The 56,448-nt window shown below is 71.8% G+C and carries 53 protein-coding genes and 1 riboswitch (1 of these 54 only partly in view); of the genes, 29 read left to right on the top strand and 24 right to left on the bottom strand.

Annotation, left to right across the window (positions count from 1 at the left end; genetic code table 11):
* Positions 1-14: 14 nt before the first annotated feature.
* Positions 15-1,517 carry an aminopeptidase P family protein gene (locus HUT19_RS20625; RefSeq protein WP_176181891.1) on the top strand — a complete coding sequence of 501 codons (1,503 nt, stop codon included), beginning with the start codon at positions 15-17 and terminating at the stop codon, positions 1,515-1,517.
* Between the two features lie 115 nt (positions 1,518-1,632).
* Here HUT19_RS20625 and HUT19_RS20620 read toward each other — a convergent pair whose 3' ends face one another.
* Positions 1,633-2,163, bottom strand: coding sequence for a carboxymuconolactone decarboxylase family protein (locus HUT19_RS20620; RefSeq protein WP_176181890.1), 531 nt, complete (start codon positions 2,161-2,163; stop codon positions 1,633-1,635).
* 47 nt (positions 2,164-2,210) lie between these two features.
* On the opposite strand from HUT19_RS20620, the gene HUT19_RS20615 reads away from it, so the two are divergent.
* Positions 2,211-3,725 carry a PLP-dependent aminotransferase family protein gene (locus HUT19_RS20615; protein ID WP_176181889.1) on the top strand — a complete coding sequence of 505 codons (1,515 nt, stop codon included), beginning with the start codon at positions 2,211-2,213 and terminating at the stop codon, positions 3,723-3,725.
* 15 nt (positions 3,726-3,740) lie between these two features.
* Positions 3,741-3,866: a hypothetical protein gene (locus tag HUT19_RS43995; RefSeq protein ID WP_303331979.1), complete on the top strand. Its 126-nt coding sequence runs from the start codon at positions 3,741-3,743 to the stop codon at positions 3,864-3,866.
* Between the two features lie 36 nt (positions 3,867-3,902).
* Here the strand turns inward: HUT19_RS43995 and HUT19_RS20610 are convergent, their stop codons facing one another.
* Positions 3,903-4,406, bottom strand: coding sequence for an ATP-binding protein (locus tag HUT19_RS20610; protein WP_176181888.1), 504 nt, complete (start codon positions 4,404-4,406; stop codon positions 3,903-3,905).
* 201 nt (positions 4,407-4,607) lie between these two features.
* Here HUT19_RS20610 and HUT19_RS20605 point away from each other — a divergent pair, with 201 nt between their 5' ends.
* The 9 genes from HUT19_RS20605 to HUT19_RS20565 all read left to right on the top strand — a co-directional run bounded on the left by HUT19_RS20605 (position 4,608) and on the right by HUT19_RS20565 (position 14,803).
* Complete coding sequence (locus HUT19_RS20605) at positions 4,608-5,435, top strand: hypothetical protein (RefSeq protein ID WP_176181887.1); 828 nt, start codon at positions 4,608-4,610, stop codon at positions 5,433-5,435.
* A gap of 109 nt (positions 5,436-5,544) precedes the next feature.
* On the top strand, positions 5,545-6,288 hold the full coding sequence (locus tag HUT19_RS20600; RefSeq protein ID WP_176187097.1) for a YcnI family protein: 744 nt from the start codon (positions 5,545-5,547) through the stop codon (positions 6,286-6,288).
* A 156-nt stretch (positions 6,289-6,444) separates the two neighbouring features.
* Positions 6,445-7,113, top strand: coding sequence for an SCO family protein (locus HUT19_RS20595; RefSeq protein WP_176181886.1), 669 nt, complete (start codon positions 6,445-6,447; stop codon positions 7,111-7,113).
* Positions 7,110-7,598 carry a copper chaperone PCu(A)C gene (locus HUT19_RS20590; protein ID WP_176181885.1) on the top strand — a complete coding sequence of 163 codons (489 nt, stop codon included), beginning with the start codon at positions 7,110-7,112 and terminating at the stop codon, positions 7,596-7,598. The genes HUT19_RS20595 and HUT19_RS20590 overlap by 4 nt, the downstream gene beginning before the upstream one ends.
* Positions 7,599-7,604: 6 nt before the next feature.
* Positions 7,605-9,719: a copper resistance CopC/CopD family protein gene (locus HUT19_RS20585; RefSeq protein WP_176181884.1), complete on the top strand. Its 2,115-nt coding sequence runs from the start codon at positions 7,605-7,607 to the stop codon at positions 9,717-9,719.
* A complete protein-coding gene (efeB, locus tag HUT19_RS20580; RefSeq protein WP_176181883.1) occupies positions 9,716-11,032 on the top strand; it encodes an iron uptake transporter deferrochelatase/peroxidase subunit in 1,317 nt (438 codons plus the stop codon). The genes HUT19_RS20585 and efeB overlap by 4 nt, the downstream gene beginning before the upstream one ends.
* Before the next feature lie 185 nt (positions 11,033-11,217).
* Positions 11,218-12,153 (top strand): prephenate dehydratase, encoded by a 936-nt coding sequence (gene pheA / locus HUT19_RS20575; RefSeq protein WP_176181882.1) that lies wholly within the window; start codon positions 11,218-11,220, stop codon positions 12,151-12,153.
* 551 nt (positions 12,154-12,704) lie between these two features.
* Positions 12,705-13,982, top strand: coding sequence for a serine--tRNA ligase (gene serS, locus HUT19_RS20570; RefSeq protein ID WP_176181881.1), 1,278 nt, complete (start codon positions 12,705-12,707; stop codon positions 13,980-13,982).
* Complete coding sequence (locus HUT19_RS20565) at positions 13,979-14,803, top strand: HAD family hydrolase (protein WP_176181880.1); 825 nt, start codon at positions 13,979-13,981, stop codon at positions 14,801-14,803. The genes serS and HUT19_RS20565 overlap by 4 nt, the downstream gene beginning before the upstream one ends.
* 52 nt (positions 14,804-14,855) lie before the next feature.
* Here HUT19_RS20565 and HUT19_RS20560 read toward each other — a convergent pair whose 3' ends face one another.
* Positions 14,856-15,305, bottom strand: a complete 450-nt coding sequence (locus tag HUT19_RS20560; protein ID WP_176181879.1) for a phospholipase — start codon at positions 15,303-15,305, stop codon at positions 14,856-14,858.
* Positions 15,306-15,798: 493 nt separating this feature from the next.
* On the opposite strand from HUT19_RS20560, the gene HUT19_RS20555 reads away from it, so the two are divergent.
* Positions 15,799-16,698: a LysR family transcriptional regulator gene (locus HUT19_RS20555; protein WP_176181878.1), complete on the top strand. Its 900-nt coding sequence runs from the start codon at positions 15,799-15,801 to the stop codon at positions 16,696-16,698.
* Between the two features lie 35 nt (positions 16,699-16,733).
* Here the strand turns inward: HUT19_RS20555 and HUT19_RS20550 are convergent, their stop codons facing one another.
* The 5 genes from HUT19_RS20550 to HUT19_RS20530 all read right to left on the bottom strand — a co-directional run bounded on the left by HUT19_RS20550 (position 16,734) and on the right by HUT19_RS20530 (position 21,389).
* Positions 16,734-17,690, bottom strand: a complete 957-nt coding sequence (locus HUT19_RS20550) for a YafY family protein (RefSeq protein ID WP_176181877.1) — start codon at positions 17,688-17,690, stop codon at positions 16,734-16,736.
* Positions 17,691-17,789: 99 nt separating this feature from the next.
* Positions 17,790-18,518: an ABC transporter permease subunit gene (locus HUT19_RS20545; RefSeq protein ID WP_176181876.1), complete on the bottom strand. Its 729-nt coding sequence runs from the start codon at positions 18,516-18,518 to the stop codon at positions 17,790-17,792.
* 15 nt (positions 18,519-18,533) lie between these two features.
* Positions 18,534-19,460, bottom strand: a complete 927-nt coding sequence (locus tag HUT19_RS20540; RefSeq protein WP_176181875.1) for an ABC transporter ATP-binding protein — start codon at positions 19,458-19,460, stop codon at positions 18,534-18,536.
* Positions 19,457-20,356 (bottom strand): ABC transporter permease, encoded by a 900-nt coding sequence (locus tag HUT19_RS20535; protein WP_176181874.1) that lies wholly within the window; start codon positions 20,354-20,356, stop codon positions 19,457-19,459. Before HUT19_RS20535 ends, HUT19_RS20540 begins: the two co-directional genes overlap by 4 nt.
* Complete coding sequence (locus HUT19_RS20530) at positions 20,346-21,389, bottom strand: ABC transporter ATP-binding protein (protein WP_254885674.1); 1,044 nt, start codon at positions 21,387-21,389, stop codon at positions 20,346-20,348. The genes HUT19_RS20535 and HUT19_RS20530 overlap by 11 nt, the downstream gene beginning before the upstream one ends.
* Positions 21,390-21,624: 235 nt before the next feature.
* On the opposite strand from HUT19_RS20530, the gene HUT19_RS20525 reads away from it, so the two are divergent.
* Positions 21,625-23,349 carry an SDR family oxidoreductase gene (locus HUT19_RS20525; protein ID WP_176181873.1) on the top strand — a complete coding sequence of 575 codons (1,725 nt, stop codon included), beginning with the start codon at positions 21,625-21,627 and terminating at the stop codon, positions 23,347-23,349.
* A 124-nt stretch (positions 23,350-23,473) separates the two neighbouring features.
* Here HUT19_RS20525 and HUT19_RS20520 read toward each other — a convergent pair whose 3' ends face one another.
* The 3 genes from HUT19_RS20520 to HUT19_RS20510 form a co-directional block, all read right to left on the bottom strand.
* A complete protein-coding gene (locus HUT19_RS20520; protein WP_176181872.1) occupies positions 23,474-24,067 on the bottom strand; it encodes a hypothetical protein in 594 nt (197 codons plus the stop codon).
* Between the two features lie 5 nt (positions 24,068-24,072).
* Positions 24,073-24,984, bottom strand: coding sequence for a zinc metalloprotease HtpX (gene htpX, locus HUT19_RS20515; protein ID WP_176181871.1), 912 nt, complete (start codon positions 24,982-24,984; stop codon positions 24,073-24,075).
* A gap of 128 nt (positions 24,985-25,112) precedes the next feature.
* Positions 25,113-26,027, bottom strand: a complete 915-nt coding sequence (locus HUT19_RS20510; RefSeq protein ID WP_176181870.1) for an LLM class flavin-dependent oxidoreductase — start codon at positions 26,025-26,027, stop codon at positions 25,113-25,115.
* Positions 26,028-26,193: 166 nt separating this feature from the next.
* On the opposite strand from HUT19_RS20510, the gene HUT19_RS20505 reads away from it, so the two are divergent.
* Positions 26,194-27,078 carry a Cof-type HAD-IIB family hydrolase gene (locus tag HUT19_RS20505; protein WP_254885673.1) on the top strand — a complete coding sequence of 295 codons (885 nt, stop codon included), beginning with the start codon at positions 26,194-26,196 and terminating at the stop codon, positions 27,076-27,078.
* Positions 27,075-27,320 carry a hypothetical protein gene (locus HUT19_RS20500; protein WP_176181868.1) on the top strand — a complete coding sequence of 82 codons (246 nt, stop codon included), beginning with the start codon at positions 27,075-27,077 and terminating at the stop codon, positions 27,318-27,320. The genes HUT19_RS20505 and HUT19_RS20500 overlap by 4 nt, the downstream gene beginning before the upstream one ends.
* Positions 27,321-27,405: 85 nt before the next feature.
* Here HUT19_RS20500 and HUT19_RS20495 read toward each other — a convergent pair whose 3' ends face one another.
* The 5 genes from HUT19_RS20495 to hisC form a co-directional block, all read right to left on the bottom strand.
* The gene (locus HUT19_RS20495; protein ID WP_176181867.1) at positions 27,406-29,055 is read right to left on the bottom strand and encodes a GAF domain-containing sensor histidine kinase; all 1,650 of its coding nucleotides are present in this window, start codon (positions 29,053-29,055) and stop codon (positions 27,406-27,408) included.
* A gap of 261 nt (positions 29,056-29,316) precedes the next feature.
* Positions 29,317-32,988 (bottom strand): thiol reductant ABC exporter subunit CydD, encoded by a 3,672-nt coding sequence (cydD, locus tag HUT19_RS20490; protein ID WP_176181866.1) that lies wholly within the window; start codon positions 32,986-32,988, stop codon positions 29,317-29,319.
* Positions 32,989-33,010: 22 nt separating this feature from the next.
* Positions 33,011-34,024, bottom strand: a complete 1,014-nt coding sequence (cydB, locus tag HUT19_RS20485) for a cytochrome d ubiquinol oxidase subunit II (protein ID WP_176181865.1) — start codon at positions 34,022-34,024, stop codon at positions 33,011-33,013.
* Positions 34,025-34,054: 30 nt separating this feature from the next.
* Complete coding sequence (locus tag HUT19_RS20480; RefSeq protein ID WP_176181864.1) at positions 34,055-35,638, bottom strand: cytochrome ubiquinol oxidase subunit I; 1,584 nt, start codon at positions 35,636-35,638, stop codon at positions 34,055-34,057.
* Positions 35,639-35,838: 200 nt separating this feature from the next.
* Positions 35,839-36,918, bottom strand: coding sequence for a histidinol-phosphate transaminase (hisC, locus tag HUT19_RS20475; protein WP_176181863.1), 1,080 nt, complete (start codon positions 36,916-36,918; stop codon positions 35,839-35,841).
* Positions 36,919-37,321: 403 nt separating this feature from the next.
* Here hisC and HUT19_RS20470 point away from each other — a divergent pair, with 403 nt between their 5' ends.
* The 4 genes from HUT19_RS20470 to HUT19_RS20455 all read left to right on the top strand — a co-directional run bounded on the left by HUT19_RS20470 (position 37,322) and on the right by HUT19_RS20455 (position 41,845).
* Positions 37,322-38,422 (top strand): LacI family DNA-binding transcriptional regulator, encoded by a 1,101-nt coding sequence (locus tag HUT19_RS20470; RefSeq protein ID WP_176181862.1) that lies wholly within the window; start codon positions 37,322-37,324, stop codon positions 38,420-38,422.
* Positions 38,423-38,638: 216 nt separating this feature from the next.
* On the top strand, positions 38,639-39,874 hold the full coding sequence (locus HUT19_RS20465; RefSeq protein ID WP_254885672.1) for a metallophosphoesterase: 1,236 nt from the start codon (positions 38,639-38,641) through the stop codon (positions 39,872-39,874).
* A gap of 191 nt (positions 39,875-40,065) precedes the next feature.
* Complete coding sequence (locus tag HUT19_RS20460) at positions 40,066-40,917, top strand: hypothetical protein (protein WP_176181860.1); 852 nt, start codon at positions 40,066-40,068, stop codon at positions 40,915-40,917.
* Positions 40,918-41,143: 226 nt separating this feature from the next.
* Positions 41,144-41,845, top strand: coding sequence for a type 1 glutamine amidotransferase domain-containing protein (locus HUT19_RS20455; protein ID WP_176181859.1), 702 nt, complete (start codon positions 41,144-41,146; stop codon positions 41,843-41,845).
* On the opposite strand, the gene HUT19_RS20450 is transcribed toward HUT19_RS20455, so the two are convergent.
* The gene (locus tag HUT19_RS20450) at positions 41,823-42,335 is read right to left on the bottom strand and encodes a helix-turn-helix domain-containing protein (RefSeq protein WP_176181858.1); all 513 of its coding nucleotides are present in this window, start codon (positions 42,333-42,335) and stop codon (positions 41,823-41,825) included. The genes HUT19_RS20455 and HUT19_RS20450 overlap by 23 nt on opposite strands.
* On the opposite strand from HUT19_RS20450, the gene HUT19_RS20445 reads away from it, so the two are divergent.
* Positions 42,336-42,743, top strand: a complete 408-nt coding sequence (locus tag HUT19_RS20445; protein WP_176181857.1) for a DUF4440 domain-containing protein — start codon at positions 42,336-42,338, stop codon at positions 42,741-42,743.
* A gap of 63 nt (positions 42,744-42,806) precedes the next feature.
* On the opposite strand, the gene thiC is transcribed toward HUT19_RS20445, so the two are convergent.
* A complete protein-coding gene (thiC, locus tag HUT19_RS20440; protein WP_176181856.1) occupies positions 42,807-44,573 on the bottom strand; it encodes a phosphomethylpyrimidine synthase ThiC in 1,767 nt (588 codons plus the stop codon).
* A riboswitch (TPP riboswitch) is annotated at positions 44,566-44,682 on the bottom strand. It overlaps the preceding gene by 8 nt.
* Positions 44,683-44,761: 79 nt before the next feature.
* Between thiC and HUT19_RS20435 the strand changes: the two genes are divergently transcribed.
* A complete protein-coding gene (locus HUT19_RS20435) occupies positions 44,762-46,285 on the top strand; it encodes a YibE/F family protein (RefSeq protein ID WP_176181855.1) in 1,524 nt (507 codons plus the stop codon).
* A gap of 83 nt (positions 46,286-46,368) precedes the next feature.
* Here HUT19_RS20435 and HUT19_RS20430 read toward each other — a convergent pair whose 3' ends face one another.
* From HUT19_RS20430 to HUT19_RS20420, 3 genes are all read right to left on the bottom strand, one after another.
* Complete coding sequence (locus HUT19_RS20430) at positions 46,369-46,806, bottom strand: SsgA family sporulation/cell division regulator (RefSeq protein WP_176181854.1); 438 nt, start codon at positions 46,804-46,806, stop codon at positions 46,369-46,371.
* Between the two features lie 456 nt (positions 46,807-47,262).
* Positions 47,263-47,502: a DUF5326 family protein gene (locus HUT19_RS20425; RefSeq protein ID WP_176181853.1), complete on the bottom strand. Its 240-nt coding sequence runs from the start codon at positions 47,500-47,502 to the stop codon at positions 47,263-47,265.
* A gap of 140 nt (positions 47,503-47,642) precedes the next feature.
* Positions 47,643-47,960 (bottom strand): cupin domain-containing protein, encoded by a 318-nt coding sequence (locus HUT19_RS20420; RefSeq protein ID WP_176181852.1) that lies wholly within the window; start codon positions 47,958-47,960, stop codon positions 47,643-47,645.
* 66 nt (positions 47,961-48,026) lie between these two features.
* Between HUT19_RS20420 and HUT19_RS20415 the strand changes: the two genes are divergently transcribed.
* From HUT19_RS20415 to HUT19_RS20395, 5 genes are all read left to right on the top strand, one after another.
* A complete protein-coding gene (locus HUT19_RS20415; protein ID WP_176181851.1) occupies positions 48,027-48,404 on the top strand; it encodes a phage holin family protein in 378 nt (125 codons plus the stop codon).
* A 24-nt stretch (positions 48,405-48,428) separates the two neighbouring features.
* Positions 48,429-49,043 carry a low molecular weight protein-tyrosine-phosphatase gene (locus HUT19_RS20410; RefSeq protein WP_176181850.1) on the top strand — a complete coding sequence of 205 codons (615 nt, stop codon included), beginning with the start codon at positions 48,429-48,431 and terminating at the stop codon, positions 49,041-49,043.
* The gene (locus HUT19_RS20405; RefSeq protein ID WP_176181849.1) at positions 49,040-50,179 is read left to right on the top strand and encodes a cystathionine gamma-lyase; all 1,140 of its coding nucleotides are present in this window, start codon (positions 49,040-49,042) and stop codon (positions 50,177-50,179) included. Before HUT19_RS20410 ends, HUT19_RS20405 begins: the two co-directional genes overlap by 4 nt.
* 196 nt (positions 50,180-50,375) lie before the next feature.
* Positions 50,376-51,272, top strand: coding sequence for a LysR family transcriptional regulator (locus HUT19_RS20400; protein ID WP_176181848.1), 897 nt, complete (start codon positions 50,376-50,378; stop codon positions 51,270-51,272).
* A gap of 42 nt (positions 51,273-51,314) precedes the next feature.
* On the top strand, positions 51,315-51,809 hold the full coding sequence (locus HUT19_RS20395; RefSeq protein WP_176181847.1) for an NUDIX domain-containing protein: 495 nt from the start codon (positions 51,315-51,317) through the stop codon (positions 51,807-51,809).
* A gap of 28 nt (positions 51,810-51,837) precedes the next feature.
* On the opposite strand, the gene HUT19_RS20390 is transcribed toward HUT19_RS20395, so the two are convergent.
* The 3 genes from HUT19_RS20390 to HUT19_RS20380 form a co-directional block, all read right to left on the bottom strand.
* Positions 51,838-52,656, bottom strand: coding sequence for a pyridoxamine 5'-phosphate oxidase family protein (locus HUT19_RS20390; protein WP_176187093.1), 819 nt, complete (start codon positions 52,654-52,656; stop codon positions 51,838-51,840).
* A 200-nt stretch (positions 52,657-52,856) separates the two neighbouring features.
* Positions 52,857-54,407: a globin domain-containing protein gene (locus HUT19_RS20385; protein ID WP_176181846.1), complete on the bottom strand. Its 1,551-nt coding sequence runs from the start codon at positions 54,405-54,407 to the stop codon at positions 52,857-52,859.
* A gap of 355 nt (positions 54,408-54,762) precedes the next feature.
* Complete coding sequence (locus HUT19_RS20380; protein ID WP_176181845.1) at positions 54,763-55,395, bottom strand: HAD family phosphatase; 633 nt, start codon at positions 55,393-55,395, stop codon at positions 54,763-54,765.
* Positions 55,396-55,500: 105 nt separating this feature from the next.
* On the opposite strand from HUT19_RS20380, the gene HUT19_RS20375 reads away from it, so the two are divergent.
* Positions 55,501-56,004 carry a DUF2269 domain-containing protein gene (locus HUT19_RS20375; RefSeq protein WP_176181844.1) on the top strand — a complete coding sequence of 168 codons (504 nt, stop codon included), beginning with the start codon at positions 55,501-55,503 and terminating at the stop codon, positions 56,002-56,004.
* A gap of 138 nt (positions 56,005-56,142) precedes the next feature.
* Positions 56,143-56,448 carry the 5' portion of a MarR family winged helix-turn-helix transcriptional regulator gene (locus HUT19_RS20370; RefSeq protein ID WP_176181843.1) on the top strand. It continues 195 nt past the right edge of the window, so 306 of the gene's 501 nt are visible here — the first part of the coding sequence; it begins with the start codon at positions 56,143-56,145; its stop codon lies off the right edge, out of view.

The following is a 56,448-nucleotide window of genomic DNA, read 5'->3' as shown; positions in this document are numbered from 1 at the left end:
TCCCCCCACCTACCATGGGAGAGGTCCAGTTCGAGGAGGATGACGTGACCGAGGAGCCCACTCCTGAAGCCCTGGAGACCCCGGAGGCCGAGGAGCAGCCCATCCAGCAGCGGAAGAACGGCCTGTACCCGGGCGTTTCCGACGAGCTCGCCGCGAACATGAAGTCCGGCTGGGCGGACACCGAGCTGTACGAACTGGAGCCCATCGAGCAGGCTCCGCACACCGCCGCCCGCCGTGCCGCGCTCTCCGCGCGCTTCCCCGGCGAGCGCCTGGTCATCCCCGCGGGCAAGCTCCGCACCCGGTCCAATGACACGGAGTTCCGGTTCCGCGCCGCCACCGAGTACACCTACCTCACCGGCGACCAGACCGAGGACGGCGTCCTGGTCCTGGAGCCGCAGGCGGGCGGCGAGAGCCACACCGCGACCCTCTATCTGCTGCCCCGCTCCAACCGGGAGAACGGCGAGTTCTGGCTGGACGGCCAGGGCGAGCTGTGGGTCGGCCGCAGGAACAGCCTCACCGAGGCCGAGCGGCTGCTCGGCGTACCGGTGAAGGACGTGCGCACGGTCGCCGAGGAGCTGAAGGCCGCCACCGGTCCGGTCCGCATCGTGCGCGGCCATGACGCCGGGCTGGAGGGCGCGCTGACCGACAAGGTCACCGGTGAGCGCGACGAGGAGCTGCGCGTCTTCCTCAGCGAGCAGCGGTTGATCAAGGACGAGTTCGAGGTCGGTCAGCTCCAGGCGGCGGTCGACTCGACGGTCCGCGGCTTCGAGGACGTCGTCAAGGTCCTGGACAAGGCCGAGGCCACCTCCGAGCGCTACATCGAGGGAACGTTCTTCCTGAGGGCCCGGGTCGAGGGCAATGACGTCGGCTACGGCTCCATCTGCGCCGCCGGGCCGCACGCCACCACCCTCCACTGGGTGCGCAACGACGGCCAGGTCCGCCCCGGTGAGCTGCTGCTGCTGGACGCGGGCGTGGAGACCACCACGCTCTACACCGCCGACGTCACCCGCACCCTGCCCATCAACGGCACCTTCTCCCCGCTGCAGCGCAAGATCTACGACGCGGTGTACGAGGCGCAGGAGGCGGGCATCGCCGCCGTCAAGCCGGGCGCGAAGTACCGCGACTTCCACGACGCCGCCCAGCGGGTCCTGGCCACCAGGCTGGTCGAATGGGGCCTGGTCCAGGGCCCGGTCGAGCGGGTGCTCGAGCTCGGTCTCCAGCGCCGCTGGACCCTCCACGGCACCGGCCACATGCTCGGCATGGATGTGCACGACTGCGCCGTGGCCCGTACCGAGACGTATGTCGACGGCACCCTGGAGCCGGGGATGTGCCTCACGGTCGAGCCGGGTCTGTACTTCCAGGCCGACGACCTGACCGTGCCCGAGGAGTACCGCGGCATCGGCGTCCGGATCGAGGACGACATCCTGGTCACGGAGGACGGCAACCGCAATCTGTCCGCCGCGCTGCCGCGCCGGGCCGATGACGTCGAGGCGTGGATGGCCCGCCTCACCGGCTGATCTCGCGGCTCCGCGGAGCCCAGCGGGGAGCGGCACCGCCGCTCCCCCGTTCCCGCCGCCGTTCCCCCGTGCCGCCGCCGGGCCGTTCTGCCCGCCGTCGGTCGTTCCGCCGCCGTCAGCCCTTGCCGGGCGCCTTGCGGGTGGTCACCGCGATCCGGTTCCAGGCGTTGATGGTGAAGATCAGCGCGATGAGCCGGGCCAGCTCAGCCTCCCCGAAGTGGCGGGCGGCCCGCTCGTACACCTCGTCCGGGACACCGCCCGGCAGCAGGGTGACCGCCTCGGTGAGCGCGAGGGCGGCCTGCTCCTTCTCGGTGTAGAACCCGGCATCGCCCGCCTCCTCCCAGACCCCCACCAGGTTGATCCGCTCGGGGCTCTCGCCCGCCTCGCGGGCGTCGGTGGTGTGCATGTGGAGGCAGTACGCGCAGTGGTTGAGCTGCGAGGAGCGGATCTGCACCAACTCCACCAGAGCCGGGTCCAGGCCCTCCCGCGCGGCGGCGTCCAGACCGATGAGGGCCTTGAACGCCTTGGGGGCCGCCTTGGCGAAGTCGACCCGTGCGGGGCGGGTCCCCGGCACCGGGCCCGCGGTCGCGGTCGTCGCCGTAGTCGCTGTCGTCGTCGCAGTCGTCGTCGCAGTCGTTGTTGTCATGACGATGAATCTAAGCCCCGATGCGACAGGTTGTAGGGTGCATTTCCATGGCGGAATCGCGGGTCAATTCGGCGGAGATCCTCGGCAGTGACCTCCATCTGGAGCTGACCCGCGCGGGCAGCCGCCGCACCGCGCTGATGAGCGCGCTGCGCGAGGCCGTCCGCGGCGGACGGCTCGCCCCCGGCACCCGGCTGCCGCCCTACCGCTCCCTCGCCGCCGACCTCGGCATCGCCCGCAACACGGTCGCCGACGCCTACGCCGAGCTGGTGGCCGAGGGCTGGCTCACCGCCCGCCAGGGCTCCGGGACCCGGGTGGCCCCCCGGACCGCACCGCCCCCGCCCCGGCGCACCGGCAGCCGTGAGCGCACCGGCGGCCGTGAGCGCGGCGGACGTCCCGCCGCGACGCCCCCCGGCACCCGCAGACGCCGGGCCGCCCCCGCCCCGCGCCCCACCCACAACCTGCTCCAGGGCCAGCCGGACGCCGCCGCCTTCCCCCGCACCGCCTGGCTCGCCTCCGCCCGCCGCGCCCTGACCGCCGCCCCCAACGAGGCGTTCGGCCCCGGTGATCCGCACGGCCGGCCCGAACTGCGCCGCGCCCTCGCCGACTACCTCGCCCGGGCCCGCGGGGTGCGCACCGACCCGGACCGGATCGTGGTCTGCTCGGGCTTCGCCCACGCCCTGCGGCTGCTCAGCGGCACCCGGGTGCTGCGCCCGGCGCTGGCGGTCGAGTCGTACGGGCTGGCCTTCCACCGCTCGCTGCTGTCCTCCTCCGGGGTGCCTACGGTCCCGCTGTCGCTGGACGCGCACGGCGCCCGTACCGAGGAGCTGGCCTCCCACCCCGCCCTGCGGACCGTACGGGCGGCCCTGCTCACCCCCGCCCACCAGTTCCCGACCGGCGGTCCGCTGCACCCCGAGCGGCGCGCCGCGGCCGTCGACTGGGCGCGCACCAACGGCGGACTCGTCCTGGAGGACGACTACGACGGGGAGTTCCGCTACGACCGCCAGCCGGTCGGCGCCGTCCAGGGGCTCGACCCGGACCGGGTGCTGTACCTGGGCTCGGTCAGCAAGAGCCTCTCCCCGGCGCTGCGTCTTGGCTGGATGGTCCTCCCGGACCATCTCGTCGACGTGCTGCTGGCCGCCAAGGGCGAACGGGAGGGGTGGGCGAGCGCGCTCGATCAGCTGACGCTCGCGGATTTCCTCGAGTCCGGCGGCTACGACCGCCATGTGCGCCGGATGCGCCTGCGCTACCGGCGCCGCCGGGACGCGCTGGTGACCGCGCTCGCCGAGCGCGCCCCGCACATCCGGGTCTCCGGGATCGCCGCCGGGCTGCACGCGGTGCTCGAACTCCCGCCCGGCACCGAGCGGTCCGCCGTCCAGGCCGCCTCCTGGCAGGGGCTGGCCCTCGACGGCCTGGCCGGCTACCGGCACCCGGACGCGACCACACCCCCGCTGGAGGGGCTGGTGGTCGGCTACGCCACCCCGCCCGAGCACTCCTTCCCGGCGGCGCTGGACGCCCTGTGCCGGGCGCTGCCGCCCGAACAGCCGCCCCCGAAGACCGGCTGAGCGACGGCCCGAGCCATGACGAGCGAGCCCGCCGACCCGGCCCGCGCCACCGCCGCCGTCCGCGAAGGTGCGGGCGGCGGCCTGTCGCGCGCCGACTGGTCCACATATCTCCCGGAGGTCCCGTACCGCGATATCCGCTGACCTCGGCTGCGGCCCGTTGCCCGCGTCGTGCCCCCGTCAGGACGCCCTGAGCAGCGAGTCCTCACGCCACTTGAGGATCTTGTCGAAGCTCACCACCACGCCGCCGCGGCCCGGCCGGTCGCGGTAGCGGACATGGTCGGTGAGGGCCTCGATGAGGAACAGCCCCCGGCCGTGCTCCGCCTGCGCGGGAGCCGGACCGTGCGGATGCTGGGGTCTGCGCGGGGTGGCGGGCCGCCGCTCACTGCGGGTGCGCGGTCCACGACGGACGGTGCCGCGCTGGGCGAATCCCGGCCCCGAGTCGGTGACCTCGATACGGCAGGTGTCGCCGTCGATGAAGGCCGTGACCCGGTAATCACCCCCCGTGCCGTCGGCTCCGCCGTGCTCCACCGCGTTCGCACATGCCTCGGAGAGGGCGACCGACAGGTCGTAGGAGATCTCCGGGTCCACCCCGGCCGTCTCCATCGTGCCGAGGAGTAGTCGTCGTGCGAGGGGAACGCTCGCCGCCTCGCGGGGCAAATGGAGTGACCACCAGATGCTCATGCTCCAGCCTCCCGGCCGCGGCTCGACATACCGTTACGTATTGCCTGGGTCCATGGTCCGTAAGCGTGCGATTGACGTGACTCCGCTCATTCGGCGGACGCGCACGGTGGGCGCACCGGTGTATGGGCCTGTCCCGGTGTGCGCCGGTACGCCCTACCCGCCGTAGGTAACGCATTTGCCCAGTGGGATGATGGCGCGGCCATGGCTTCCTCTGTCGCCCGTGCGGGCGCCGATCTGCGCATGCTGCGGGCCGCGGTGTTCACCGCGGTCTGCGTTGTGCTGTCCGCGGCCGGGCATGTGCTCGCGTCCTGCGCGACGGTGCCGCTGTGGACGGTGGGCGTGGGCGCCGCGGCGCTGTTCTCGGTGGTGGTGCCGCTGGCCGGGCGGGAGCGCTCGCTGCCCGGGATCGCCACGGTGCTGGCCCTGGGCCAGCTGGTCCTGCACACCGTGTTCGGGCTCGGACAGCAGCAGGCGGCCGCCGCCCTGCGGGCCGACGGACAGGAGGGCCGGGTGATCAGCCTGGCCGCCCATCTGCTGTGCGCCCCCGTGCCCGGCCGGATCGACGCCGCCACCGCGCACCGGATCGTCGAGCGCGCGGGTATCGACCCGTCCTCGGTCCAGGACGTGCACGCCGCACACACCATGCACTCCGCGCCCCTCTCCGCCCTGCCGGGCGGTGCGCACGGCCCCGGTCTCGACGGCCTGCTGCCGTCGCTGCCCATGGCGCTGGGGCATCTGCTGGCCGCCGTCGTCATGGGCTGGCTGCTGCGCCGCGGCGAGATGGCCGTGTGGCGGGCGGTGGGGCTGTCGGTGGAGGGGGCGCGCGAGGTGGCCGAGGTGGCGCTCGTCCGGGGTCTGCGCGCCGCGCTGCGGCTGGTGCGGGCCCTGCTGACCGGGCTCGCCGGGCTGCCGTCGGCCGGGCCGCGGCGACCGCGCCGGGCCGAGCCCGACGAGGGCGCCACCACCGCCCTCGTACTCCAGCACAGCGTGATCAGACGGGGCCCGCCGCGCCACGACCTCGCGGCCTGACCGACGCGACGCTCCTCCAGCGGGTCCGGAGGGCGGCCGCGGCCTCGCCGCACGCGCGCCACCCACTGATCATCCGTATGCGGATCCCTGGAGTACTCCCATGAACACCATGCGTCTTCGTCGTCTGCCGGTTCTCGGTGCCCTCACCGCGGGCGGCCTGGTGCTGCTCGCCGCCGGCCCCGCCTTCGCGCATGTCACCGTGCAGCCCGGAGAGGCCGAGAAGGGCGGCTACAGCACCGTCAACTTCAAGGTGCCCAACGAGCGTGACGACTCCTCGACCACCAAGCTGGAGGTCACGCTGCCGACCGACCATCCGCTCGCCTCGGTCATGCCACAGCCGGTGCCCGGCTGGAAGGTGAAGGTCACCAAGACCAAGCTGGCCAAGCCGATCGAGATGCACGGCGAGAAGATCACCGAGGCGGTCAGCAGGGTCACCTGGACCGGCGGCAAGATCGAACCGGGCCAGTTCCAGCAGTTCCCGCTCTCCGTCGGCGAGCTGCCCGAGGACGCCGACCAGCTCGTCTTCAAGGCGCTCCAGACGTACGACAACAAGGAGGTCGTGCGCTGGATCGAGGAGCCCAAGGAGGGCGAGGCCGAGCCGGAGAACCCGGCACCGGTCCTCAAGCTGGTCGCCCCGGCCGAGGGCTCGGACGCGCACGGCGCGACGCCCGCCGGTCACAAGGACGACGACAAGGGCGACGACAAGGGCGAGGACGGCGAGAAGACCGCGGCCGCCGACTCGGACGGCGACAGCAGTGACACCACCGCCCGGGTGCTGGGCATCGCGGGCATCGTCGTCGGCGCCGCCGGTGTCGCCTTCGGTGTTCTCGCGAGCCGCCGCCGCTCCGCCTGACCCACCGGTGTCCACGGCGTGACCTCACGGTGTGACCGCGCGCGTCCTGACCCGGCGCCGCGGTCACACCGGGGCGGCGGGCCCTCCGCCCGCCGCCCGCACGTCCGTACCCACGCACACACCACCGATCCACACCTCTCACGGGAGAACAGCTCCATGCGCACCACCATCCTGGGCACCGCTGTTGTCGCCGCCGCCGCACTCGCGCTGACCGCCTGTGGCGGCTCCGACGGCGACGGCGACAAGGGGAAAGCGGCCACCGCCGAGGTCAAGGGCGGCCGGCAGTCGGGGAAGGCGATCTCGCTCGACAAGGGCAACGAGAAGGCCAAGCCGGACCTGGTCCTGACCGACACCGACGGCAAGAAGTACGACCTGATCAAGGAGACCAAGGGCCGTCCCACCCTGCTCTTCTTCGGCTACACCCACTGCCCGGACGTCTGCCCGCTGTCCATGAGCAACCTCGGTATCGCGGAGAAGAAGCTCTCCAAGGCCGAGCGCGACAAGCTCCGCGTCGTCTTCGTCACCACCGATCCGGCCCGCGACACCCCCAAGCGGATCCGCTCCTGGCTCAACGCCCAGGGCGGCACCGACTTCGTCGGTCTCACCGGCGAGTTCGACACCATCCAGGCCGCCGCCCGGACGCTCGGCATCTACGTCGACAAGCCGAAGAAGGAGAAGGACGGCAGCATCACCGTCGGCCACGGCGCCGAGGTGGTCGGCTACGCGCCCCAGGACAACAAGGGGCACTGGATCTACACCACGGGCACCACCGCCGAGCAGTACACCAAGGACCTGCCGAAGATCGTCAAGGGGCAGAACCCGTGACCGGCGGCGCCCACCTCCGCAAGACCGCCGCCGCGTCGCTCGCCGTCGGCCTGTGCGCGGCGCTCGCCGCCTGCGGACCCGGCGGCGACGACGGCGGGAGCGGCAAGGACGGCGGCGGCCGTCCGAAGCTGTCCGTCAGCGGTGCGTATCTCCCCCAGCCGTCGATGGACGACATGGCCGCGGGCTTCCTGACCGTGCGGAACACCGGTGGCGCGGACCGGCTGACCTCCGTCACCACCCCGCTCGCCTCCGACGTCACCCTGCACCACACCACGGACAACCGGATGAAGCAGGTGAGTTCGCTCGACATTCCGGCGAACGGGCGGCTGGAGCTGGCCGGCGGCGGAGATCATCTGATGCTGACAAAACTGACCCACCGGCCGAAGGTCGGTGAGAAGGTCGAGTTCACCCTGCATTTCGCGACCTCCGACCCCATCGAGATCAAAGTCCCGGTCGAGCCGACGACGTACCGCCCCAAGGACTGACGCCCGATGCCCTCGCTGACCTCCCCGACCTCGGCCGGGACCGCCAGGACCACCGTCGCCGTCACCGCCCGGCGGCTGGCGGCGGTCTGCGCGACCCTGCTCGCCGCGCTGCTGTGCGCGCTGACCGTCGGCGCGAACACCGCGTCCGCGCACGCCGCGCTCACCTCGACCGACCCGCGCGACGGGTCGGTGGTGAAGACGGCGCCCACGGAGGTCACGCTGAACTTCTCGGAGGGCGTGCTGCTCTCCGACGACTCGGTGCGCGTGCTCGACCCCAAGGGCAAGCGCGTGGACACCGGGAAGCCCGGCCATGTGGCCGGGAAGACCTCGACCGCCGCGGTCAGGCTGCACTCCGGGCTGCCGGAGGGCACGTTCACGGTGGCGTGGAAGGTGGTCTCGGAGGACAGCCACCCGGTCAACGGCGCGACCACCTTCTCCATCGGCGCCCCGTCCGAGACCACCGTCAAGGTGTCCAAGGGCGGGGAGTCCGACAGCACCGTCGGCACGCTGTACGGGATCGGGCGCTACGCGGCCTACGGCGGTTTCGCGGCGCTGGTCGGTGCGAGCGTGTTCGCCGGGGTCTGCCGGTCCTCGCGGTCGGTCCGCAAGATCGCCGTCGGCGGCTGGGTGACGCTGTTCGCGGCCACCCTGGCGCTGTTGCTGCTGCGCGGCCCGTACACCGGGGGCGAGGGGATCGGCGCGGTCTTCGACCTCGGCGGGCTCGGCGACGTGCTGTCCACCAAACCGGGCGCGGCGATGCTGTCGCGGCTGCTGCTGCTCGGCGCGGCGGCGGTCTTCCTGGCGGTGCTCTTCGGCACGTACACCCGGCACACCGAGGAGGCCGAGGCGGCGAAGGCGGCGGGCGACGACGGGGACGACGTGGTGATCGACCACGGGCGCCGTCAGGACCTGGCCTTCGGGCTCGGCTTCGGCGGCACGGTGGTCGCGGTGGGGATCGCCGCGACCTGGGCGATGGCCGAACACGCCTCCGTCGGCATCCAGAAGGAGCTGGCGATGCCGGTGGACGTGATCCATCTGCTCGCGGTCGGGGTGTGGCTCGGCGGACTGGCGGCGCTGGCGGTGGCGCTGCGCGCGGGTGAACCGGTCGGCCGGACGGCGGTGCGCCGCTTCTCCCGGCTGGCCTTCGGCTCGGTGGTGGCCCTGGTGCTCACCGGCCTCTACCAGTCGTGGCGGCAGGTGGGTTCGTGGAAGGCGCTGACCGGCACCGAATACGGGAAGTGGCTGCTGCTCAAGGTCGGCCTGATGGCGGTGCTGGTGGGTGTCGCCGCGGTCTCGCGCCGCTGGACGGGACGTCTGACGGACGCGGCGGAGAAGAACGCCGGGACCGAGAACGCCGGGACCGACGAGGAGGCGGACGCCGAGACCGGGGCGAAGAAGGCCAGGGTCACGGCGGCGGCGACGGCCGGACGGGCGGACCGCACGGCCGCCGTACGGTCCGGCACCGGTTCCGGCGCCAAGGGCTCGGACGCGTCGGAGGACGACGCCTCCGCGGACGACGACTCCGATGACACCGCCACGGACGACCCCGTGCGCACCGCCCAGCTCGCCCGCCAGCGGGCCGCCGTCGACAGGACCGCCGCCCAGCGCAAGCGGGACGCCGACCCGGTGCGCAGCGCACTGCGCCGCTCGGTGCTGGCCGAGACGCTCGTGGCCGTGGTGCTGCTCGCGGTGGCCACCGTGCTCAGCGGCACCCAGCCCGGCCGGGCCGAGACCGGGCAGCCCGCCGCCGCGGCCGCGCCCGATCCGCTGGGCGTCGACCCGGTGAGCGTGGAGATCCCGTACGACACCGGCAGCAAGAGCGGCCGCGGCAACGCCGTGGTCATGCTCGACCCGGCGCTCGCCGGGGACAACACGCTCCATGTCTTCCTCCTCGACCGGGCCGACCGGCCCGTGGACGCCGAGGAGGTCAAGCTCTCGCTGACCCTCAAGGAGAAGTCCATCGGACCGCTCCGGGTACCACTGGAGCACCTGTCCACCGGACACTGGAGCACCGAGAGCGTGAAGCTGCCCCTGGGCGGCGCCTGGCAGATCTCCCTGACCGTACGCACCTCCGACATCGACCAGGTGACGGAGACGAAGACCGTGAAGATCGCGCAATGACAACGCAGCAGCACACCCAGCGGGAGCCGAGGAAGAGCCCCGGGAACGACCACGAGGAGAAGGACCGGGGGAAGGACGGGCCGGAGAGCCCCGGCGCGCGGATCTCCCGCCGCCGCCTGCTGGGCACGGCGGGCGCCGCGGGCGCGGCCGGGCTGGTGGCGGGCGCCGCCGCCGGTGCGTACGCCGCCGAGGCCAGGCGCTCGGACCCGGAGCCGCTCACCTCGGTGGGCGGCACCACCGTGCCGTTCCACGGCAGACACCAGGCGGGGATCACCACCCCGCTCCAGGCCCACGGGCATCTGGTCGCCTTCGACCTCGCCCCCCGCGCGGACCGCAAGGCGATCGCCGCGCTGCTGCGCCGCTGGTCGAGGACGGCCGGGCAGCTGACCGAGGGCGAGGCACCGCCGGACGACACGGGGATCGCGCTCGACGCGGGCCCCTCCTCCCTCACCGTCACCTTCGGTTTCGGCCGGACCTTCTTCGGCCGGGCGGGGCTGAGGGACCGGCTACCGACGGCGCTGGCCCCGCTGCCCGACTTCGCCTCGGACGCGCTGGACGCCAAGCGCAGCAACGGCGATCTGTGGATCCAGATCGGTGCCGACGACGGGCTGGTCGCCTTTCACGCGCTGCGCGCCCTCCAGCGCGAGGCGCGCGGCACCGCCCGGCTGCGCTGGCAGATGACCGGCTTCAACCGCACGCCCGGCGCCACCGGCCGTCCCATGACGGCCCGCAATCTGATGGGCCAGATCGACGGCACCAACAACCCCAAGCCGTCGGACGAGGACTTCCAGCGGCGGGTGTTCGTGCCCGCGGAGGGCGAGCCCGCCTGGATGGCGCACGGCTCCTACGCGGTGGTCCGGCGGATCCGGATGCTGCTGGACTCCTGGGACCACCTCTCCCTCGAGCGGCAGGAGAAGGTGATCGGACGCCGCAAGTCCGACGGCGCCCCGCTGTCCGGCGGTACGGAGGACACCCCGGTCCGGCTGGACAAGGTGAACGGGGACGGCTCGCTGGCCATCGCCGGGGCGGCCCACGTCCGGGTGGCGGCGCCCGCGTCGAACCAGGGCGCGGCCATGCTGCGGCGGCCCTTCTCGTACCACGACGGCTTCCGCGAGGACGGGGCGCCGGACGCCGGGCTGCTGTTCATCGCCTGGCAGGCGGATCCGATGAAGGGGTTCGTGCCGGTGCAGCGGAAGCTGGACCTGGGCGACGACCTCTCACGCTTCCTGCGGCACGAGGCGAGCGCGCTGTTCGCGGTGCCGGGCGGCTGCGCTCCGGGGGAGTACGTCGGTCAGGCACTCTTGGAAGGATGAGCCGCGGAATCCGTCGAATCCATCAAATCCGTCTCATCGGCCGGAGCAGTCGAATCAGTTGTTATCGACCCCGTCCGCCGGAGCCGCCGGGCCTCCCGGGCCGCGGGCGATCCCCGGTCGTGGGCACCATACGAGAGCCGCTGGGTATCGTGGCGGTTCTCGTCTGATCACAGGGAGCCACCGTGATGTCGGCCAGCCGCTATACGTACCTCGGCCCCGAGGGCACCTTCACCGAGGCCGCGCTGCGGTCCATGCCGGAGGCCGCCACGCGCGAACTGGTCCCCATGGTCTCGGTCCCGGCCACCCTGGACGCCGTGCGCACCAGCGCGGCGGCGGCCGCCCTGGTGCCGATCGAGAACTCGGTGGAGGGCGGGGTCAACGCGACCCTGGACGAGCTGGCCACCGGTGATCCACTGATGATCTACCGCGAGGTGCTGCTCTCGATCAGCTTCGCGCTGCTGGTCCGGCCGGGCACGGCGCTGGCGGACGTCAAGACGGTGACCGGGCATCCGGTCGCCCAGCCGCAGGTGCGCAACTGGCTGGCGGGCCAGCTGCCGGACGCCCAGTGGGAGTCGGCGGCCTCGAACGCGGACGGTGCCCGACTGGTGCAGGAGGGGCGGTACGACGCGGCGTTCGCGGGTGAGTTCGCGGCGCCGAAGTACGGTCTGGAGCCGCTGGTCACCGGCATCCACGACGCACAGAACGCGATGACCCGCTTTGTGCTGGTCGGCCGTCCCGCGCGGCCCGCCGCCCGGACCGGCGCGGACAAGACGTCCGTGGTGATCTGGCTCGGCGACGACCACCCGGGTGCGCTGCTGGAACTGCTCCAGGAATTCGCGGCGCGCGGCGTCAACCTGATGCGGATCGAATCCCGCCCGACCGGCGAGGGCATCGGCCGCTACTGCTTCTCGGTCGACTGTGAGGGGCACATCACCGACCGGCGGGTGGGTTCGGCGCTGATGGGGCTGAAGCGGATCTGCCCGAAGGTGCGCTTCCTGGGCTCGTATCCGCGGGCGGGCGTGGACCCGGCGGAGATCGCGCCGCTGCGGCACGGCACCTCCGACGAAGCGTTCTCGGAGGCGGCGGAGTGGCTGGCGCGCTGCCAGGACGGGCGGGCCTGAACTTCGCGGACGCCGGTTGACGGCACCGTCCCCAGGGCGATGGGAAAAGTTATCCACAGGCCGGGGCCTCGCGCTGGGGATAAGTCGACAGACCAGCCCGACATTGTCGACAGATCACCGCAGTCGACCCATTCCCTGTCATCACCGGACAGAGGGCATCTGTCACCACCATTCCATTGATCAACTCTTTGGAGTGAGTCATTCCTCTCTCAAAGAGTGTGTGAACGAGGTTTGATAGGGGAATCCATCGCCGAGCACTCGCCGGACCAAATGATCACCTCGACATCCACAGATCTCACACACAGGCTGTGGATAACTCGGCGAGCCCCACCCGCCCCCTGTGGACAACCCATGGCCAACTCGCCCCGCCCGCAAGGGAAGCCGTCATCCTGAGCCCGCCACTTTGCCCCTTTTCAGGGAATGCGCACGTATTCCTTGACGATGGACGTCACAGGAATTCCCCCGGTTTCCCACACCCACTAAAAGGGGCAAATAAGGACACAAGGGAATATCGCGTCGAGGCGGCGAGGTCACACCGGTAACCTGGTGGGGTGATTGACCTTCGCCTGCTCCGTGAGGACCCCGATCGTGTGCGCGCCTCCCAGCGCGCTCGTGGAGAGGACGTCGGCCTCGTCGACGCGCTCCTGACCGCCGACGAGCGGCGCAGGTCCTCCAGCGTCCGCTTCGACGAGCTGCGCGCCGAGCAGAAGTCGCTCGGCAAGCTCATCCCCCAGGCCACCGGCGACGAGAAGGCCGAGCTGCTCAAGAGGACGGGCGAGCTCTCCGCGGCCGTCAAGGCGGCCGACGCCGAGCAGGACGAGGCCGCCGAGGAGACCCAGCGGCTGCTGCTCCAGCTGGGCAACCTCGTCCACCCGGACGTCCCGGTGGGCGGTGAGGACGACTTCCGCGTCCTGGAGACGGTCGGCACCCCGCGCGACTTCGCGGCCGAGGGCATCACCCCCAAGGACCACCTGGAGCTCGGCGAGCTGCTCGGCGCGATCGACACCGAGCGCGGCGCCAAGGTCTCCGGCTCCCGCTTCTACTACCTGACGGGCGTCGGCGCGCTGCTGGAGTTCGCCCTGGTGAACGCGGCGATGGCGCAGGCCACCACGGCGGGCTTCACCCCGGTGCTCACCCCGGCGCTGGTCAAGCCGAAGGCCATGGAGGGCACCGGCTTCCTCGGCCAGGCCGCGGACGACGTCTACCACCTCGACAAGGACGACCTCTATCTGGTGGGCACCTCCGAGGTGCCGCTGGCCGCGTACCACATGGACGAGATCCTGGACGCGGGCCAACTGCCGCGCCGGTACGCCGGGTTCTCCTCCTGCTTCCGCCGCGAGGCCGGGTCGTACGGCAAGGACACCCGGGGCATCTTCCGGGTGCACCAGTTCGACAAGGTGGAGATGTTCGTCTACACCGCCCCGGAGGAGGCCGAGGCCGAGCACCAGCGGCTGCTGGAGTGGGAGAAGCAGTGGCTGACCTCGCTGGAGCTGCCGTTCCGGGTGATCGATCTGGCCTCGGGTGACCTGGGTTCGTCGGCCACACGGAAGTTCGACTGCGAGGCGTGGATCCCGACCCAGGGCAAGTACCGCGAGCTGACCTCCACCTCCAACACCACCGAGTTCCAGTCGCGCCGGCTGTCGATCCGGATGCGCGAGGGCAAGAAGGTGCGTCCGCTGGCCACGCTCAACGGCACGCTGTGCGCGGTGACCCGGACGATCGTCGCCATTCTGGAGAACCACCAGCAGGCCGACGGCTCGGTGCGGGTGCCCGAGGTGCTGCGGCCGTTCCTGGGCGGACGCGAGGTCCTGGAACCGGTCGCCCGGTGACCGAGGCTACGGAGACTCCGCCCTATCGTCTGATCGCCACCGACCTCGACGGGACCCTGCTGGGCCCCGAGCACACCGTCTCGGCGCGTACGCGTGCCGCGCTCACCGCGGCCACCGCGGCGGGCGCCGCGCACATCGTCGTCACCGGGCGGACCGTCCCGGTGGCCCGGCACATACTGGACGACCTCGGCTACCAGGGGCTCGCGGTGTGCTCGCAGGGCGCCCAGCTCTACCACGCGGGTGAGCACCGGCTGCTGACCTCCGTCACCCTGGACCGCAAGGTGGCGGTGCTGGCGCTGGAGAAGATCGAGGCGGAGATCGGTCCGCTGGCCGTGGCCGCGGCCCGTGACGGACTCGACGGCGAGGTGCTGTTCGGCCCCGGGTACCGGATGGGCTACGACATGGAGCTGGTCTCCGTCACCGACCCGGACACGTTCTGGACCGCGCCCATCAGCAAGCTCTACATCCAGCACCCCCGGCTGGACGACGACGCGCTCGCGGACGCCGCCCGCATCGCCGCCGGAGGTCTGGTCGGGGTGACGGTGGCGGGCACCGGGCTGGTGGAGCTGCTGCCGCTGGGGCTGACGAAGGCCACGGGACTGTCGCTGGCCGCCCGGCGGCTGAAGATGACGGCGGCCGACACCATCGCCTTTGGCGATATGCCCAACGACATCGCGATGCTCGAATGGGCGCGGCACGGAGTCGCGATGGCCAACGCGCACGAGGGGGTCAAGACCGTGGCCGACGAGATCACCGCCTCGAACGCGGAGGATGGGATCGCCGTGGTCCTGGAGCGGCTCTTCCCGGCCGCATTCCGCTGACCGCCGGGCGGCCCGCCGTGGTGGGCCACCCGGCGTCGGTACGGCCCTGGGCTCAGCCCAGGATCTTCACCGCCTGGTAGTACGTCCACGCGGTGCTGTTGCAGGCGGCCTTGGTGGCGCCGCCGTAGTTGTTGCAGACACGCTTGAGGTCCTCGTAGAAGGCGCTGTCGATCCGCGCCTTGTTGGCCTCGAAGATCCCCATCGCCTTGTGGTTGCGATAGCCGAAGTCATGGCGGGCACAGGCGGTCTGGAAGGGGAAGCCGAACGGGTTGTCGGGCGATGAGCTGCAGTAGTCGGTCGACCAGTCGAAGGCGTAGGCGGCCCAGGCACCCTGGTTGTTGCGGGCCGCGAGCCAGGCGTTGTAGCTGCCGGCGCTGGTCTGGGTCCAGCTGGCGAGCACCTGCGGCTTGTCCGCGGGGACGGCCTGGGCGGGGGAGGCGAGGGCGACGGTGGCGGCCGCGGTGACCGCGGTGGCGGCAAGGCTCGAGGCGAGACGACGCATGTGAGGGGTTCCCTCCGTCTTTTGTTGTTGACGTGCCATCAACTCCCTGTGGGGTGCCGGGCGATGGCGCGACATGGGGGAAGCGCAACCTCAGAATTGGACAGGTCCCTGACAAGCGTCAAGATCTGTACGGTCGTCTGGATGAACAGAGTTCAACCATTCAGGGTTCAGAGCTTCCTACCAACTCGCCTTGTTACGGGGGGGGGTTGGCGCTGCCGCGGGCGCCGCGTTTGCGTCGGCGTCGGCGCGCGCCCGCTCGGCCGGGACGCCGCGCGCCACCGCGCGGAGCGAACGGCAGCGGCCCCGGTCCCTTGACGGGCCGGGGCGTTGGCGGGTCGGCACCCGCCCGCGGGCACGCCGTACGGTCCGGATCCGGTCGGGCGTGGCCGCGGGCGGGTTGCCGCCCTGGGCGCCGCATAGATCGTCGTCCCGAGCCCAGCCCCTAGTCAATCCTCGGGATTTCTTCCAAACCCCTTAGCGGTAGCTTGGGTTGGTGACCTTGGACGATCTCCGGGCCTTCACGGCCGTCTGCGACTCCGGCAGCCTCAGCGCCGTCGCCCGTGATCTGGGCTGTACCCAGTCGGCGGTGAGCCAGCGCGTCAAGCGGCTCGAACGCGAGCTGGGCATCGCCCTGTTGGAGCGCCGTCCTCGCGGGGTGGCGCCCACTCAGGCCGGGTTGATCCTGCGCCGTGCGGCGGCCGACGGTCTGGTCGGGCTCGACCACGCGCTGCGGCGGCTGCGCGACCTGCGGCAGGGCGACGGCGGTACGGTGCGCGTCACCACCGGGGCGACGACCGTACGGCACTTCATGTCGGCCGGGGTGGTGGCCTTCCGGCGGCGCCATCCGCGGGTGAACCTGGAGTTCCAGACGGAGAATTCCAGCCGCCGCTGCTTCGAGGCGCTGGCCGCGGGCACCGCCGATCTGGCCTGGATCACCATTGGCTCCCCGGCCCGCGCTATCGAGCTGCGGCCGGTGCTGGAGCTGCCGTGGGTGCTGGCCGTACGGGCCGGTGATCCGCTCGCCGAGCGGTCCGAGATCGGGCCCGGGGAGCTGGCGTCGATCCGGCACATCCGGCTGCCGGAGAACTCCGTCTCCCGGCACCGGCTGGAGGAGCACCTCACCCGCCAGGGCACCGAACCGGTCTCCACCACCAGCGTGGCCGACTGGGACACCGCCATCCTGCTGGCCGAACTGGGGCTCGGGCACGCCGTGGTGCCCGCCCTGCCGGGGTGGCGGGAACCGGTCGTCGCGCATCCGGCACTGCGGCTGATCCCGATTCCCTCGCTGCCGCCGCTGGCCACCGGATGGGCGGTGCGGCGGTGGGACGCGCTGAGCCCGGTCGCCGTGGAGTTCGCCGAGACGGTGGCCGCCGAGCTGACCGCGGACGGCTGACACCGGGCGGCGAGCCGCGAGCCGCGGCGTCCGCCTCACTCGTACAAGGCGGTGACCGAGGCGGCGGCCGCGGCCAGTTCGGCGCGCACCTCGGGCGGCTCCAGCACCTCCACCTCCCCGCCGAACTGGAGCAGTTGACGCGTCGCGACCAGCATCGGATAGGCGAGTTCCACCTCGGCCCACTCCGCGTCGCCCCCGGTCTCCTGGGGCGGCGCCACCAGCGAGCCGACGATCCGCAGGAACCGGTCGAGCCCGGTGCGCCGCACCCGCGCCCGTACCCGCAGAGGCATGGGCCGCTCCTCGATCCCCCGCCGCAGCTCCTCCCACACCTCCTTCAGTTCGGCACCGGGGCGGCGGCGCACCGGTTCGTCGACCAGGGACGCGGCGTCGACGCGGTCGGCGCGGAACAGCCGCGGGACGCCGTCGCGGTCGGCGACCAGGTACCAGACCCCGGCCTTGGCGACGAGGCCGTAGGGGTCGACGGTGTAGTCGTGCAGCGTGGTCTCCCAGCCGTGGCGGTAGCGGAGGCGCAGTCTGCGGTCGGTGAGCACGGCGGTCTGGAGCACCTCGAGATCGGCTTCGGGCGCGGGGCGGGACAGCCAGCGGCCGGGGTCGACCAGGATCCGGCGGCTGGTGAGCTCGGCGGCGGGCCGGTGGGCGGCGGGGAGCGCGGCCATCACCTTGCGCAGGGCGGAGCCGAGGGCGCTGTCGAGGCCGAGCGCGGCATGGGTGCTCTGCGCGACCAGGACGAACAGCGCCCGGGCCTCGTCGGAGGTGAGCCCGGTGACATCCGTACGGAAGCCGGGGAGCAGGGTGATCCCGCCGTGCCGGCCGCGTTCCGCGTACACCGGCACCCCGGCCGCGGACAGGGACTCCACATCGCGGTAGATGGTGCGGGTCGAGACCTCCAGCCGCTCGGCGAGTTCCACGGCGGTGACCCGGCCCCGGGTCTGGAGGAGCAGCAGGATCGAGAGCAGCCGGTCGGATTTCACGGGAGTGAGCCAAGGAAATACCGAGGCCCGGTGTCAACACCGGTGGCGGCGGTCGTGATCACGACCGCCGCCACCGGTGGGGGGAGTGCGTCCGGCGGCTCACTCCTCACCGGCGAGGGTGAGGGTGCGCAGTTTGCGGCCCGCGTACCAGGTCGCGGCCACGGTCACGGCGATCAGCAACACCGCAGCGGCGGGCAGACCGACGTCCGAGGTGATCAGGTCACCCTCGCCGATCTTCTGGGCGAGGGCCAGCGCCCACTGCTGGACGCTGAGCGTGCGTGCCCCGGACACCAGGCTGCCGAAGAGCGTCTCCCACACCAGGGCGTAGACCAGGCCCGCGACCACCGCGTGCCGGGTCACGGTGCCCAGCAGCAGGAAGATCGCGCTGTAGGCGACGGAGGCCACGGCGGCGGCGACGGCGTAGGCGACGGCGATCTGATGGCCGTTGCCGTTCAGGATGAACCCCGCCAGCAGGGTGGGGACCGCGGAGAAGACGGCCGTGACGCCGATGGCGACGATCAGCTTGGTGAAAATGATCGTGGGCCGCTTCACCGGTTTGGCCAGCAGATAGATCACCGAACCGTCGTCGATCTCCGGGCCGATCGCACCGGTACCGGCGATCACGCCGATCAGCGGGACCATGGTGGCGATCGCGAAGCCGCCGAGAATGCCGTCGGCCGTGCTGTCATCTGTGCTGGTGAGCAGCCGTACCGCCACCGAGATGATCAGCAGCAGCGCGGGCAGCGAGAACAGGATCAGCGCACGGCGCCGACCGAGCAGGGCTCGGTAGGTGAGCCGGGCGACGGTCGGGTGGTAGAGCGAGGACATCGCTGTGGGCTCCTTTCAGGCCGCGACGAGGTAGGAGAAGACGCTCTCCAGGGACTCGTCGGAGGGCGAGACCGTGAGGAGCCGGATGCCCTGGTCGCGGGCGACCCGGGGCAGCAGTTCGGTGAAGCGGGTGAAGTCGACGGCCTGGATGTGCAGTCCGCCGTCGGCCCCCTCACCGGCGTCGACCTGGATACCAGTGGTCGACGGATCGGCGATGAGGGCCGCCGCGAGCGCCCGGTCGTCGCTGGAGCGTACGAGATAGCGGTGCGGACGGTCCGTCATCAGCCGGCGGATCTTGCGGAAGTCGCCGGAGGCGGCGTGCCGTCCGGCGACGATCACCTCGATATGGGCGGCGAGTTGCTCGACCTCCTCCAGGATGTGCGAGGAGAACAGAACGGTGCGGCCCTCGGCGCCCATCCGCCGCAGCAGCTCCATGAGATGCATGCGCTGGCGCGGGTCCATCCCGTTGAACGGCTCGTCGAGCAGGAGCACCGACGGCTCGTGGACGAGGGCGGAGGCCATCTTCACCCGCTGGCGCATGCCCTTGCTGTAGGTGGAGATCTTCCGCGACCCGGCGTAGTCCATCTCGACGGTGTCCAGCGCCTTGCGGGCGGCGGCGCGCGGATCGGGCAGTCCGTGCAGCTCGGCGTTGGCGATGACGAACTCGCGGCCGGTGAGGAAGTCGTACATCGCCTCCCGCTCGGGGACGAGCCCGATGTGACGGTACGCCTGCTCATTGCGCCAGATCTGGGCGCCGTCGAGGGTGACGGTCCCGGTGGAGGGGGCCAGGAAGCCGCCCATCATGTTGATCAGGGTGGACTTGCCCGCGCCGTTGGGTCCGAGGAGGCCGGTGACCCCGGGGCCGATGGTCATGGTCACGTCGTTGACGGCCACGACGTTCCCGAACCAGCGGGAGACATTGTCGATGGCGATCGTGGTCACAGCCCGACCTTTCGGTAGCGGCGCATCAGCAGGCCGTACGAGCCGGCGGTCAGGCCGAGGAGGACGAGGAGGTAGATGAGGCCGGTCCCGGTGGAGGGGCCGTACTCGCCGGGGAAGGCGGAGGTGGCGCCGAGGAAGGCGGTCTGCACCCCGTCGACGAGGGTCATCGGCGAGAAGAGGCCGAGCCAGCTGACCGCGCCGGTGTTGCCCTGGTCGTAGGCGATGGCCTGAACGGTGCTCACCGCTCCGTAGGAGATGGTCAGTACGGCGATGACGGCGGCGACACCGAAGCCGCGGCGGGGCGTCATGGCGGCGATGACCAGGCCGATACCGGCGAACAGGAGCGAGAGCAGAGCCACGGAGACCAGTCCTTGTGCGAAGCCCTTCGTCTGGTCCGCGAAGTCCAGCTTGGCGAGCAGGGCCCCGACGTAGAGGATCAGCAGGGGCATCGCGGTGAGGAAGAAGAGCGCGGAGGCCAGGGCGGCGAACTTGGCCACCACGTAGTCCACGGTCTTGATGGGCCGGGAGAAGTAGAGCGGGATCGTCTTGAAGCGCAGATCGCGCGAGACGGACTGCGGTGCCTGGGCGGCGGTGTAGAGGCCGATGACGGCCTGGAGCATGACCGCGTAACCGGTGTACTCCACGGGGAGGTCGTTCGCCTTGGTGGCGACGGCCACCGCGACGATGATCGTGGCGGGCAGGCACATCACGGCGAGCATCAGCATCGGCCCGATCTTGGACTTCGCCGAGCGGCCGAGGCCGTAGGCGCCGCGCAGGCTCTGCGAGAAGAGCGAGCGGCGGGCGTAGGCGCGGCCCAGACGGGCGCCCTCGTAGTGCCGGTAGCCGATGTTGTGGATGACGTCGGCGCGCTGCTGGGGCACGGTCTCAGGCGGCATCGACGGCACCTCCCTTCCCGTGGGTCCCCTGGGCGCCGTCCGCGGGGCTGTCGGCAAAGTCGTCGTCGGAGCGGAAGATCTCCGCGATGCGGTGGCGGCGCTGTTCCATGCGGACCAGGCCGAGACCGAGTTCGGCGATGGCGTCCCGGACCGTGTCGTAGGTCTCGTCCCCGGCCACGTCGACCAGCAGCACATGGTCGGAGGCGGGCGCCCCGTCGGCGCCGCGTCCGGCGGTCTGGACGGTGAGTCCGGCCCGGTCCAGCGCGGCGCGCAGCACACCGGTGCCGTCCGGGTGCTCGGCGGTGTCGGTGACCTCGACCGCGAGGGAGGCCGTGGCCTGGGTGAAGTCGCTGGTGGAGCTGGAGCGGAGCAGTTTGCCGCCGTCGATGACCACCACATGGTCGCTGGTGCGCTCCAGCTCACCGAGCAGATGCGAGGTGACCAGGACCGAAATGCCGAAGTCGGTGTGGACACGGCGGATGAGGGCGAGCATCTCGTCCCGGCCGACCGGGTCGAGACCGTTGGTCGGCTCGTCCAGCAGCACCAGCCGCGGATCGTGCACCAGCGCCTGGGCCAGCTTGACCCGCTGCTTCATACCGGTCGAGTAGCCGCCGATGGGGCGGTACCGCTCCTCGTACAGGCCCACATGGCGCAGGGTGTCGGCCGTGCGCTCCCGGGCGGCGGACGGTGGCAGCCCGGACATGCGCGCCATATGGACGATGAACTCGGTGGCCGAGACATCGGGCGGCAGACAGTCGTGCTCGGGCATGTATCCGACGCTCTCGCGGATGGCGCCGCCGTCCATGGCCACGTCGAGGCCGAGGACGGTGGCGCGGCCCTCGCTGGCGGGGGAGAGACCGAGCAGAATCTTGATCAGGGTGGACTTACCGGCACCGTTGGCACCCACCAGGCCGGTGACGCCCGGTGTGATGTCGACGGAGAGCCGGTCGAGAGCGGTGACCCTGGGGAACCGCTTGCTCAGGCTTTCGGTGGCGATCACAGTCACGTGTTCGACGGTAGTGGGCTGAGCCACACCCGACGTCAGTCCTGATGGCTGGTTTTCCGTAGTCCTCGGGTCGGACGCGCCCGTAGGGGACCGGCACCCTCCGGGGGGTTACCCCGGGTATCCACAGGGGCGGTAGGCCCCCTTGACGGCAATTTCGAACGCCCAGCATGGTCGTCCTGGCACGGTTCGCCGGGTTCATGCGGGGAAGGCGCTGTTTCCGGGCCGGAATGGGCCGGATTCATGCGCGGAAGGGGAGGGACACGTGACGGACGGGATCGCGGGAGCGGCCGAGCGCACGATCCGTACGGGAGAGGTGGAGCTGTGCGTCGCCGAGCTCGGTGATCCGGCGCGGCCCACGGTGGTGCTGCTGCACGGCTATCCGGACAGCAAGGAGGTGTGGGCGGAGGTCGCCACCCGCCTCGCCTCCGGCGGCGCGGGCTTCCATGTCGTGCTGTACGACGTGCGCGGCTGCGGCCGCTCCACCGCCCCGGAGCCGCTGCGCGGCGGCTTCACCCTGGAGAAGCTCACCGATGACTTCCTGGCCGTGACCGACGCGGTCTCCCCGGACCGGCCGGTCCATCTGGTGGGGCACGACTGGGGCTCGGTGCAGTCCTGGGAGTTCGTCACGGTCCCGCGCGCCCAGGGGCGAATCGCCTCGTTCACCTCGCTGTCGGGCCCCTGCCTGGACCACTTCGGCCACTGGATCAGGAAGCGGCTGACCCGGCCCACCCCGCGGCGTATCGCCCAGCTCCTGGGCCAGTCCGCCCGCTCCTGGTACGTGGGCGCGCTGCATACGCCCCGGCTGCCGGAGGCGCTGTGGCGCGGTCCGCTCGGCCGGTCCTGGCCGGGCATCCTGGAGCGCACCGAGCGGGTGCCGAGCGACGGCTATCCGACCGCCTCGCTGCCCGATGACGCCGCCCACGGGGCCTGGCTCTACCGGGACAACGTGCGCGAGCGGCTCCGCCGCCCCCGGCCGGACGCCCATGCCCACGCCCCGGTCCAGCTGATCGTGCCGACCCAGGACCCCTTCCTCTCCCAGCGGCTCTACGACGAACTGGAGAGCTGGGTACCGGATCTGACGCGGCGCACCCTCGCCGCCCGCCACGGTATGCCGCGCTCCCGGCCCGACCGGCTCACCGCGTGGATCACCGAGTTCATCACCTCGGTGGAGGAGGGCGCCCCGCGCCCCGGGGCGGCCTCGCCCGGTCCGTACGCCCAGCGGTTCGGCGGCCAGCTGGTGCTGGTCACGGGCGCCGCGGGGGCCGTCGGCCGGGCAACCTGCCTCGCCTTCGCCGCGGCGGGGGCCCGGGTGATCGCCGTCGACCAGGACGCGGAGGACGCGGCGCACACCGCCTCGCTGGCGCGGTCGGCCGGGGCGCCGCACGCCTGGGCCGAGGCCGTGGACATCGCGGACGAGCGGGCCGTGGAGAAGCTGGCCCACAAGGTCTCCGCCGAGTACGGCGTGGTGGATGTGCTGGTCAACGATGCCGAGGTGGGGCTTTCCGGGTCCTTCCTGGACACCTCGGCGGACGCCTGGCGCCGGGTGCTGGACACCAATCTGTGGGGTGTGGTCCACAGCTGCCGGGCCTTCGGCGGCCAGATGGCCGACCGCGGCCAGGGCGGCCATATCGTCAACACCGCGTCGGCCGCCGCCTTCCGGCCCTCGCGGACGCTGTCCGCCTACGGCGCCTCCCAGGCCGCCGTGGTGCGGCTGAGCGAGTCCCTGCGCGCCGAGCTGGCGGACCGCGACATCGGCGTCTCGGTGATCTGCCCCGGCTATGCCCGCACCCGGGACGACCGGCCCGCCCGGCTGCCGGCGCCCCGCGCCTATCCGCCGGAGAAGGTCGCGGACGCGATCCTGCGGGCCGTGCTGCGCAATGCCGCGGTGGTACCGGTGACGCCGGAGGCGAGGGCCGCGGCCGCGCTGTCCCGGGTCGCCCCGGCGGCGCTGCGCGCGGCCGCGCGGCTGGGGCGGCGGCCGAAGTGAGGCGGTGAGGCGGTGAGGCGGTGAGTCCGCAAGGCGGCAGGCGGCAGGCGGCAGGCGGCAGGCGGCAGGCGGCAGGCGGGGCGAGGGGACGGTGCCGTGGTACGGGGCGGTGCCGGGCGGTGGCCTACAGGCCCGGCGCGCCCCAGACCGGGAACCAGCGGCTCAGGTCCTCCTCGATCCGCAGATCGTCCCCGAGCATCGCCCGCACCTGGAGTTCGAGCCCGTTGTCCCGCTTCTCGCCGCCGCCCGGCAGCGGTGCGAAGGGGTAGAACGTGCCCCGCTTGTAGAGGTACACCAGCGCCAGCGAACGGCCCTCGGCCGCGTTCCGGAAGCCGAGCAGGGAGCACAGCAGCTGCGGGCCGAACCCCCCGTCCTGGAGCAGGGTGTTGACCGCGTGCAGATCGTTCACCAGGGCGGCCACATCGTCCGGTCCCTGTCGGGCGAGCAGCCAGGTGTAGCCGTATCCGTCCCGGCTGAACTCCACGGGCACTCCGCCCCGTTCGGGTCCGGCATCCGCGTCCAGCAGCTCCTCCACATCGCGCCGGAGCTGCGCGAAGGCACCGCCCTCCACGCTCGCGAAGCACACCGAGCCCAGTCCGGTGGGGGTGAACCCCGCCCCCGCCTCCAGCGTGACCGCGGCACCCGGCAGCCCGAAGAGCCGGTCGAGATCGGGGCGTACGGGCTTGCTGCGGCCGAGGACGGCGTCCCAGAACCCCACGCCCCTCAGCCCCTTCCCGCCTGGCCAAGCTGCGCCGAGATCCGGCCGAGCTGGTCGAGCCGCTGCTCCAGCGTCGGATGCGAGGACAGCAGCCGGCTCATGCTCCCCCCGGAGAGCGCCGGGGCGAACCAGAACGCGTTGTACGGCTCGGCCTTGCGCAGATCGCGGGTGGGGATCCGGGCCATCTGCCCCGTCACCTTGGTCAGCGCGGCGGCGAGCGCCGAGGGCCGCCCGGTCAGCAGGGCGGCCGCCCGGTCGGCGCTCAGCTCGCGGTAGCGGGACAGCAGCCGGGTCAGCAGGAAGCTGATCGTGTAGACCACGGCGCTGATCAGCGGGATGAGCAGAACCGCGATGGCCGTGTTGTTGTCGCGGCCGCCGCCGCGGGTGAGCCCGCCCCACAGCGCGACCCGGGTCATCATCCCGGCCAGCACCCCGAGGAACGAGGCGATGGTCATCACCGCCACATCGCGGTGCGCCACATGCGACAGCTCATGGGCGAGCACCCCCTCCAGCTCGTCCGGTTCCAGCCGCCGCAGCAGACCGGTCGTCGCGCACACCAGTGCGTTGCGCTGGTTGCGGCCGGTGGCGAAGGCGTTGGGCACGTCCGTGTCGGCGATGGCCACCCGCGGCTTGGGCATATCGGCGAGGGCGCACAGCCGGTCCACCGCGCCGTGCAGCTCGGGCGCCTGCTCCGGAGTGACCTCCCGCGCGCCCATGCTGTAGGCCGCGATCCGGTCGCTGAACCAGAACTGCGCCACGAACAGCCCGCCCGCGAGGATCAGGATCAGCGGCCAGGCGCCCCGCACCAGCGCCAGCAGCACACCGACGAAGACCACGTAGAGCAGACCGATGAAGAACATCGTGGTCACCATGCGGGTGGTCAGCCCCCGGTCCGGGGCGTATCGGGTACGCGCCATGGGTGCCTCCACAGGGACTGCGGCAGCGAAAACCTCTATACCCGATTCTGCCCCTTATGCCGGTCTTTACCGCCTGTGCGGCTCCGCACCGCGTCGGACGGGCCGGTACCCGCGTCAGGGACGGCTCCTCACCGGGTGCCGAGCTGCGCCGCGCCCTCCGTGGCGATCTTCTCGAAGACCCGCTGGTCCGCCGCGAAGATCGAGTCCGGGATCGGCCAGTGCAGCACGATCTCGTCGAAGCCCAGCGCGGCGTGCCGCCCGGCGAACTCCACGAAGGCGTCCACCGAGGTCAGCGGGGCGGCGCCGTCCGGGGTGAAACCTGTGAGCAGGATCTTGCGGAGATCGCCCGCGTCCCGCCCGGCCTCGGCACATGCCTTGCCCAGCCCCTCGACCTGGCGGGCGATGGCCTCCACGGAATCGGCGGGGGTGCCGGTGGCGGACACCTTCGGATCGCCCGTGGTCACCCACGCCTGGCCGTACCGCGCGGCCAGCCGCAGCCCGCGCGGACCGGTGGCGGCGACCGCGAACGGCAGCCGGGGCCGCTGCACACAGCCCGGGATGTTGCGCGCCTCCCGCGCGCTGTAGTGCTCACCCTCGTACGTGACCGCGTCCTGGGTCAGCAGCCGGTCCAGCAGCTCGACGAACTCCCCGAACCGGTCCGCCCGCTCCCGCGGGGTCCACGCCTCCTCGCCGCCACGCCGCAGCGCCGTCGCGTCGAAACCGGAGCCACCCGCCCCGATCCCGAGCGTGATCCGCCCACCGGACACATCGTCCAGGGTGATCAACTCCTTGGCGAGCGTCACCGGATGCCGGAAGTTGGGGGAGGTCACCAGGGTGCCCAGACGCAGCCGCGAGGTGGCCGCCGCGGCAGCGGTCAGCGTGGGCACCGCGCCGAACCAGGGGCCGTCGCGGAACGGCACCCGCCAGGAGAGGTGGTCATAGGTGTACGCGCCGTGGAAGCCGAGCTCCTCGGCGCGCCGCCACTGCTCCCGGCCGCCCTCGGACCAGCGGTGAACGGGAAGGATGACAGTGCTCAGTCGCATAGCACCGAGCCTAAGCGGTCCGGCCGACAGCGGCGGACCGATCGCCGAGGGACCGATCACGAGGGAGGCGGCGGCGGGTGGGCGTAGGGCCCCGGCCACCGGGCATGCGTACGCCCCCGAGCCCCTTCGCGCACCGATGAGTGGCATATGCGGGAGGATGGTTGCCGTGACTCCAGCAACCGAGCGGCCCGGGACCCCGGCCACAGACCGTTCCGGCACCGGCTCACCCCGGCCCCGGCTGATCGCCACCGACCTCGACGGCACCCTGCTGCGGGACGACAAGACGGTCTCCGACCGCACCGTCGAGGCGCTCGCCGCGGCCGAGCGGGCGGGCATCGAGGTCTTCTTCGTGACCGGCCGCCCGGCCCGCTGGATGGATGTCGTCAGCGCCCACGTCCACGGACACGGCCTGGCGATCTGTGCCAACGGCGCCGCCGTGGTCGATCTGCACCAGGGCGGTCGGCTGATCGAGGTCCGCCCGCTGGATCCCGCCTCGGCCCTCGCCGTCGTCGAGGCGCTGCGCGCGGCGGCCCCGGGCACCTCGTTCGCCGTCGAGCGGACCGAGGGCATCTTCTACGAGCCCGAGTACCCGCCCTTCCACCTCGACCCGGGAGCGATCCACGCCCCGGCCGAGAAGCTGCTCGACGACGGCTTCGCCCACGCCGACCAGCCGATCATCAAGCTGCTCGCCCACCACCGGGAATGGGCCCCCGACGCCTTCCTGGAGCTGGGCCGCTCGGCCGCGGGCGAGCACGGCTCGTTCACCCGCTCCAGCCCGACCGCCCTGCTGGAGATCAGCGGCCCCGGCGTCAGCAAGGCCAGCACCCTGGAGCTGTGCTGTGCCGAGCGCGGTATCACCGCCGAGGAGGTCGTGGCGTTCGGCGATATGCCCAACGACCTGGAGATGCTGACCTGGGCGGGCACCTCGTACGCGATGGCCAACGCCCACCCGGATGTGCTGGCCGCGACCACGCACCGCACCGGGGCCAACACCGAGGACGGTGTCGCCGCCGTGATCGAGCGGATCCTCGCCGGACAGTCGGGCCGATGACGCGAAACCGCCCCCGGTTCTGTGGCCCAGGGCGGTTCGGGTACCTCCGCGACTGCCGCGGCCGGGATGCCCCTGCTTACCGGAAGACGATAGCCGTCGCTGCCGTCCTGACCGCCGTCGCCCTGGCCACCGGTGACCACGCCACCGCCGCCGCCCTGACCGCCGTCGCCGCCTCGCTGTTGTGCGCCGGAGGCAGTTGGACGATGCCGTCCACCGCCTCGCCGCCCGAACCGTCCGCCTGACCGTTGTTGCCGGGCACGTTCACACCGCCGGTGGAGCAACTGCCGTTGCCGGCGACCCCGGGCGTACCCGGCACCACTTCAGCGGCTAGAGCGGAACCTCCCACACCACCGCCGTGCCGCGACCGCCCTCACCGAGCCCCGGCCCCAGCCCGCTCGACCCGTCCAACGACTCGGCCCGGCGCACCAGGTTGGCCAGACCGCTGCGCCGTCCGCCCGCCGGAACGCCCACCCCGTCGTCCGCGACCGTCAGCCGCACCCCCGCCCGCCCTCGCGGCAACCGCGCGGTCGCGTCCACGACCACCTCGACGCGCCCCGCCCGGGCGTGCCGGGCAACGTTGGACAGCGCCTCGCGCAACGCCGCGATCAGATTCGCCCCGGCCGGTTCGCCGACCCGTGCGTCCACCGCGCCCACGAAGCTCAGCGACGGCTGGAAGCCCAGCGGCACCGCGGCCGCCCCCACCTCCCGCAGCACCCGGGCACGCAGTCCGGCGGGCGTCTGCACCGGACCCTGCCGCAGCGTGAAGATCGCCGTCCGTACCTCCTGGATGGCCGCGCCCAACTCCACCACGGCCCGTTCGATCTGCTCCCGTACCTCCGGCGTCTCCGACCGGCGCTGTGCGCTCTCCAGCGTCATCCCGGTCGCGAACAGCCGCTGGATGACGAGGTCGTGCAGATCCCGCGCGATCCGGTCGCGCTCCTCCAGCACCGCGACCCGCTCCCGGTCCCGCTGTGCCTCGGCGAGTACCAGCGCCACCGCGGCCTGCGCCGCGAACTGACCGGCGAGGGTGCGCTCGGCGGCGGTGAACGGACGGGCGCCGGGCGCCCGCGGGGTGGCCAGCACCCCCAGCACCCGGTCCCCACTGCTCAACGGCAACATCATGCTCGGCCCGTAGCGGCCGAGGACCCCGGTGATCAGCCGCGGTCGGGCGGCCGGGTCGTCGAGGAACACCGGCTTCCCGGCCAGCAGCCGCGGTACGGCCGGAGAGCGGGCCGGTACGACGGTGCCGAGCAGCGCCGACGGGTCCTCGGTGTCCGCCGCCACGATCCGCAGGCCCCCGGACGCCTCGGGCAGCAGCACCACCCCCGCCGCCGCCCGGGCGAGTTGACGGGCCTTCTCGGCCACGACGGCCAAGGCGTTCTCGGCATCCCCGGACAGCAGGGAGTGGGTGACCGCCACCGAGCCCTCGATCCACCGCTCGCGCTGCCGACTGGCCTCGTGGAAACGGGTGTTGCCGATGGCGATCCCGGCCTCGGTCGCCAGCACCTTGACCATGTGCAGATCCGAGACGGTGAACTCACCGCCGCTCCGCTTCTCGGCGAGGCAGAGATGGCCGAAGGTCTCCTCCCCGACCCTGATCGGCACCCCGATGAACGAATGCGGCAGCGGGTGGTCCAGCAGGAACCCGGCCGGATGCGCCCCCGGCGGCAGCCCGGCGAACAGCGCCGCGCACCGCTCGCGGTCCGCCTCGGTGGCCCCGTAGCTGACCACCCCGGCCAGCCCCTGGCCCGCGGCGTCGTCCACCCCGATCACGGCACAGCGCGCACCCGCCAGCTCGGCGGCGGTCTCCGCGATCCGGTCGAGGACGGTGCGCAGCTCCAGCCCGGTGCCGATGGAGCGCATCGCCTCCAGCAGCCTCGGCAGCCGAGCGGTCAGCTCGGTGGACAGCCCCCGCAACCCGCGGGTCGCCTCCGCGGCGACCTCCAGGGGGTCCGGAGTAGGGGCAGCGGCCACCATGGCATCGAGCGTAGTGAATACCGCACCGGCCCGCCGCGCGGCCGACGCGGTGCCCTGTGATCGGCCCCGGCCCGATCCGCCGCCCACCGACCGCGGACGCCTGCCGAAAGGGCCCACATACGGCCCGCCACCGAACGCCGCCCGCCAAGCCTCGGCGGGGAGTGCCGACGATCCGGCCGTCAGCCGCCGTACCCGCCGGGCTCCCCACGGGCCCCGCGGAGGGCGGGCCGCCCCGCGGGGGCCCGGCCACTGGGCGCAGGGTTACACCCCGCTGCTCACCCGCTCCCGGGCTGCCGCCGCGGTCGGCGGCGGAGACAGCCGGGCCTCCGCGGCCTCGCGGTCCCGCAGACGGCGGAAGGGGCCGTCGGCCTCGGCCAGCTCGCGGGGGGTGCCGCGCTGGACGGCGCGGCCGCCGTCGAGCACGATCACCTCGTCGACCGCCTCCAGGCCCGCCAGCCGGTGCGTGATCAGCACGGTGGTGCGGCCACGGGTCGCGGAAAGCAGATCGGCCGTGAGCGCGTCGGCCGTCGGCAGATCCAGGTGCTCGGCGGGCTCGTCCAGCACCAGGACGGGGAAGTCCGCCAGCAGCGCACGGGCCAGGGCCAGCCGCTGCCGCTGGCCGCCGGAGAGCCGGGCGCCCAGCTCACCGGCCATCGTGTCGAGGCCGTCCGGCAGTCCGTCCACCCACTCCAGCAGCCGGGCCGCGGCCAGCGCGGCACGCAGTTCGTCCTCGTCCGCGCCCGGGCGGGCCAGCCTCAGGTTCTCCCGCAGCGAACTGTCGAAGACATGCGCGTCCTGGGCGCAGAGCCCGACCAGCCGCCGCACCGCGTCCCCGTCCAGGGCCGTGGCGTCGCGGCCCGCCAGGGTGTACGAACCGCCCTCGGTGTCCAGGAAGCGCAGCAGCACCTGGGCGAGGGTGGTCTTGCCCGCGCCGGACGGACCGACGACGGCGACCCGGCGGCCGGGCGTCAGCTCCAGGTCGAAGCCGTCCAGGGCGGGTACCCGCCGCCCCGGGTGGCGGGCGGTGACCCCGCGCAGCACCAGCGGGAAGGGCGCGGCGGGCGCCTCCTCCCGGGCGTCCTCGCCGGGCTCCCGCACCGGCGGCGGCACGTCCATCACCTCGTACACCCGCTCCGCGGCCCGCCGCGTCCGCTGCCGGTGCCGCACCGCGAGCGGCAGGCCCGCGACCGCCTCGAAGGCGGCGAGCGGGGTGAGCACAACTGCGGCCAGCCACACCCCGTGGACCCGTCCGTCCGCCACTGCCGCCACCCCGGCCCAGGCCGCGGCGGCGACGGTCAGCCCGCAGGCCAGCGCCGAGAGCCCGGCACCCACGCCCGTGGCGGCGGCTCCGCGCCGGGCGATCCGGGTCAGTTCCCCGTCGGTCCGGCGCACCGCGTCCAGGCGGCGCGGCAGCGCACCGGCGACCGTCAACTCCGCTGTTCCGGCGAGCAGATCCACGACCTCGCCGGACATCGCGCCACGCGCCGGAGCCAGCCGCCGTTCCGCCCGCCGGGCGAACGCCCCGGACAGCAGGGGCACTCCGGCACCGGCCACCAGCAGCCCGGCCGCCAGGGCCGCCCCCGCCTCGGGCAGCAGCCACGCGGTGAACCCGACCGAGGCCGCGGCCACCGTCACGGCGGTGCCCACGGGCAGCAGCCAGCGCAGGAAGTAGTCCTGTACGGCATCAACGTCGGCCACCAGCCGGGAGAGCAGATCGCCGCGCCGGGCCCGGCCGAGTCCGGCGGGCGCCAGCCGCTCCAGCCGGCGGTAGACGGCGCCCCGCAGATCGGCCAGCACCCGCAGTACGGCGTCATGCGAGACCAGGCGCTCGGCGTAGCGGAAGACGGCGCGGGCGATCCCGAAGGTCCGGGTCGCGGTCACCGCCACCATCAGATAGAGCACGGGCGGCTGCTGGGCGGCGCGCGAGATCAGCCAGCCGGAGACGGCCATCAGCCCCACCGCACTGGCCAGGGCCAGGCTGCCGAGCAGCAGCGCGAGAGCGAACCGGCCCCGCCGGCCGCGTGCGGTGGCCCGCACCCGCGCGAGCGCGCCTCTGCCGGTGCCGCCCGCCGCCGGATCGTGCGGCTCGGCGGCCCCGGTGCCGTTCGGCAGCGCGGGCACCGCATCGCTCCGGTGTGCCCCTTGCGACGGCTCCGGTCCCGCGCCGGTCGTGACGGCAAGCTCGGTGACGGCCGCCGGGCCGCCCGCACCCGCCACCGCGTGCGCCTCGACACGGGTCCGTACATCCGCCCGCACGGCGTCCGCGCCGCGACCACCGCCACCGGCACCACCACCGCCACCCGGAAGACACAGCACCCGGTCGGCCAGCGGCAGCAGCGCCGGACGGTGGACCACCATCAGCACCGTGCGGCCGACGGCCAGCCGCCGGACCGCCTCGACGACCGCCGCCTCGGTCTCACCGTCCAGGTTCGCCGTCGGCTCGTCCAGCAGCAGCACCGGCCGGTCGGCCAGGAACGCTCGCGCCAGCGCGATCCGCTGCCGCTGCCCCGCGGACAGGCCCGCGCCCAGTTCGCCGAGGCGGGTCGCGGTCCCCTCCGACAGCGCGGAGACGAACCCGAGCGCGCCCGCGTCCCGCAGCGCGGCCCGTACGGCCTCGTCATCGGCGTCCGGCCGGGCCAGCCGGACGTTCTCGGCGATCGTCCCGGCGAAGAGATACGGACGCTGGGGCACCCAGGCGATCTGCCGCCGCCAGCTCTCCGGATCGAGCGACGCCAGGTCCTGTCCTCCGAGCAGAATCCGGCCCGCGGACGGCTCCGCGAAACCGAGCACGGCGTTCAGCAGGGTCGTCTTCCCGGCGCCGCTGGGGCCGACCACGGCCACCGTCTCACCGGGCCGGATCTCGAACGACGTCGGGGCCAGGGAGGGTTCAGCGCGCCCGGGGTGACGGACCATCAGCCCGTCGACGGCGAGCACGGACCCCCGGGCGCCGGGGGCGCTCGCCGTCCCCCCGGCCGACGGCTCGCGCTCCAGTACCGCGAACACCTCGTCCGCCGCCGACAGCCCCTCGGCGGCCGCGTGGTACTGCGCGCCCACCTGCCGCAGCGGCAGATACGCCTCGGGCGCCAGCACCAGCACCACCAGCCCGGTGTACAGATCCAACTCCCCGTGTACGAGCCGCATCCCGATGCCGACCGCGACCAGCGCGACCGAGACGGTGGAGAGCAACTCCAGGGCGAAGGAGGAGAGGAAGGCCAGCCGCAGGGTCCTCAGGGTGGCCCGCCGGTAGTCGGCCGTGATCGCGCGAATCGACTCGGCCTGGGCCTTGGCACGCCCGAAGACCTTGAGCGTCGGCAGTCCGGCCACCACGTCGAGAAAGTGCCCGGAGAGCCGGGACAGCAGCCGCCACTGACGGTCCATCCGCTCCTGGGTGGCCCAGCCGATGAGCACCATGAAGAGCGGGATCAGCGGCAGGGTGACCACGATGACCAGAGCGGAGAGCCAGTCGGCGGTGACGATACGGGCGAGCACCGCCACCGGCACCACCACCGCGAGGCCCACCTGCGGGAGATAGCGCGCGAAGTAGTCGTCGAGCGCGTCGATCCCGCGGGTGGCCAGGGTGGTCAGCTCACCGGTCCGTCGTGAGTCCAGCCAGCCCGGCCCCAGCCGGACCGCCCGCTCCAGCAGTCGCAGCCGCAGCTCCGACTTGACCGCCGCACTCGCCCGGTGGGCGGTCAGTTCGGTGAGCCAGGAGACGACCGCCCGGCCGACGGCGACCAGGGCCAGCAGGATCAGCGGACGCGTCAGCGCGTCCACGCCGTCGCCGTGCTGGAAGGCACCGACCACCACCTCGGCGATCAGCACCGCCTGGGCGATGACCAGACCCGCCCCGGCCAGGCCCAGCGCCACGGACGCGGCCAGGAAGAACCGGGTGGCCCGGGCGTACCGCAGCAGCCGGGGGTCGATCGGTTTCACGTGAAACACGCCTTCCCGCGACTCAGTGAGCGCTCGGCTCGGGGATGTGCTGAGTGCCGATGCGCTTGCGGAACACCCAGTACGTCCATGCCTGGTACGCCATGATCAGCGGCGTCATGATGACGGCGACCCACGTCATGATCTTCAACGTGTAGGGGCTGGAGGCCGCGTTCGCCGCCGTCAGACTCCAGCGCGGATCGAGCGAGGACGGCATGACGTCCGGGAAGAGCGCGAGGAAGAGCATGGCGACCGTCGCCGCGACGGCCACCCCGGACAGGGCGAACGCCCAGCCCTCACGCCCCCGTTGGTTCATGATCAGCGCCACGGTCAGCGCCAGGACCGCGATCACCACGGCCACCAGGCTGCGCCCGTTGCCGCTGTGGTGCTGGGTCCAGAGCAGGAACGGCACGGCCACACCGACGGTGGCCAACCCGAGCCAGGCCGCCGAGCGCCGCGCCCTCCCCCGGATGTCACCGGCCGTCTTGAGCGCGGCGAAGACGGCGCCGTGGAAGGTGAAGAGCACCAGGGTCACCACCCCGCCGAGCACGGCGTACGGGGAGATCAGATCCGACAGCCCGCCGGTGTAGTTCTTGTCCGAGCCGATCGGCACCCCGCGCACCAGATTGGCGAAGATGGCGCCCCAGAGGAACGCGGGCAGCAGCGAGCACCAGAAGATCGCGTTCTCCCAGGTGCGCTGCCAGCGCTCCTCGGGCCGCTTGTGCCGGTACTCGAAGGCGACACCGCGCAGGATCAGACAGACCAGGACGGCCAGCAGCGGCAGATAGAAGCCGCTGAAGAGCGTGGCGTACCAGTCGGGGAAGGCGGCGAAGGTCGCCCCGCCCGCGGTGATCAGCCACACCTCGTTGCCGTCCCAGACCGGGCCGATGGTGTTGATCAGCACGCGGCGCTCGGTGCGGTCACGCGCCAGCAGTTTGGTCAGCACGCCGATGCCGAAGTCGAAGCCCTCGAGGAAGAAGTAGCCCGTCCAGAGGAAGGCGATCAGCACAAACCAGATGGTGTGCAGGTCCGGTGACATGGCTCTCTCAGCTCTCTTCCGCTCGGTCCGTCAGTACGCGAAGGTCAGCGGCTTGTCGGCCTCGGCGTCGGCCGCCCCGCCGCCCGGACCGCCGGAGGGCAGCCGGAGCTCGGGGTCCTTCGCGGGCGGCTTCTCGTCGGTGTCCGGTCCGGCCTTGGCGTACTTGGCCAGCAGCCGTATCTCGACCACCGCGAGCACGCCGTAGAGCAGTGTGAAGACACCCAGCGAGATCAGCACCTCGGTCCGGCTGACCCCGGGGGAGACCGCGTCGGCGGTCTTCATCAGGCCGTAGACCGCCCAGGGCTGGCGGCCCATCTCGGTGAAGATCCAGCCGAAGGAGTTGGCGATCAGCGGAAAGCCCATGGTGAGGATGCCGATCCGCCAGGACCAGGTGGTGAGCAACGGGCTCATCTCGCGCTTCTTGGTGAGCATCAGCCGCGGGACCTCGTACTCACCGGTGCGGAAGGCGGGGTCCAGCCATCGCTTCCGGCGCGTCGTCCACAGCCCGATCAGCCCGGCGGCGAACGAGGTCATCCCGAAGCCGATCATCAGCCGGAAGCCCCAGAAGGTCATGAAGATGCTGGGGATGTAGTCCTCGGGCTCCCCGCCGTAGGCGGCGGCCTCCTTCTGCGCGATGTCGTTGATCCCGGGCACGGCGTCGGTGAAGTTGCTGTGGGCGAGGAAGGAGAGCGCCGCGGGGACCTCCAGCTCCACACTGTTGTGGCCCTTGCCGACGTCGCCGACGGCGAAGACCGAGAACGGGGCGGGCGCCTGGGTCTCCCACAGCGCCTCGGCCGCGGCCATCTTCATCGGCTGCTGCTCGAACATCACCTTGCCGAGCTGATCACCGCTGATCGCCGTGCCGAGCCCCGCGATGACGGCCACCACCAGACCCACCCGCAGCGAGCTCCGCATGGCGCCGATCTGCTTGGTCCGCTTCTCGCTCAGCTCCGCACCGCGCTGCGTCGCGCGCTTGGCCCGCCACAGATGGAAGGAGGCGATACCGACGACGAAGGCACCGCCGGTGAGGAAGGCCGCGGTGAGCGTGTGGAAGACCACGACCAGGGTGGTGTTCTGGGTCAGCACCGCCCAGATGTCGGTGAGCTGGGCCTTCCCGGTGGCCTTGTCGGTCGTGTAGCCGGTCGGATGCTGCATCCAGGAGTTGGCGGCCAGGATGAAGTACGAGGACAGCACGGTGCCGAGCGAGACGATCCAGATGCAGGCGCAGTGGATCTTCTTCGGCAGTTTGTCCCAGCCGAAGATCCACAGCCCGATGAAGGTGGACTCGAAGAAGAAGGCGAGCAGCGCCTCCATCGCCAGCGGGGCACCGAAGACATCACCGACGAAGCGGGAGTAGTCCGACCAGTTCATCCCGAACTGGAACTCCTGCACGATGCCGGTGACGACCCCCATCGCGATGTTGATCAGGAAGAGCTTGCCCCAGAACTTGGTGGCGTGGAAGTACTTCTCCTTACCCGTACGGACCCAGGCGGTTTCCAGACCGGCGGTGATCGCGGCGAGAGAGATCGTCAGCGGGACGAAGAGGAAATGGTAGACGGTGGTGATGCCGAACTGCCATCGCGCGAGCGACTCCGGCGCCAGAGCCAGATTCACGTGGATCTCTCCTTACGGTCTTGCCTGTGCCCCCTGGGGAGCTTGTGAACGTATTCACATTCACAAGCAATCATCGCACATGTCTTCGCCCCCTCCCACCTGGGGGTGGTAGGGGGCGAAGGGGGTACGTATGGGTATCCTTTGCGCTTCGAGAAGGGGCCGACGAGCCCCTTGACAGCGCCGGGGCCGGGCGCCCGGGCTCAGAGCTCCTTGCGGAACCGCTCGGCGACCTTCAGGAAGATGTCGTTGGCCTCCCGCTCGCCGATGGTCGCCCGCATCCCCTCACCCGGGAACGGCCGCACCACCACACCCGCCGTCTCGCACGCCGCCGCGAAGTCGGCCGTACGCTCCCCCAGCCGCAGCCAGACGAAGTTCGCCTGCGAGTCCGGCACCGTCCAGCCCTGACCGATCAGCCCCTCCCGCACCCGCGTCCGCTCGGCCACCAGCGCCTCCACCCGCTCGCGCAGCGCGTCCTCGCTGTGCAGCGAGGCCACCGCCGCGTCCTGGGCGAGCTGGCTGACGCCGAAGGGCACCGCCGTCTTGCGCAGCGCCGCCGCGACCGGCTCATGGGCGATCGCGAAGCCCACCCGCAGCCCGGCCAGCCCGTACGCCTTGGAGAAGGTGCGCAGTACGCACACATTGGGCCGGTCCCGGTAGAGCTCGATGCCGTTGGGCACCCGGTCGTCCCGGATGAACTCGATGTACGCCTCGTCCAGCACCACGAGCACATCGGACGGCACCCGGTCCAGGAAGCGCTCCAGCTCGGCCCGGCGCACCACCGTGCTGGTCGGGTTGTTGGGGTTACAGACGAAAATCAGCCGGGTGCGGTCGGTGATCGCGTCCGCCATCGCGTCCAGATCGTGCTCCTCGGCATCGGTCAGCGGAACCCGCACCGAGGTCGCCCCCGCGATCTGCGTGATGATCGGATATGCCTCGAAGGACCGCCAGGCGTAGATCACCTCGTCGCCCGGTCCGGCCGTGGACTGGACCAGCTGCTGCGCCACACCGACCGAGCCGGTCCCGGTGGCCAGATGGTCCAGCGGTACGTCGAAGCGGCTCGCCAACTCGGCCATCAGAGCGGTGCACGCCAGGTCGGGGTAGCGGTTGAAGGAGGCGGCGGCGTTGGCCGCGGACTCCAGCACCCCGGCCAGCGGCGGATAGGGGTTCTCGTTGGAGGACAGCTTGAAGGCGAGCGGGCCGCCCGCGGCGGCCGGCTTACCGGGCTTGTACGTCGGAACGTCATCCAGCGCGGCGCGCAGCTTGGGGCTCTTCTCGGTCACCGACAGTCCTCCTCGACCCATCCCGTCGTGTCCCGTGCGCAGCGGGCACACAGCAATACTGCACACCTTATGAGGATTCCCCCGTCTCGCGTACCCGCCGGAACGGCCCGCGTACCCGCCGCCCGAGCCCGCGTATCTAACGGGGGGAGCGCCCCGCTTTTTCATGCGCGCCGGTGGCGAGCGCCGTGGCGCGCGTCACCCGTGAAGGTGAGTTGAGACCTCTTCGAGACATGGACCAATCAGCAGGCGTGGATATGCCAGAGGCGATTAGAACTCCTCCGAATCCCCCAACTGGCTTCACTTCCAAGGGGATTGAGGAAAGCGCTCATGCAGAAACGTGCCTTCCGAATACCGATGGCGAATTCGCGCAGACTCCCCGCGCGCGCCCTACTATCGGCTGGCCATGACAGCAGCAGGGAAGCACCAGGTGAGCCGGTCGACCGGCCGCCGGTTAGGGCGGGCGGGCATCCGGGACGTGGCCGCCGCCGCCGGGGTCTCCATCACGACCGTCTCCGACGCGCTCAACGGCAAGGGCCGGCTCCCGGACGCCACCCGCCGCCATGTCCGCGAGGTCGCCGAGCGGCTGGGCTACCGCCCGTCCGCCGCGGCCCGCACCCTCCGCACGGGCAAGTCCGGCCTCATCGGCCTGACCGTGACCACGTACGGGGATGAACCTTTCACCTTCACCGAATTCGCCTACTTCGCCGAGATGGCACGGGCCGCCACCTCCGCCGCGCTCGCCCGCGGCTACGCCCTTGTCATCCTCCCCGCCACCTCCCGTCACGACGTGTGGTCCAACGTGGCCCTCGACGGCACGGTGGTGATCGACCCCTCCGACCACGATCCCGTCGTCACCGAGCTGCTCCGCCAGGGCATCCCCGTGGTCAGCGACGGCCGCCCGGCCGGCACCCTCCCCGTCACCGCCTGGGTCGACAACGATCACGAGGCCGCCGTACTCGGCCTGCTCGACCATCTCGCGGAGGCCGGGGCGCGCCGGATCGGGCTGCTCACCGGGACCTCCACCGACACCTACACCCGGCTCTCCACCACCGCCTACCTGGACTGGTGCGAGCGCGTGGGACAGGACCCGGTCTACGAGGAGTACCCCGCGCACGACCCCTGTGCCGGGGCCGTGGCCGCCGACCGGCTGCTCGCCCGCCCCGACCGTCCCGACGCGGTCTACGGCCTCTTCGACCCCAACGGCACCGATCTGCTCGCCGCCGCCCGCCGCTACGGACTCCGCGTCCCCGAGGACCTGCTGCTGGTGTGCTGCAGTGAATCGGCGGTCTACCGGACCACCGAGCCGCCCGTCACGACCCTCTCACTCAAACCGCGCCGGATCGGCACCGCGGCCGTACAGTTGCTGATCGACGCCATCGAGGGGGTCGGCACCGACCACCCCCTGGAACAGGTCATACCCACGGAATTGATGGTGCGGAGGTCGTCACAGCGCCGTCCCCCGCGTACGACGGTCAGCGCACCGCGCAGCCGCGCCGGAGGCTGACCTGAGAGCGACTCAAGGATGACCCGAGCAGGACCTGGGGCCGATGGACTTCCCCTACCGGGCCAATCCGGGATAAAAGTCCGTCCAAGCAGGATCGAGCACCGATTGACAGCCCCCTGGTGCGTCACAAGCCCTCACGGTCATTCCTATGATGGGCGGACGACACCGCGGACCGCCGTCGACCAGGCAAGGTCCACAAGGTGGCACGGCGGCGCGATGGTGGAGGGGTCGATGACTCAGGGGGCCGGTCTGGAAGCCACGGCAGGGACCACGGCGGCGATCCCGCCCGTGCCCGCGTACGGGACGTCCACGCCCGGGGCCCAGGCGCCCGTGCCATCGCCGCCCGCGTCCCCGCCATCGGTGCCCGTGGCGCAGGCGCGCGTGCCGCGGAGCGCGTCACCGGCGCCCGGGGCACCCTCCGCGCCCGTCTCCCCGGCGCCCGCGCCCACTCCGCCCACGCCGCCCGCCCAGGCGCCGCCGCGCGAGTACACGCCGACCGAGCGGCTGCCCGTCATGGGCCCGGGCCACACCGTCCCGGACACCCCGCTGGTCCCCCCGCAGGACCGTCCGACCGTGGCGTTCACCCCGGTGCCCGAGCCCGAGGAGGGGCCGCTCGCCGAGGGCGGGGGGCCCGGCCCGCTGTACGTCGTGGGCGATGTCCACGGCTACTACGACGAGCTGCGCGAGGCACTCGCCGCCGAGGGCCTGATCGACGCCAAGGGCAACTGGTCCGCGGGCAACACCCGGCTGTGGTTCCTCGGTGACTTCACCGACCGCGGCCCGGACGGCATCGGGGTCATCGACCTCGTCATGCAGCTCTCCGCCGAGGCCGCCGCCGCCGGGGGCTACTGCAAGGCGCTGATGGGCAATCACGAGCTGCTGCTGATCGGGGCCAAACGGTTCGGGGACACCCCCGTCAACTCCGGTGCGGGCACCGCCTCCTTCCAGGCCGCCTGGCTGCTCAACGGCGGCCAGCGCAGCGACATGGAGCGGCTGGAGGACCACCACCTCCAGTGGATGTCCCGGCTGGACGCGATGGCCGAGGAGGACGGCCATCTGCTCGTCCACTCCGACACCACCGCCTATCTGGAGTACGGCGACTCGATCGAGGCGGTCAACGACACCGTGACCGAGACGCTCCAGCGCAGTGACGCCGACGAGTGCTGGGACCTGTTCCGCAAGTTCACCAAGCGGTTCGCGTTCCGGGACGAGGACGCCGGTCCGACGGCCGTCCGCGAACTGCTCGACGCCTACGGCGGGCAGCGCATCGTCCACGGCCACAGTCCGATTCCGTATCTGCTCGGCGAGGTCGGCTCGGAGGACGACGAGGACGGCGGCGCACCCGTCGTCGAAGGGCCGCACGTCTATGCCGACCAGCTCGCCGTGGCCATGGACGGCGGCGTCACAATGGCCGGAAAACTGCTGGTTGTGCAACTTCCGCTGGACGACTGAGGGTTCAGCGAACGCTTTCGTGGGCAGGTAGAGAGTTTCACCGGCGCGGGAGCAATTCGCGAAACTTGCTGTCACCCCGCGCCGGATCGGCTCTACCATCGGCTTATCCGTCGCAGGCTCTCCTCCGTTTCCGCCCGACTGCCCGGTGAAAGCCGGGCTTCAAGGCCTTACGGAGTATCGGGGGATGCACCATGACAAGCGCTCCGCACCTGCTGACCGAGGACCGCCCGGAGTTCGAGCGCGTTCTCGACGAGGCGCTGCGTACCGCGGACCTTCATCCGGACCTCACCGGCACGGGACGGCTGACCGCCGACCAGCTGCGCACGATGGCGCTCAGCGCCTCGACCGCCATCGCGGCGTGCGCCGCGCCGGAGTACCAGGACTTCGTGGAGGCGCGCGCCCGGCTGCGCGAGCCCGCCCCGCCCCTTCCGCTTTCCGGAGGAGTGGGGACGGCGGCGGATGAGGAGGGTCCGGTGGGCCTCGCCGGGGCCGTGCAGGACGCCGCGGGGGCGGGGCTGGTGGCCATGCTCGCCGTGCTGGCCCCGGTGCTCGCCGGGACGGCCGCGATCATCTTTCTGCTCGTCGGCTATGTGCTGAGCGTGCTGGACCCCGAACCCTCCATCGCCCACCCCATGGTCACCGCGGGCTGGTTCTTCGCCGCGCTCGCCGCGGCGGCCATGCTGATCGCCGCCGTCGGTCTGCTGCTGACCGCGCTGCGCAACGGCTCCAGCGCGATAAGGGGCGGGGCGCGCAGTGAGCAGATGGAGGAGATGGACCGGGCGAAGGAGGTGTGGCGACGGGCCCTGATGGAGCGTGGTGTGCTGCCGTTCCTGAGCGAGGCGCTGGCGAATCCGTCGGCCCCCGCACCGGCCTCCGGGGCCTACGTCCCCAGCAGGTCGGAGGCGGTCGGCCGGACCCCGCACCTGGGGTACAGCCGCCCCGGTTTCAGTACGGACGACGAGGGGCCCAAGGCCCGCCCGCGCTACAGCAGCCCGGACTACAGCAGCCCGGACTACGGCGGCCCGGAGCACCAGCCCGACTAGGCGGGCTCGACGGACCTCACTTCCAAGGCCCTCCGATGGCCCTGGCCCCCTCGGGCGGGCTCCGGCCCGGCTGAGGGGGCGGGCCGGATGCGGACACGGTTCCAGCATGACCCCGTCCCACCGCACCGGCCACCCGGCCGCGTTGCCGCCCGAATCCGCCCGGTCTAGGCTCGAATTGACCAAAAGGTGCACCTCGATCGATGACATCGGCAAGAGGGGCGATGGGATGCCTGCGACGAAGAAGATCCTGGTCGTCGTCACCAATGTCGACGAATACGAGAAGACCGGGATGCGGACGGGGCTGTGGCTCGGGGAGCTGACCCATTTCTGGGACGTCGCCGAGCGGGGCGGCTACAGCATGGACATCGCGAGCCCGTCCGGCGGGAAGGTTCCGATCGACCCGGAGAGCCTTTCCCATGAGGCGCTGAACGAACTGGGCACCGGCAAGCACTATGCGGACCGGGCGTACATGGATCAGCTCGAGGACACCAAGAAGATCTCCCAGGTGGACCTGGAGGACTACGACGCCATCTACCTCACCGGCGGCCACGGGGTCATGTTCGACTTCCCGCAGAGCCAGGACCTGGAGGACCTGATGGCGCGGTTCTACGAGACCGGCCGGGTGGTCTCGACCGTCTGCCACGGTGCGACCGGGCTGCTCAATGTGGTGCTGAGCGATGGGGAACCCCTGGTCAAGGGACGGCGGGTGACCGGCTTCTCCTGGCCGGAGGAGGAGCTGGCGCAGCGGGCCGACGCCGTCCCGTACAGCCTCCAGGAGGAGTTGAAGAAGCTCGGCGCCGACTACAGCACGGCCGCGGAGCCGTTCGACACCTATGTGGTCGAGGACGAACGGCTGATCACCGGTCAGAACCCGGGCAGCGCACGGGCGGTGGCCGAGGCGGTGGTCAACCGGCTGGCGACCGCCTGACCGGCGGAGGACCGGACGGCGGCGGTGCGGCGGCGGAGGCCAGCCGCAGCAGGGTCTCCCCCGTGGCGTACAGCTCGATCAGCAGGGGGCGCAGCGCCCGGCCCGCCTCGGTCAGCGCCCAGCGGGTGCGCACCGGGAAGCCGCGCTGTCGCTCCACCGCCACCAGACCGCGTTCCCGCAGGGCGCGGAGTCGGTCGCTGAGCACCTTGGCGGACAGCTCCGGCAGCAGGGCCCGCAGCTCGGTGAAGCCGCGCGGCCCGCCCATCAGCTCGCGGAGCAGCAGGGTCGTCCAGCGCCCCGAAATCGCCGCGAGCGCGGCCTCGACCGGGCAGTCCGGCTCGGGCCGGCGGGTGCGGCCGGACGAGCTCGGCACCAGGTCGCCGTCCCAGTCGTCCCCGTCGTCGCCGTCGTCGCCGTCGTCGCCGTCGTACCCGTCGGCGGAATGGCTTTCTCCTTGGTGACCCACGTCGGCGGCGGCTAGGCTGACCATATGACACATTCCCCCCGTGTGCGGCTGGCGACCGAGGCCGCCGGTCATCCCCATGCCTTCGCCGAAGCCTTCAACACCTTCGACCCCGAGGCCCTCGACCAGGTCTACGAACCGGACGCGGGTTTTGTCCCCGAGCCGGGCCGTATGCTCACCGGGGCCGAACGGCTGCGCGCCAGCGAGGAGTTCCTGCGGCTGCGGGTGCCGATCCGGGTCACCCCCCGCCACACCTACACCGTCGGCGACCTCGCCCTCCTGATCATGGACTGGACCGTGGAGGGCACCGCGGCCGACGGCAGCGAGGTCCGTATCGAGGGCACCGCGACCGATGTCGCCCGCCGCGGCCCCGACGGCTACTGGCGCTACGCCCTCGACATCCCCTTCGGCACGGCCCCCGCCGCACCCTCCTGACCCGGAAGCCCACCGCCGAGCGGCCCCGGCCCTGATCGGGGCCGCTCGGCGGGGCCGCCGGGGTCAGTCCGCGATCGGCAGATAGACGCGGTTGCCCGCTTCGGCGAACTCACGGGACTTCTGGAGCATCCCCGCCTCGATCTCCTCGCTGGAGCCGCCGTCCGTCCCGAAGCGCTCGGAGATGTCCCTGCTGATCTTCATCGAGCAGAACTTCGGTCCGCACATCGAGCAGAAGTGGGCCGTTTTCGCGGGTTCGGCCGGGAGCGTCTCGTCGTGGAAGGAGCGCGCGGTGTCCGGGTCGAGGGCCAGGTTGAACTGGTCCTCCCAGCGGAACTCGAACCGTGCGTCGGACAGTGCGTCGTCCCACTCCTGGGCGCCCGGGTGGCCCTTGGCCAGATCGGCGGCGTGCGCGGCGATCTTGTAGGTGATCACGCCGGTCTTGACGTCGTCGCGGTCCGGCAGGCCCAGATGCTCCTTGGGGGTGACGTAGCAGAGCATCGCCGTGCCCCACCAGGCGATCATCGCCGCGCCGATGCCCGAGGTGATGTGGTCGTAGGCGGGGGCGATGTCCGTGGTGAGCGGGCCCAGGGTGTAGAAGGGCGCCTCCTCGCAGATCTCCTGCTGGAGGTCGACATTCTCCTTGATCTTGTGCATCGGGACATGGCCCGGGCCTTCGATCATGGTCTGGACGCCGTGCTCCTTGGCGATCCGGTTGAGCTCACCGAGGGTGCGCAACTCGGCGAACTGCGCCTCGTCGTTGGCGTCCGCGATCGACCCCGGACGCAGTCCGTCGCCCAGCGAGTAGGTGACGTCATAGGCCGCGAGGATCTCGCAGAGCTCCTCGAAGTGCGTGTAGAGGAAGCTCTCCTTGTGGTGGGCCAGACACCACGCCGCCATGATCGAGCCGCCGCGCGAGACGATGCCGGTCTTGCGGCGGGCGGTCAGCGGTACGTAGGGCAGCCGGACGCCCGCGTGCACCGTCATGTAGTCGACGCCCTGCTCGGCCTGCTCGATGACCGTGTCCTTGTAGATCTCCCAGGTCAGCTCCTCGGCCTTGCCGTCGACCTTCTCCAGGGCCTGGTAGAGCGGCACGGTGCCGATGGGGACGGGGGAGTTGCGCAGCACCCACTCACGGGTGGTGTGGATATTGCGGCCGGTGGACAGGTCCATGACCGTGTCGGCGCCCCAGCGGGTCGCCCAGGTCATCTTCTCGACCTCCTCCTCGATGGAGGAGGTGACGGCGGAGTTGCCGATGTTGGCGTTGACCTTCACCAGGAATCGCTTACCGATGATCATCGGCTCGATCTCCGGGTGGTTGACGTTGGCGGGCAGGACGGCCCGGCCCGCCGCGATCTCCTCCCGGACCACCTCGGGGGAGACGTTCTCGCGCACCGCCACGTATTCCATCTCGGCCGTGATCTCGCCCCGCCGGGCGTAGGCGAGTTGGGTGACCGGGGCACCGTCCCGGCCGCGGCGCGGCTGGCGCGGACGGCCGGGGAAGACCGCGTCGAGATTGCGCAACCCGCCCCGGGGCGAGGTGTGTTTGAGCCCGTCGTCCTCGGGGCGGACCGGACGTCCCGGGTACTCCTCGGTGTCGCCGCGGGCGACGATCCAGTTCTGCCGCAGCGGGGCCAGCCCGCGGCGGACGTCGGTGTCGATCTGGGGGTCGGTGTACGGGCCGGAGGTGTCGTAGAGCGTCACATCGCGGCCATTGGTGAGGTGCACCCGGCGGACCGGGACCTGGATGTCCGGGCGGGAACCCGTGACATATCCCTTGTGCCACCCGATGTCGGTGGCGTTCTCGCGCATGCGTGCATCCTGCTGAGTCATGAGACCCACTCCCTACGCCGGCATTACCCGGTAACAGGTTCAGCGGTCGGCGCAGCTGTCGCGTCAGCGCCCTCTCAGCCCGGTGCTCCGAGCTCCCGCGTTTGCAAAGGTGCCCCCACGCTAACGGTTCTCCGGCGGAACTGAACAGGGGGGCCGTTCCTCTCCCGGCGACTTGCGATGATGCAGGCGTGACCTCCACGCCTCAGCACCCCCCGGCCGGACGGGACAGCACGCCCGGACCGCCGCCCGCCCACGAGCACCACGACGACGGCCGTCACGACAGCCGTCACGACAGCCACGGCCATGCACACGGCACTGGCCACGGCCACGGTCATGGGCACGGCCACGGCCCGGCCACCCCCGTCTCCGCCCGCCTCCGCAAGGTCATCGCGGCGGTGCTCATCCCCTTCGCCGTGGCCGTGACCGCCGGGCTGATCGTGCTCTGGCCGGGCGGCACTCCCGACCACTCGGCGGCGCAGCGCAGCGGACTCGGCTTCGATCAACAGACCGTCTCCGGACGGGTGGTGAAGGTCGAGGAGGTCAACTGCGCGGACGTGGGCGCCCAGCCGCAGCAGCCCAGCGAACCGGGGCAGGGCGGCGCGGCGCGGAACGGGAGCGGCGGCGGCGCGGGAGGCGGGAAGGGCCGCTGTGAGAGGGCCACCGTCGAGGTCACCTCGGGCAAGGACAAAGGCCGCCAATTCCCCGAAATCATCCAGCCCAACGCCTCACGGAAGCTCAGCGCCGGACAGGAACTGAAGCTGGCGTACGCGCCCAAGGCGCCAAAGAACCTCCAGTACTCCGTCTCCGACGTCGACCGGTCGATGCCGATGGCACTGCTCGCCGGGCTCTTCGCCCTCGCCGTGGTGGCGGTCGGACGGCTGCGCGGGGTCTTCGCGCTGGTGGCGCTGGCCATCAGCTTCGGAGTGCTGACGCTGTTCATCCTCCCGGCGATCCTCCAGGGCTCCAATCCGCTGGTGGTCGCGGTCATCGGGGGCAGCGCGATCATGCTGCTCGCGCTGTATATGTGCCACGGGCTGACGGCCCGGACATCCGTGGCCGTCCTCGGCACCCTGGTCTCCCTGCTGCTGATCGGCGTGCTGGGTTCGGTGTTCATCGGCTGGGCGAGTCTGACCGGCAACACCGACGACCAGACCGGTCTGGTGCACGGCCTCTATCCGGACATCGAGATAAGGGGACTGCTGCTGGCGGGCGTCATCATCGGCTCGCTCGGGGTGCTGGACGATGTGACGGTCACCCAGACCTCGGCGGTGTGGGAGCTGAGGGACGCGGACCCCACGGCCGGCCGGCGGAAGCTCTACGCGGCGGCGATGCGTATCGGGCGGGACCACATCGCGTCCGTCGTCAACACGCTGGTGCTGGCCTACGCGGGCGCGTCGCTTCCGCTGCTGCTGCTGTTCTCGATCGCGGACAGCGGTGTGGGGACGGTGGCGACGAGCGAGATCGTCGCGGAGGAGATCGTACGGACGCTCGTGGGCAGCATCGGGCTCGTCGCCTCGGTGCCGGTGACCACGGCGCTGGCCGTGCTCGTGGTCTCCGCGGACCGCACACCGCTGGGCTCGGCGCCGCGCGGAGGTCTCGCGGGCCGGGCGGACCGGGCGACCGGGGCGGACCGGGCGGAGGTGCCGGGCCAGCCGGGGCCGCGCGGCGGCCGGGGCGGGCGCGGAAAGCGCCGCCGGGCGCGGACGCGTTGAGCCTCGGGGCACAGGAACTCCCCCTACCAAACGGGCATATCTGGCGTATCCGAACCTACGGGGCGCACCGGGCCGCCGCCCCGCTATCCCGCGTACCGGTCCTCGGCGAGGATGCGGTCCAGCTCCGCGTCGAGGTCACCGACCGGATCGCAGGCCTTGGGCTCCTCGCCGAACGGGACCAGCCGGTCCGTACGGTCCAGGAAGGCCACCAGCGGAGCGGCTCCGGCCCGGAACAGGGCCCGCTCACTGCCCACTTGGAGTCGGATGAAGACGTCCGAGAGGCCCTCGGGCGCGGCGGGCGCGATCCGCACATCGCCCTCGCCGGTGGGTCCGCTCAGCCCGTCCAGCAGCAGTTCACGGGCGAACGCCCAGCTCACAGGGGCGTCACCGGGCAGATGGAAGGTGATCTCCACCGCGTACGGATCGCCGCTGTCATAGGACAGCTCCACCGGGATCCGGAAGGAGAGGTCCTGCGAGACCAGGAAGGTCATCGTCACTTCCGCCTGGACTGTGTCACGCATGTCACGCATCGTTCGCCGCCCCGAGTTGTTTGCGAGTGGCCAGGTGTGAGCCGATCGGCAGGGAGTTGAAGGCTTGGCCGACTCTGGAGCGTAGCGACTCGATTGCGGGGCGGAGTCGGTTTGCCTCATGTGAGGGAACGGAAATGGCCAGTGTTGCCATGGCGGAGGAAGAGCGCGGACCCGCGGAGGCGGTCCGCCGGAGCGGCGCGGGCGGGCGATCGCGCTTGTCACGCCGGTCCGGGCGACACCGGGCCGGAGCGCGGGAGTTCGGGGCCGGCTCACCGGCCGTATCGATGTTCGCTGTCGTCAACAGGCACCCCCGGGGTGTGTTGCGAGGCAGACGCCGAGTGAAGAACGCCGAGGACTCGCACTCTAACGGGAGGGGTGCCACGTGGCCGGTGTCCGCCCCGCGGTGTCCCTCGCGCGGCGTACCCGCGCGAACTCACCCGCGGCGGCTCACCAGTCGCCGCGGGAGGACGAGGAGGAGCTGAACTTCCGCACCAGGTAGATCAGACCGGCGACCAGCGCCACCAGCAGCAGCAGCTTGAAGACGAGCTCGACGACGAAACCGACCACGGTGATGATCAGGCCGCCGAACACGGCCAGGACGAGAACCGGTATCGCGATCCAGGTCACCCACCACGGCAAGCCCTGGAATACGCCCTTCGTGGTCACGCTGATCCCTGCTTTCCTCATGAGCCCGGCCGGTCCTCGGTCCGGTCGCCGTCGGCCGGGTTTGCCCTGTCCTCGATGCTAGGGCGGGACGGAAGCCCGCGGAGCGTCCGCGTCCCCCGTCCTCCCCTGAGCAGACCCCTACGGGACCCCGGGCCCGCGCCTCAGCTCTCAGGCGGAGAGAACACCACCATGACCCGCAGGTCCTCGGTGATGTGGTGGAACTTGTGGGCCACCCCCGCCGGTACATAGACCACGCTGCCGCGCGCCACCTGGGTCGTCTCCATCCCCACCGTGATCGACGCCCGGCCGCTCAGCACGAGGTAGACCTCGTCCTGGGCGTGCGGCGACTGCGGATCGCTCTGGCCCGCTTCCAGCGCGTACAGCCCCACGGACATGTTCCGCTCCCGCAGGAACTGCAGATACGCACCGTCGTTCGCGGCCCGCTCCGCCTCCAGCTCATCCAGCCGGAACGCCTTCATCTGTCTCTCCACCCCTGCCTGCCGGGCCCCTGACTGTTGCGGGGCCTGTCTGCGACGATCTCAACCATGAAGAATTTTCTCGTCAAGACACTCGCGAACGCCGGTGCCCTCGGCGTCGCCATCTGGCTGCTCAAGGACATCACGCTCACCGGTGACAACACCGGCCGCAAGACGATCACGCTCATCCTCGTCGCCCTGGTGTTCGGCGTGGTGAACGTGGTGGTGAAGCCGATCGTCAAGGTGCTGGCGTTCCCGCTGTTCATCCTGACCCTCGGGCTGATCACCCTGGTGATCAACGCCCTGATGCTGCTGCTGACCTCCTGGGTGGCCGGAAAACTGGATCTGACCTTCCATGTCGAAGGCTTCGGCACCGCCGTACTCGGTGGCCTGATCATTTCCATAGTCGCCTGGGCGCTCCACATGGTGCTGCCCGACGACGACTGATCACGGCCGAGGATGATGGGAGGCATGAGAGTTGCGCCGCCCTATCGTGTCTGCTTTGTCTGCACCGGCAACATATGCCGCTCGCCGATGGCCGAATCCGTCTTCCGCGCCCATGCCCGGGAGGCCGGGCTCGACGGCCGGGTCGAGGTGGACAGCGCCGGCACCGGCGCTTGGCACGAGGGCGACGGGGCCGACCACCGCACCGTCGCGGCACTCACCGCCCACGGGTATGAGCAGGATCACATCGCGCGGCAGTTCCGGGCCGAGTGGTTCCACCGCCTCGACCTGGTGATCGCCCTGGACAACGGCCACCTGCATGAGCTGCGCGCCCTGGCCCCGACCCCGCGCGACGCCGCCAAGGTGCGGCTGCTGCGCGGCTACGACCCGGACGCGGATCCGGAGGCCCCGGGCGGGCTCGATGTACCGGACCCCTACTTCGGCGGGACGGACGACTTCGAGGAGTGCATGGAAATGGTCGAGGCCGCGAGCGGCGGACTGCTGGAGGCGGTCACCGAGGCCCTCGCCGCCGCGGAGACCACCGCGGAGAGTGCCGCGCAGGCAGCCACGGAGACAGCCGCCGAGCCGAACACGACCGGCGGGCCGGGCGCCGAGCCCGCCGCCGGGAAGGAGACCGTATGACCAGCGACGGCACCCGCGCCGTACGCGCCGGGCTGCCCGAGGCCGAGGCGTACGAGCCGGCGCTGCCGGGCCCGGTCTTCGCGGCCCACTACCACCTGCCCGGCGACGCCACCGGCCCGTACACCTACGGCCGGGACGCCAACCCCACCTGGACCGCGCTGGAGGGGGCGATCACCGAGCTGGAGTCCCCGGGCTCCGGAGCCGAGTCGGTCGCCTTCGCCTCCGGCATGGGCGCGATCTCGGCCGTCCTGCTGTCCCGGCTGCGCCAGGGCGACACGGCCGTCCTGCCGTCCGACGGTTATCAGCTGCTGCCCGCGCTCATCGAGCGACTGGAGGGCTACGGCATCGCGGTGCGCACCGCGCCCACCGGGAACGACGCCCAGCTGGCCGCCCTGGACGACAGCGTGAAGCTGCTGTGGCTGGAGACCCCGTCCAACCCGGGCCTGGACGTCTGCGACATCCGCCGCCTCGCCGACGCCGCCCATGCGCACGGCGCGCTGGTGGCCGTCGACAACACCCTCGCCACCCCGCTCGGCCAGCGCCCCCTGGAGCTCGGCGCGGACTTCTCCGTCGCCAGCGGCACCAAGGCACTCACCGGTCACGGCGATGTGCTGCTCGGCTACGTCACCTGCCGCGACCCGGAGATCGCCGCCTCGGTGCGCGCGTGGCGCAAGACGGTCGGCGCGATCCCGGGCCCCATGGAGGCATGGCTCGCGCACCGCTCGCTGGCCACCCTCCAGCTGCGGGTGGACCGGCAGGCCGCGACGGCCCTCGCCCTCGCCGAGGCGCTGGGCGGCCGCCCCGAGATCACCGGACTGCGCCACCCCGGACTGCCGGACGACCCGGCGCACCGGGTGGCGGCGGCGCAGATGCGCGGCGGGCGCTTCGGCTGTGTGGTCTCCTTCTCCCTCCCGGACAAGGCGCACGCGGAGCGCTTTCTGTCCGGGCTGCGGCTGGTGGACGACGCGACCAGCTTCGGCGGGGTGCGCTCCACGGCGGAGCGACGGGGGCGGTGGGGCGGCGACGCGGTTCCGGAGGGCTTCATCCGCTTCTCGGTGGGCGTGGAGGACCCGGCCGATCTGATCACCGATGTGCTGCGCGCGCTCGACGGGGCCCGCACCCCGGTGAGTGGCTGAAAGACGATGGGTACGCCTGTGCGGGCGTCTCAAGCCTCCCCCCTCGTGGCTTGAGACGCCCCGGTGCTCCGCATGGAGAACCGCTCGATTAAGGCTAGTTGACTCAGCGTCAGTGTCCAATCACAGTAGCGACATGGACCTATCGGCATATTTATAGTTGTCATACGGCGGAGGTGCGTCGAGGCGAGGGGAACGCATGGATCTGGCCCTCTTACGCACATTCGTCATGGTGCACCGGGCCGGGTCGTTCACCCGTGCCGCCGGACTGCTCGGGCTCTCCCAGCCCGCCGTCACCGGCCAGATCCGCACCCTGGAGAGACAGCTCGGCCGCCCGCTCTTCCTGCGTACCGCGCGCGGCGTCGTCCCCACCACCGTCGGCGACGAGCTGGCCCACAAGGTCGCCCCGCATCTCGACGCGCTCCTGGAGATCACCGAGGCGGGCCTCGACGACACCTCTCCCCTGCGCACCCTGCACCTCGCGGGACCACCGGAGTTCACCGCGCTGCGCGCCCTGCCCGCGCTCACCGCGCTCGTCGCCCAGGGGCTCGCCGTGCGGTGTGCCTTCGGCAGCACCGAGGAGTTGTTCGAGGGGCTCAGCGCCGGCCACCACGATCTGGCCATCGCCACCTCCCGGCCGCGCGGGCGGCTGCTGGAGGCCGCGCCGCTGTGCGACGAGGAGCATGTGCTGATCGCGTCCCCGCGCTGGGCCGCCCGGCTCGGCGGTCCCGCCGTGATCCAGGTCAAGGGCGCCGGTGCGCTGGAGGCGCTGCCGGTGGTCGAGGTGCACGAGAGCCTGCCCCTGGTCACCCGCTACTGGTCGACCGTCTTCGACACCCGGCCGGTCACCTCCGGCACGATCATCGCACCCGATCTGCGGGCCGTGCTCACCTGTGTCGCGCGCGGCGCCGGGCTCGGCGTCCTGCCCCGCTATCTGTGCATGGACGCGCTGGACACCGGTGAGGTCGTGGCGCTGCTCAACCCGCCGGTGCCCCCGCTGCGCACCTATTTCCTGGCGGTACGGACCGGGGCGCTCGCGCTGCCGCACATCGCCAAGGCGTACGAGTGGCTGCTGCGCTCCGCTGTCGACTGGTGAGTACCTGGTTTCATCGAAGGACAGCTGCGGCAGATGTCCTGCATGACCGAACGACCCGTGGTCAAGCGCACCGCCCGTGCCATCCTCCTCGACGGCGACATCGACCCCCGAATGGTTCTGATCAAGCGGACCAAGCCCGGTCGGGCGCCGTACTGGATCACTCCCGGCGGCGGTGTGGAGCCCGAGGACACCACCGTCGTCGACGCCCTGCACCGCGAGGTGGACGAGGAGCTGGGCGCGAAGGTGACGGATGTGGTGCCCGCGTTCGTCGACACCGTCCCCTACCCCGGTGAGGGCGAGGAGGGCCCGGAGGGCGTGAAGGTGCAGCACTTCTTCGTCTGCCGGCTGGCCTCGATGGACCTGTCGCGGCGGCACGGCCCGGAAGTGGACGAGCCCCGCGGGGAGTACGAGGTGGTGCGCATCCCCTTCACCCGCGACGGCATCGCCTCGGTCGAGGTGGTGCCGCCGTCGCTGCGCGCCTATCTCGACGCCAACATCGAAGGGGTGCTGGCACTGCTCGCCGACGACCTCGGCTGAGTCCGTACGCCCGCGGCCGCCCCTGCCGCTAGCGGAACCACCCGCCGAACGGCTGCTGGCCGCCCGCGTGCGCCGCCCGCTGCTGCGCCTCCGCGAGCACCCGCTCGGCCTCCTCGCGCCATGCCTCGGGGCGCGACGGCTCCGGAGCTCCGTCCGCCGCCGCCCGCTGCCGGACCGGCCAGGACACCGGGCTGCGGCGTCCCTCGCGCGCCTCCGCCGCGGCACCGAAGAAGTCGCCGCCCTTGCGTTTGACGTCATCCGTGCCCCAGGCCCGCTCCTGACCGGGGTCGGCACCCTGGTCCCCGTCCCGGTCCCGGCCCGGGTCGCGGCCTTGGTCGCGGATGCCGCCGCGCCGCTGGGCGGGCACCTTCTGGAGGTGGGGGATGTGCTTGGCGCAGTGGATGTACGCCTCCTCCACCGTCACCTCGACCCACACCACGGCCCGCCGCCCCGGCACCGGGTCGACCGGCAGGTCGGGGTGGTCCGCGCGCATCTCGGTGTCCCGCACCACCCGGGCCCGGCCGTTGACGTGGAGGCCGATCCGGTCCCGGAGGAAGTCGATCATGAGGATGCCGAGGTGCGGGTTCTCCTCGATGTTGCCGAGGCTGGCGAGCACCCCGTTCCCCCGGTATTCGGGGTAGGCCACGGTGCGCTCGTCGATCACCCGCAGGAACCCGGGCGGCCCGGCCCGGAAGGTGCTGTCGCACTCCCCGTGCCGGTCGGCGGTGGCCAGGAAGAACATCTCCTGACGGCCGATGAACTCCCGCATCCGGACGTTGAGGTGGTCGAGCACCTGCTCGTCGTAGAAGCGGTCGGCGCGGTCGGCCGTGCCCAGACGCGCCTGCAACAGGTGTTCACCGTCGCTGCCCGGACGTCCGGTGCGGCCTGGGCGCTCCTCGCTGTCCACCGTTCCTCGTCCCCGTTCCCGATCGCCGTTGATCGTCGCTTGACCCTTGGATTCCTGACCGTTGAGTGCCGGCTGCCGGTATCTGGCTGGTGGGGTTCCCGGCCGTCGTTCCGGCCCGTTCCGCCCGTCCCGCCCGATTCCTAACCTCCCGCCGCCACCAGTTCCTCGAGCGAGTCGTGTCGTATCCGGTGGGGCGGGATGCCGACGCCCCGCAACGCGTCGACACCGCTGCGGATCATCCCGGGCGGCCCGGAGAGATACGCGTCGAACGCGCCCCACGGGCCGTACTGCCGCACGGCGTCCGGGAGTCTGCCGCTGAGTCCGTTGGTCGGTCCGTCGGAGACGACCGGGCGGACCGAGAGCCAGGGGTGCGTCTGCGACAGCCGCAGCATGGTGTCGATGTCGTAGAGATCGCGATCGTTGCGGGCGCCGTAGAAGACCTCGACCGTCCGCTGGCGGCCGTGCTCGGCGACGTCCTCGACCATCGCCTTGATCGGCGCGATCCCGGTGCCGCCACCGAGGCAGAGCAGCCCGTTGTCGCTGGTGTGGTCCACCGTCATCGACCCGGTGGGCGGGCCGAGCCGGATCACATCGCCGGGGCGGGCCCGGTTCACCAGCGCGGACGACACCCACCCGGCCGGAACCGCCTTGATGTGGAAGGAGAGCAGTCCGTCGGAGCGCGGCGCGGCGGCGAACGAGTAGTGCCGCCACACCCGCGGCCACCACGGCGTCTCCACCGAGGTGTACTGGCCCGCGAGAAAGGGGTACGGCTGGTCCGGCCGGACGGTCAGCACGGCGATGTCGGAGGTGCGCCGCTCATGGTCGACCACTTCGGCCTCCCACCACGGCGGCGCCTTCCGCTCGTCCTCCGCCGCCGCGTCGATCATGATCTGGGAGATCGCGGTGTAGGCGCGCACCCACGCCGCCTCGGTCTCCGCGCTCCAGGAATTCACCGCGTAGCGGGTGAGCGCACCGATCAGGCACTCGCCGACCGCCGGGTAGTGCTCGGGCTGGGTGCCGTACTTACGGTGTCCGCGGCCGAGTCCGGCGAGGTACTCGGAGAGCACATCGGCGTCGTCGACGAGCTGGGCGGAGGTCAGCAGGGCCCTGAAGAGCCGGTCGCGCTGGGCGTCCATGGCGGCGGGGAACAGCGGCCGCAGCTCCGGGTGCTGGACGAAGAGCAGCGCGTAGAAGTAGGCGGTGACCTTCTCGCTCACCGGCTCGATCTCGGCCATCGTGCGGCGCAGCAGGATCGCGTCGGGAGAGGCGCCCTCGGGCGCGGTGAAGGCGGAGCCGGGGGCCGGGCGGACGTTCTCTGGGGCGGCCGTCTCGTCGGGGCGCTGGTGCTCCTCGCGCCGAGTGGCGGCCGGGGCCGCGGGGACCGCGTCGGCGGGCGGACCGGGCTCGGCGGGCGGGGCGGAAGGGGCCGCGGGGGGCGCCGGGGGCTGGGGGCGGCGTCCGGGCCCCGTGCCGACCGGGCGTATCGGGCTCACCGGCCGCCGTGGCGGGCGCTCCTCGGCCTCCCGGTCCGGAGCGGGCCGGGACGGTGTGCCCTGGTCCGGAGCGCCGCGGCCCGGGGTGCGGGGCTGGTCCTCGGCCGGCTTCCTGCTCGGGGTGAACCAACCCCATTCGCCACTGTTTCCGCCGGAACCGTCGTTACCGGCCGACGACGTGGTGGTCGGAGCGTCCATGGTTGCCTCGCCTCGAACATCTTTCTGTCGGTCTTCGCACTCCCGCAGACGGAAAGTGCCCGCAATTCACCGCTCTGGCGCGCTGGTTCACGTGAGATTGATCCTGACGTCCCGCTCCATAACTCTCTGTCCAAGCAGCTTGCCACGCGTGTTCCCGACACCGGCAACATGCCCGAAGTCCAGTAAACAGGGACTGTGTTCCCGTTAGGCTGGTTGGCCTGGGTTGCCCGGTTGCGGCCGGTCCTGCCGCAGCGTCCTGCGCGGAACCGGACTCGACCCTACCGGGCGGCGATAAATGCACAAGCCCTCCACGTAGGGCCTCCATTACACCTGCCAACTCACGTAATACCTGTAGTTACCGTCGGTTGTCTGTCAATTCGTAAGCACCCCAGAGATCACGTCCGGTATACGCGCACGATGCGATATCGCTCACATGATGGTCGGCGTTCACCGCGACCGAGTGCGGAACCACGGTGAACAGCTCGGCGTCCGACATCGAATCGCCGTAGGCCACACAGTCGGCCCTGGTCAATCGGAACTTCGCGCACAGTTCATCCGCGATGCGCACCTTCGCGGCCGGAGTGAGGATGCCCGCCGGGTCCAGTGGCTCCCGGAACGGCACCGACGGCCACGCCGAACCGTGCGTGGCGTCCGCACCCCACTCCAGCAGCCGTTCCACGAAGAAGCCGGGCGAGAGCGAGATCACCGCACACCGCTCGCCGCGCGCCCGGATGTCCGCCCACACCTCACGTATCCCGGTCAGCCACGGCGCCCCCTCGAAGGCCGCCGTCACCTGCTCCTCCGTCAGCTCCGCCCACAGCGCGACGGCCCGCTCCGCGAACTGCGCGGTGCTCAGCCGCCCCTCCGCGAAGGCCCGTTCCAACTCGCCGATCTCCCGCTCCAGACCGAGCTGGCGGGAGATCTCGATGGCGGCGGCCGAACCGTGGATCAGCGTCCCGTCCAGATCGAACAGATGCAGTCTGGTCATGGGAGCAGAGGGTAGGGGCAGATGCCGCGGGACCGCCGCCGGGAGTACCCGGGGATACTCCCGCCGTCAGACGCCGTATCCGCCGCGCCGCGCGACCGTGAGGGCATGCAGCAGCTCAAGCGCCCCGTCCGCCGAACCCTCCTCGTCGTCCATGTTGTGGTCTCCGTCGGCTGGCTGGGACTGTCCTTGGGGCTGCTGGCCCTGGGCATCACCGGCGCCACGGCCGGATCGGCCGAGTCCGCCGGGGCGGCGTACCGGTCGATGAACGTCCTCGGCGACTGGCTCCTCATCCCCATCAGCCTGCTGGCCCTGGTCAGCGGAGTGGTCCTGTCCCTGGGCACGCCCTGGGGGCTGGCCCGGTACCGCTGGGTCTGGATCAAGTTCTGGCTGACGCTGGCGACCACCGGTGCCACCGCCTTCGCCCTGCGCCCGGGCATCAACGCCGCCGTGGCCGATGTCGCGGCGGGCCGGGAGGTCGGGGGTGCCACGGATCTGGTCGTGGCGCCGTCCGTGAGCCTGAGCGTCTATGTCTTCCTCACCGCGATCTCGGTGGTCAAGCCGTGGGGCCTCACCGCGCGGGGACGGCGGCTGCGCACCGCCCGGCGCTGAGCGTGCGGTCCGGCAGCGCCCCGTAGCCGGGCAATAATTGCAAACGCGGTCATTTTCAGCGCTGGCTTATCCTGGAAGCCGGCTCACCCTCGAGCCACCGGCCCAGCGGGGCCATCGAGCCAGCGAAAGAGGGGTTCCATGCCGGACGATCCGCACGGCACCACCGCCCCGGCGTCCACCGCCACCCCGGCCACCGGGCAGGCCCTCGCCCAGGGCTGGTGCGCCCTGTCCTCCCTGCACGGCCGGATCGAGGCGCATATCGAGCGCGCCCTCCAGGCCCGGCACGGCCTGAGCGTCCGCGAGTTCTCCGTGCTCAACGTGCTCAGCGGCCAGCACGACGGCGAGGGCGGCCATCTCCAGATGAAGCAGGTCGCCGACTCCGTCGTGCTCAGCCAGAGCGCCACCACCCGCCTGGTGACCCGGCTGGAGGACCGCGGGCTGCTC

This window comes from Streptomyces sp. NA02950 (assembly GCF_013364155.1).
Taxonomy (GTDB): Bacteria; Actinomycetota; Actinomycetes; order Streptomycetales; family Streptomycetaceae; genus Streptomyces.
The sequence above is the reverse complement of the archived record's forward strand: the minus strand, read 5'-3'. Positions and strand labels throughout refer to the sequence as shown.

Bases quoted from the DNA above. Each gene is read 5' to 3' on its own strand.
- HUT19_RS20625 (WP_176181891.1), top strand. From the start codon at position 15: ATGGGAGAGGTCCAGTTCGAGGAGGATGACGTGACCGAGGAGCCCACT.
- HUT19_RS20620 (WP_176181890.1), bottom strand. From the start codon at position 2,163: ATGACAACAACGACTGCGACGACGACTGCGACGACGACAGCGACTACG.
- HUT19_RS20615 (WP_176181889.1), top strand. From the start codon at position 2,211: ATGGCGGAATCGCGGGTCAATTCGGCGGAGATCCTCGGCAGTGACCTC.
- HUT19_RS43995 (WP_303331979.1), top strand. From the start codon at position 3,741: ATGACGAGCGAGCCCGCCGACCCGGCCCGCGCCACCGCCGCCGTCCGC.
- HUT19_RS20610 (WP_176181888.1), bottom strand. From the start codon at position 4,406: ATGAGCATCTGGTGGTCACTCCATTTGCCCCGCGAGGCGGCGAGCGTT.
- HUT19_RS20605 (WP_176181887.1), top strand. From the start codon at position 4,608: ATGGCTTCCTCTGTCGCCCGTGCGGGCGCCGATCTGCGCATGCTGCGG.
- HUT19_RS20600 (WP_176187097.1), top strand. From the start codon at position 5,545: ATGCGTCTTCGTCGTCTGCCGGTTCTCGGTGCCCTCACCGCGGGCGGC.
- HUT19_RS20595 (WP_176181886.1), top strand. From the start codon at position 6,445: ATGCGCACCACCATCCTGGGCACCGCTGTTGTCGCCGCCGCCGCACTC.
- HUT19_RS20585 (WP_176181884.1), top strand. From the start codon at position 7,605: ATGCCCTCGCTGACCTCCCCGACCTCGGCCGGGACCGCCAGGACCACC.
- efeB (WP_176181883.1), top strand. From the start codon at position 9,716: ATGACAACGCAGCAGCACACCCAGCGGGAGCCGAGGAAGAGCCCCGGG.
- pheA (WP_176181882.1), top strand. From the start codon at position 11,218: ATGTCGGCCAGCCGCTATACGTACCTCGGCCCCGAGGGCACCTTCACC.
- HUT19_RS20560 (WP_176181879.1), bottom strand. From the start codon at position 15,305: ATGCGTCGTCTCGCCTCGAGCCTTGCCGCCACCGCGGTCACCGCGGCC.
- HUT19_RS20545 (WP_176181876.1), bottom strand. From the start codon at position 18,518: ATGTCCTCGCTCTACCACCCGACCGTCGCCCGGCTCACCTACCGAGCC.
- HUT19_RS20535 (WP_176181874.1), bottom strand. From the start codon at position 20,356: ATGCCGCCTGAGACCGTGCCCCAGCAGCGCGCCGACGTCATCCACAAC.
- htpX (WP_176181871.1), bottom strand. From the start codon at position 24,984: ATGGCGCGTACCCGATACGCCCCGGACCGGGGGCTGACCACCCGCATG.
- HUT19_RS20510 (WP_176181870.1), bottom strand. From the start codon at position 26,027: ATGCGACTGAGCACTGTCATCCTTCCCGTTCACCGCTGGTCCGAGGGC.
- HUT19_RS20500 (WP_176181868.1), top strand. From the start codon at position 27,075: ATGACGCGAAACCGCCCCCGGTTCTGTGGCCCAGGGCGGTTCGGGTAC.
- HUT19_RS20495 (WP_176181867.1), bottom strand. From the start codon at position 29,055: ATGGTGGCCGCTGCCCCTACTCCGGACCCCCTGGAGGTCGCCGCGGAG.
- cydB (WP_176181865.1), bottom strand. From the start codon at position 34,024: ATGTCACCGGACCTGCACACCATCTGGTTTGTGCTGATCGCCTTCCTC.
- HUT19_RS20470 (WP_176181862.1), top strand. From the start codon at position 37,322: ATGACAGCAGCAGGGAAGCACCAGGTGAGCCGGTCGACCGGCCGCCGG.
- HUT19_RS20465 (WP_254885672.1), top strand. From the start codon at position 38,639: ATGGTGGAGGGGTCGATGACTCAGGGGGCCGGTCTGGAAGCCACGGCA.
- HUT19_RS20460 (WP_176181860.1), top strand. From the start codon at position 40,066: ATGACAAGCGCTCCGCACCTGCTGACCGAGGACCGCCCGGAGTTCGAG.
- HUT19_RS20455 (WP_176181859.1), top strand. From the start codon at position 41,144: ATGCCTGCGACGAAGAAGATCCTGGTCGTCGTCACCAATGTCGACGAA.
- HUT19_RS20450 (WP_176181858.1), bottom strand. From the start codon at position 42,335: ATGGTCAGCCTAGCCGCCGCCGACGTGGGTCACCAAGGAGAAAGCCAT.
- HUT19_RS20445 (WP_176181857.1), top strand. From the start codon at position 42,336: ATGACACATTCCCCCCGTGTGCGGCTGGCGACCGAGGCCGCCGGTCAT.
- thiC (WP_176181856.1), bottom strand. From the start codon at position 44,573: ATGACTCAGCAGGATGCACGCATGCGCGAGAACGCCACCGACATCGGG.
- HUT19_RS20430 (WP_176181854.1), bottom strand. From the start codon at position 46,806: ATGCGTGACACAGTCCAGGCGGAAGTGACGATGACCTTCCTGGTCTCG.
- HUT19_RS20425 (WP_176181853.1), bottom strand. From the start codon at position 47,502: ATGAGGAAAGCAGGGATCAGCGTGACCACGAAGGGCGTATTCCAGGGC.
- HUT19_RS20420 (WP_176181852.1), bottom strand. From the start codon at position 47,960: ATGAAGGCGTTCCGGCTGGATGAGCTGGAGGCGGAGCGGGCCGCGAAC.
- HUT19_RS20415 (WP_176181851.1), top strand. From the start codon at position 48,027: ATGAAGAATTTTCTCGTCAAGACACTCGCGAACGCCGGTGCCCTCGGC.
- HUT19_RS20410 (WP_176181850.1), top strand. From the start codon at position 48,429: ATGAGAGTTGCGCCGCCCTATCGTGTCTGCTTTGTCTGCACCGGCAAC.
- HUT19_RS20405 (WP_176181849.1), top strand. From the start codon at position 49,040: ATGACCAGCGACGGCACCCGCGCCGTACGCGCCGGGCTGCCCGAGGCC.
- HUT19_RS20400 (WP_176181848.1), top strand. From the start codon at position 50,376: ATGGATCTGGCCCTCTTACGCACATTCGTCATGGTGCACCGGGCCGGG.
- HUT19_RS20395 (WP_176181847.1), top strand. From the start codon at position 51,315: ATGACCGAACGACCCGTGGTCAAGCGCACCGCCCGTGCCATCCTCCTC.
- HUT19_RS20385 (WP_176181846.1), bottom strand. From the start codon at position 54,407: ATGGACGCTCCGACCACCACGTCGTCGGCCGGTAACGACGGTTCCGGC.
- HUT19_RS20380 (WP_176181845.1), bottom strand. From the start codon at position 55,395: ATGACCAGACTGCATCTGTTCGATCTGGACGGGACGCTGATCCACGGT.
- HUT19_RS20375 (WP_176181844.1), top strand. From the start codon at position 55,501: ATGCAGCAGCTCAAGCGCCCCGTCCGCCGAACCCTCCTCGTCGTCCAT.